Raw genomic sequence first — 57,671 nt, forward strand, 5'->3', positions numbered from 1 at the left:
CGGATTCGGGCTCGGTGTCGAGCGGTTCACTCGGTTCCTCGGCGGGCTGGATGCGGTCTGGCAGGTCACGGCCTATCCCAAGCTGCCAGGGCAGGCGCGGCCGTGATCGGCTCCGACGATGCGGTATCGGCCCTGTCCGCGACCGGATTCCCGGAGCACGAGGTGCGCCGCCGAGCGCGGACGGGGCTCGGCGCGGCCTTTCCCGCCATGACCCACTACGGTTCGGCGCTGTTCGGTGAGCTCGCCCCCGTGGCAGCGACCGACGCGCTCGATCGCGCACGGCTGGTACCGCCGATCTTCGTCCCGAAACGGATGGCCGCGCTGATCGAACTCGGTCGCGAACCGCTTCCGGGCGACGTGGACCTCACCACCGTGATCGGTGGGTTGAACGCGACCGCGCCGATCTACATCTCGGCATTCGGCTCGACCGCGGCCGCCTCCGGCGATCTGGGCATCGCGGTCGCGGCACAGGCCGCCGCGGCTGGGATTCCCATGGTGATCGGCGAGAACATCGTCCCGGTATCCGGATACGGCAGGGTGATCGACGAGGAAGCGAGCTCCCTGCTGTCGCGGATCGCCGAGTACGCCGCCTCGGTGCCCGACGGGTTCGGCGGTGTCGTCGTGCAGCAGAGCACCGAAGACGCCGACGCCGAGGTGTGGAACCTGGTCTACAGCGATCCCACCGCCGCGGCGCTGTCGGCGACCGGCCGCCTGGCGTTCGAGCTCAAGGTCGGCCAGGGTGCCAAGCCCGGGCTGGGCGGCATGACCATGGTGTCGCGAGAACAGGCGGCGCACCTGGCGGCGCAGTACGACCTGGTCGACATCTACGGTGGCGCGCAGACGCCCGTCTTACGCTGTGGCACACCGGGCACCTTCGACGAAGAGATCCTGCGACGGCAGATCATGTTGATGCGCAACAACTATCCGCGGTGCCGGGTATGGGTGAAGCTACCGCCTGCCCGCGATGTGCATCGGGCGGCGGCCCTCGCCTGGGCTGCCGGTGCCGACGCGGTCACCGTCGACGGTGCCGAGGGCGGGACGGGCTGGGCACCACTGGGTTTTCTCGGTCAGGTCGGCTTGCCGTTGGCGGAATGCCTGCGCCGCATCGATGTCGGGGACAACAGCTTGCTGGCGTCGGGCCGGATCTGGGAGGGCGGTCGAGCGGTGAAATGCCTTGCCCTCGGTGCGTCGGCCGTCGGCCTCGGACGGGCGGCGCTGATCGCGGCCGACGAGGACCCCGACCAGGGTTTGACCGGGCTGCTCGATTGCTTGGCTTTCGAGCTGCGTCTCATGATCAGCGCGCTCGGCTGCTACCGAGTCGGTGATCTCGGAACCGGCGATGTCTGGTTTCCCGGCGCCGACGAGCAGCGATGAACAGGCCGGATATCGAAAGGATGTAATGGTGGACAACGCTACCCAGCGAACGGTGGCCGTTCTCGGGGCAGGGGGCATCGGCGGACTGATCGGGGCGCTGCTGGCCAAGGCCGGCCATCGCGTGATCATCGTGGGACAACCGGACACCGTTGACGCGGTGCGCGCCGACGGCATTCGGGTGCGCAGTGCGCAGTTCGGGCAGTTCAGGGTCGATGTCGAGGCCGACACCGAACTGCGACAGCCGGTCGACGCGTGCCTGATCGCCGTGAAGCAGCCGGACCTGATGACGGCGGTGGACCGGATCGATCCCGACGTCGCGGGTGCGGCGTTGCTCGTTCCGCTGCTCAACGGGATCGAGCACCCCGGCCTTCTTCGGCGCCGGTACCGGCCGGAACTGGTTGTGCCGGGAGTGATCCGGGTCGAATCGACGCGAAGCGAACCCGGCGTGATCGTGCACGGCAGTTCGTTCGCCGAGATCGATCTCGCGGGTCACGACGGCGTGCGCGAGCGGATCGCCGCACTGGCAGCGGTGCTGGCCGACGCGGGCATACCCACCTCCGTCGAGGAGGACGAGACCGCGATGCTGTGGCGAAAGCTCTTCGTATTGGCGCCGTTCGCGCTGATGACGACCCACTATCGCGTCTCGATCGGGGTCGTCAGGACCGCACACCGAGAGGAGTTGATCGCGGTGCTCGGTGAGATCGCCGAGATCATGGGCGCCTGCGGTATCCCCGCAGATATCGGTGCGGCACTGCGCTTCTACGATTCCTTTCCCGCCGGGGCCATGTCGTCGATGCAGCGTGACGCGCAGGCGCGGCGTCCACTGGAATCCGATGCCATCGGTGGTGCCTTGCTGCGAATCAGCGCAGCGCACGCGGTCCCGGCGCCATTGACGGACCGTCTGGTGCGTGCGGTGGACGCGGGCTGAGCGCCTACCCGGGTGCGCGCGAGGCGGAAAGATTCCCGGCCACCGGTGCGGGGTCCCCGATGTCGAGGATCCGGGCCAGATTGACAGTCCACCATCGGATCTGAGGCTGCCAGTCCTCGGAATCCGGTCCGGTGAGCCCGGCGCTACGACGGAAGACCGACCCGTAGGCGGATTCCGTCGCCACGGCGTGGTGGAGTGCCGCGACGGCGAGTCGGGTGTCGTCGACGGGGATGCCCGCACCGTTGCCGGGGCGCAGTGCGTGCAGCGCCTCGACAACCGGATTCAGCATCCCGGATCCGGGATCCCGCCATCCGGCGGCATGCAGCGCGATCGCCAACTCGCCGTATCCCTGCCGATAGAACGTCGCGAGGGTTTCCACGAATCCACCGAGGTCCGCCGGCTGAACCAGACAGGATTCCACCACCTGTTGCAGTCCTGTTCCGACCTTGGTGCCGCCGTGGTGCAGTAAGGCTTCCAGGAGGCGATCGCGAGTCCCGAAGTGGTATCCGAGACCCGCGTCGGTCATGCCGACACCAGCGGCGACGGCGCGGACATGAACGGCGGCGACACCGCCTTCCGCCAGGAGGCGCTCGGCGGCATCAAGGATCAGCCGCCGCGCCTCCTCCGGCGTGCGGCGCACACGGGGAGTAGTCATGTCGCCATCTTACCTTGACGGGTCAAAGTAATCGGCTTAGGCTACGAACGGGCGGGGTTTCGATGCGGAAACTGCGCGCATGATCACCGTAACCTGTTGCCGGACAGTGCATTATGCATTCACTGCTTTGTCGGGTCGAACTTTCGACGACAACGTGGGCAACGCGGAAGGACTCATATGAACGAGCCCATGACCCCCTGTCTGCGGCAGCTCGAACGTCCCGACGGCGCCATCCTGCGTGGGCGGGCGGTCGGTACGGGCCCGACTGTCCTGCTCCTGCATGCAGGCGGTGAGCGATCCGAAGTCTGGGATCCGGTGGTCGGCAGTCTTGTCGCGGCGGGCTATCGGTGCGTCACCTTCGATCTGCGCGGGCACGGCGACAGTGGCGGTTCCGCGCGGTCGACGGCGATGTGCGCGGCCGACATCGCCGCGATGGTGCGCACCGAACTGTCAGGATGCATTGTCGTCGGAGCGTCGCTGGGGGGAGTGGCCGCACTGATCGCCCTCGAGGACGCCGAAGTGCGCGCCCGGGTCGGTGGGTTGGTGCTCGTCGATGTCGTGCCCACCATGGATCCCGACCGCGTACTCGAATTCCTCACCGCGACAACCGCGTACGGCCGGTATGCCGAGATCGTCGACGACGTCCTCGCGCATGTTCCACAGCTCCGGCGGGCCGCCGAGGTCCTCGACGTGCCCGTCCTGCTGGTGCGGGCCGACGGCAGAACACCGGTCGCCGACGACGACGTCGCGGGATTTCTGCAGTTGGCGCCGCACGCAAGGGTCATTCAGATCCTGGGCGCTGGGCACCTGGTGGCCAGGGATTGTCCCGAGGATCTCGCCGAGACCATCGCCCGGTGGCCGCCACTGGCGCTGCAGCGCTACCTCCGGCTCGGTTGACTCGCCGACCGGCTCACTCCTGAACCGAATTCTCCTCAGTACACATCGTCATCTCAGGTCAAGGGTCTATGAAATGGCTGCGAGTCCGGAACCGAAGATCCCGAAATCCCACCCAACGAGAATCGCCGCCGTCGATGGCGGCGTCGGACGACTGCCGTGCTGTCGCATGCTGATCGTCGAGTCCTCCTGCCACGCAATGAATATCGACTTCCTGGCGGCGATCAGGCCGAATCGGCAGATCGCGTTGGCCCCGATCTCGGGGATGGTGGACAAGGCCATGAGCTGGCGGCCGGACATCGTGCTGCTCGACGCGGCGACGGGCCCGGAAGCCGGGCTCGCCACCATTGTGCGGGGGCTGCGCTCACTCGACCGGCAACCGCACATCGCACTGCTCGTCCCCCAGGACGCGGCGCGAACGACGCTCGAGGTCGACGTCTTGCTGGCCGCGGATTTCCACGCGAACGCAATACTCGACGCGCTGGACGTGGCGGCCTCGGGAATAATCGTGACCACCACGATCATCGAGCAGGTGGATCACATCGAACCGGACCACATTGCTTACCAACGTCTTTCGCTGCTGACAAGTCGCGAAAGAGAGATTCTTCGTCTCGTCGTCGACGGGCTGTCCAATCGTGAAGTCGGCGCCCGGCTGTTCATCAGTGCGGATACCGTGAAAGAACATGTGAGCAGGATTCTCGCCAAGCTCCAGGTTAATAGCCGCATCGCGGCGGCAGTCGTCGCGGTACGCGCGGAATCATGGCGGTTGTCGGCCTGACAGCGGACGAAGTGTGGGGCGGCTGCCCGCCCCACACTTCAACGCCTGTTCAGTCGGTCATGAATTCGGCAATTGCATTACCTGGATCGTCGAGATCGCTGTGGCCGCGAGTTTGTTGTTCCCGTTGTGCGCCTCGGCGGCGAGGTAGATCACCGATCGGCCCGGCTTGCGAACCGTCGCCTTCAAGGTCAGGCTTTCACCGACGAATACCGGGCGCATGAAATGCGTCGTCAGTTCCATGGTTGTCGTCGGGTTCTTCGAGGTCAGATAGCTGAGTGGGGCCATCAGGTCGTCGAACATGGCTGCCAGGAAACCTCCCTGGAGCAGGCCCATGACATTGCCGTACTCGGCCGGGATCTTCACTGTCGCCGAGAGTGATTGTCCGACCACGAATTCCTCGTACTGCAAACCGAGGGTGGTGGTCGACGGTGGGGGCAGCGCGAGCTCTACTCCCGGCGGAATCGGAAGATTATCGAATGCGGCGATCGCGTGCTCGACAATCGCGTCGTGTCCGGTGATGACGGTTTCCTCGGCCATGAACAGCTCCTCTATCGCATCGGACGATTTCTCAGGGCGCGTTGTCTCGGTTCCCGGTAGCCCGCGGTCGGGTTTGTCAACGGAAGCGGGGAATTTCCGGCCACGGTGCGGGCCGACGCGCCGGCATTACTTTGCTGTGGAAGTTGCAGTGCCACTACGCATTTCCACTGGCGAGCCTACCCGAATAGCGACCGGTAATGAGCAGGTCGGTGACATCGCGTTCGGGTAGGCGCGCGCGAGTTTCACGCGCCGGGCGACGCCTTCGCCGCGGTAGTAGCCGCCAGTGCGGAGAAGTACATCTGCTGGGCGACTTCGGCGATCAGGTCCCAGCGTTCCCACGTCATCGGGGTCGGCTCGGTATCGGGGACGAACCGGTACCGCGACAGGTCGGTCATCCCCTTGTACTGCGCCAGGACTTCGTCGTCCATCAGAGCGTTTCCGGTGAACGTCGCCGGGTCCTGTTCCAGGACAGCCAGGATGGCATCGACGACGATGTCCTCGGTTCGCCAATCCGCCGGGCTACCGATGCCGAGATTCTGGGTCGCGAGGGTGCCGATCAGCGTGCGCGTCCAGATCGTGTTGCAGGCGATGCCGTCCGCCGCGACCTCTTTTCCCAGACCGAGGGTCAGCAGGGTGGCGTTGAGTTTCGACGACATGTAGGCCACCTTGCCGCCCATGCGCTGGAGGCCCGCTGGATCCAGCGGGGGGCTGAGGTTGACGATGTGGCCCCACCCGCCCTGGCGCATATGCGGAATGCAGTGGTGCGCCAGCAGGAACGGAGCCCTGGCGTTGATGGCCATCACCAGGTCGTATCGCTTGTGTGGGGTGTGCTCGACCGACTGCAACCACATGGCACCCGCGTTGTTGACCAGGATGTCGAGTCGGCCGAACCGCTCGATCGTCCGGTCCACCAGGTTCTTCAAGTCCGCCTCGTCGCGGACATCGCAGCGCACGCCGAGGGCCTGTGCGCCTCGTTCCTCGATCTCGCGCACCGTATCCGGCACGCTGCCGGGCAGTCGGCCACCGGCCTCCATCGTCTTCGCACCGATGACGATGGACGCGCCGCGTTCGGCGAGCGCCAGCGCCAGCGCCTTGCCGATTCCACGACTGCCGCCGGTGATGACGGCTACCCGGCCTTCGAACTGTGTCACTTTTCCGCTCCTCTCGGTCTGTTCGGTTACCGGCTGCCGGCGACTGCCGGTGACCTTGTCGGCAGGTCGAACCGCGCGCCGACCTCCTGCTCGAAGGAGTCCGCCCACGCTTCCAGCCGGTCGACATTGCGCCGCATATCGCGGAACGTCTGATCGGCGGTCTTCTCGGTGAGCAGGTCGAGGTGCAGCTGCGCGCAGATCGGCACCTTGCTGTATTCCACGAACAAGTACTTGTCCGGCTGCGGGGCCTGCGCGCCGAAAGCGCGCAGATTCGCCTGCATGCGAGCCTGAATTCCCTTGAATCGGGTAGCGATCGGATGGAATTCGGCCGCCGCGTCTTCGTTACCGATCAACCCTCGGAACAGCAGTTGCGAAGGCAATGCCCAGTAGAACGAGGTATCCCACATCACCTTCGTGAACATGGCGGGGGCGCTGCCGAAAATCGAGTAGTTCTGGTGGTACATCCCTAGATAGTTCGGCCACATGTCCTCGAGCATCAGCTGATTGAAGGTCTGGGCGACCTCGGCGGTCAGCCGACCCCGGCGATCGAGTTCGATCATGCGGGTGGTGATCGTGTTGGTGTAGGCGATGTAGTCCGACCCCGGGCTGTAGAAGGCATCGAGGAAGATGCCTGCCTCGCCGACGCAGGCCCATCGCTGATGGGAGAAGATCTGCTTCGAGGCGTAACTCGCGTTGCGCACCTGCAAGAAGTCGAGCTGCTCGGCACCGTCGATGAACGAGGCCAGCGTCGGCTCGTGCTCGCCGATCCACTGCCGGGCCTTCTTCTCGGTTCCGTAGGTGCTGAACGGGTGGATCGTGTCGTCGGTGACGATGCCGACGCTGGTGTTCCCGGAGGACAGCGGGATCATCCACACCCAGTACCCGGTGCCCATCAGATGATTGGTGGAGAACCATCGGCGTTCCTGCGTGGGCGGCCGCCACGCCGGGTTCGTGGTGTCGGTCATTCGCTCCACGTCGTATTCGCCGCGAAAGCGCCACCACGCCGAATTGATCTTGTGCGGGCTCGGCGCGCTCAGGCCGAGTTTGCGCTGCAACAGCCGCTGCCTGCCCGATGCGTCGACGACGAAGCGCGCCCGCACCTGCTGTTCGCCGCTCTCGCCGTCCACCTCGAAGTGCACGATGTGGTCCGCGTCGGAGTCGGAGAGCTCGATGTCGAGAACCTTCGCCCGCTCGATGAGATCGGTCCCGAGCTCGTGGATTCCCTCACGCAGGTCTCGTTCGAATCGGCCGCGGTCGATCTGATAGGACGTCACCCGCGGGAACCGCCGGGCCCCCAGCTCCGGCCGAATCTCGAGCGGGCCCTGCGAATCTCCGAAGAACATTCGTAGTCCGAGTTTGTGCAGGTGCCGCCGATTCAAGTACCCGGTGAGGCCGAGCTGTTCGCCGAAGTAGTGGGCACCGCCCTCGACCGTCGCCTCACCCACCTTGAACGCGCCGTCCTGGATTTCGCGTCCACTGCGCTCCAAGACCAGTACCGAGAGGTCGGGCATGGTCCGCGCGAGCTGTCGTGACAGTGTCAGCCCGGCCAGGCCGCCACCACAGATCACGACGTCGTACCGCTTTGTCTGTTCCATCGTTGTTCCCCGTTCGAGATGTTGAACTGTGTTCGGCTCAGCGCCCGTACGCCAGGCTGGTGAAATTCGGGAAGGCGTCCTCGACGGACAGCTCCTCGGCGAGCGTGCGCAGCACACTCGGGTCCGCGTTCTGGATGAACAGGTGACCGCCGGGCACCGACGACAGCGAGAACCCGCCGCTGGTCAACTTGCCCCAGCCCTGCATCTGGTCGTCGTCGAACACCGGGTCATCGGCGCCGCGCAGCACCGAGATCGGGGCTCGCAGCGTGTATCCGTGCTCGAATCGGTAGTCGCCGAGCATCTTCAGATCCGCCCGGATCGACGGGAGCCAATGCAGGATCGATGCTTCCTCGGCTACCGGGATGTCGAGCAGCTTGTTGTCGCGCAGGACCTCGAGTACCCGGCTGTCGGACGCGCTGTCGAGATCGAAGCCGTCGCGGATGTGGGCCAGATTCCGCACGTACTTCTCGACCAGTGTCGGAGCAGGCCAGCCACCGATCACGAGCTTCATCGGCACCTCGTTGTAATGCTGTTCGAGGTATTTGGTGAGCTCGTAGGCGAGCAGTCCGCCCATGCTGTGCCCATAGATCACGAAGGTTCGGTCGAGGTAGGGCAGCATCGCCTCGGCCAGCTGGGCGACGAACTCCGGCATCGAGTCCACCGCGGCGTCGTCGAGTCGCTCCTCACGGCCGGGGAACTGGACTCCCACCGTCTCGACGGAGTCGGGCAGGTGGCCGGGCCACGGGGTGAACACCGAGGCGCCACCACCGACGAAGGGCAGCGCGAACAGTCGGATCGAGGCGGTGTTGGACCGGCCGACCACGGTGCGCATCCAGCGTTCCGGGCCGGTGGCCTCCACCGGCGCCGGCGCGACGCCGCTGGATTCGCCGTTGACCTGCGCGAGGACTTCCCCGGCCAGTTCGGTGATCGTCGGACCGCGCATCAGGCCCATGGTCGGGAAGTCGATCTCCAGGTGCTTGGCCAGCATGTTGCGGATCTGGCCCGCCATCAGCGAGTCCATCCCGAGGTCGGTCAGGCCGACATCGCGGGCCAGGCGCTCGACGGGCATGTCGAAGATCCGCGAGATCTGCTGTGCCAGTGCTGTTGTCAGTCGGGGCAGGCGGTCTTCGTCGGTGAGCTCGAATAGCTCCGCGCGCAGTCCCTCGGTACCGAATGCGGCAGCCGAACCCGCGGTGTCGTGCACCGCGAGATGCGCGAGCCGCGGCGAACTCCGCACGATCGGCATGACCTGGTTCATCTTCGCCCAGTTCACCCCGAAGACGCTGGCGCGTTCGACGCCATGAACCAAGCAGCGGCCGATGAAGTCGAGCGCGTGGTCGGGCGAGATCGATGTCCATCCCAGCCACGACAGCGTGTCCAGCTTGTTGCGCGCGACGAACCCGACTTCGCCGATCGCACCCCAGTTGACGGTGAGCGCGGGCAACCCGAGCTGGTGGCGATGGACGGCCAGCGCGTCGAGGAATCCGTTGGCCGCGGCGTAGTTGGCCTGGCCGGGCGTGCCGACATTCCAGCTCATCGACGAGAACATCACGAACGCGTCCAGGTCGAGCGCCCTGGTGTGGGTGTGCAGATGCCAGGCGCCGTCGACCTTCGGTCGCACGGCCCGCAGGAACTCCTCCTCGGTCATCGTGGCGAGCGGGCCGTCGGCGATGACCATGGCGGCGTGGTAGACACCGCGCAGCGGCGGGAGCGTCGATATCCGCTCCAGCATGCTCACGACCTCGGCTTCGACCGAGACATCGGCTCGTTCGAGCACCACGTCGACGCCCGCGGCGCGCAAGCCGGCGATCTGCTGCTCGTTCTCGGCATCCACTTGCGCTCGACGGCCGACGAGCACGATGGTGCGCGCGCCCTTGCCCGCGAGCCACTGCGCGGTGCGCAGGCCGAAGCCGGTGTAGCCACCGGTGATCAGGTAGGTGCCGTCGGGATCGAAGGATTGCGCGTCGGTGGCGCCCGGATGGACGAGCACCTCGGTGTCGGCATCGAATTCGACGACGACCTTGCCGATCTGGTGGGCTCCCGCCATGTATCGGAAGGCCGAGGACACCTGCGCGGCAGCGAAATCAGTGTGCGGCAAGCTGGGCAGTGTGCCCGCGGTGACGTGCTCGAGGACCGCGGTCATCGCCTCACGACAGCGGGCGGGGGACTCGAGCAACATGCGGTCGATGTCGACGGCCGAGTAGCTCAGGTTGTTGCCGAACGGCTTCAATCCCAGCTTGTAGTCCTCGTAGATGTCCTTCTTGCCGATCTCGATGAACCGGCCGTGCGAGTGCAGCAGCTCCAGGCTCTTCGGAATGGTCTCGCCCTGTAGCGAATTCAATACGATGTCGACGCCGTCGTAGCGCCGGCGGATCTCGTCGGCGAAGGACAGCGAACGAGAATCGAAGACCCCTTCCACACCGAGCGAGCTCAGGTATTCCCGCTTCTCCGGGCTGCCCGCGGTCGCGAGAACCGTCGCGCCGAGCCGCTGCGCGATGTGCAGCGCGGCCAGGCCGACACCACCGGCGGCGGCGTGTACGAGTACTCGATCGCCCGCACGCAGGCGGCCCACCTCGACCAACGCGTACCACGCGGTCAGATAGGCCATCGGCAGCGTCGCCGCGTCCGCGGCCGACAGGTTGGCCGGTGCCGGGTACACGTGTTGCGCCGGGGTGACCACCGCCGAACCGAAACAACCACGGGCGAAGGCGATCACCTCGTCACCGGGAGCGAAGGAAGTGACCCGCGAGCCGACCTGGATCACCCGGCCTGCGCACTCCACGCCGATGTTCCTGTCGTAGAAGCCACCGGAGACCGCGCCGTCGGACAGCACGCCGAGGGTCAGCATGATGTCGCGGAAGTTCAGGCCGGTCGCCGCCGGACGGATGACGACATCGTCCGGGCCGACGGCAGGCAGTGTCGCGCTCTCGTAGCGGAGTTCGTCGATGCCGGATGCGGCGGGAACGGGCAAGACGAACGGACGTTCGCCGGCTGGGGTGGTCGAGATCGCGGTCGAGGCCTCGAATTCGGCGAGTGAGAGATGCTCGAAGCGGTCGATGAAGCGGGCCGCACCGCGGAAGGCGACCTCTTCCTCCAGTGTCCGCACGTGCAACAGTTCGTCGAACAGTTGCGCCGAGCGAGCGTCGGCTCCTGAGCCGGGATCGAAGTCGATGATCTTGGCCCGCAGGCTGCTGTGCTCGCTGAGCAGCACCCGCAGGATGCCCCAGCTCGGCAGCTGCGACGGGGCGGTGCGGTCACCCGGCACGACGACCGGACCGCCGGCCGTTGCCACCCAGAACCGCGGCGCGGCAACCCAATCCAGCTGATCTACCGCTTGCGCCGCCGCGATCACGCTGTACGCGCCGTGCCGCTCCACCTCGGTGAGCAGCTCGGCCGTGAGTTCGGCCGCGGCGAAGTCCAGATTCCACAGGTGCACGACGCCGGCCACCGCGCCCGCCGAGCCCCGAACCTGCTCGAGGACGCGCCGAAGGTCGGTAGCGCTGGTCGGGTCGACCTGGAATTTGTGGTCGTCGAGCTGTTCGAAGGACGCTGCGCGAGTGACCATCACACTGCCCGCCGCGGACGCGCCGAGCCGGGCGAGGAAGTCCTCGGCGACGCCGTCGGCGTCGGCCAGCACCACCCACGGGCCCGGCTCGATGCGCGGCTGATGGGGGGTGAGGTCGCGGTGCGGTGCCCGCGCCGCGATCACCGAGCAGCCGGTCTGCTCGGTACCGGTCATGTCGGAGAAGATCTGGACGTGTTCGAAGCCGACGCCCGGCAGGAACTCCTGCCAGGTTGCCTCCGACAGCAACGGATAGTGGGGCCGCAGGTCGTGGTCGGTGAACCGCCACCACCCGTCGGTCATGCCGAAGGTCAAGTCGACCCAGTGCGGTGGGTTGGTCTCCTCGACGACGAGCATCAGTCCGCCGGAGGTGAGGAGCTGGTCGACATTGCCGAGCGTGACCCGCAGATCCTCGGTGGCGTGCAGCACGTTCGCCGCGACGACGATGTCGAAATAGTGCTGGTCGAAGCCTTGCTCGACGATGTCCTTCTCGATGTCGAGGATTCGGTAGTCCACGAAGCCGAACTCGGTGAAACGCCCTCGCGCCTTGTTCAGGAACAGTTGGCCGATATCGGTGAAGACGTATTCCGCGCGGTCGGCCGGCAATTCGTCCAGGATCCAGCCGGTGGTACCCGCCGTGCCCGCGCCGATTTCGAGCACCCGGATCGGCCGGTCCGCCGGCAGGGTCCGCACCGCCTCGGCGATCAGCTTCGCGACCGTGCGGTTGCACCGCTCGAACGAGAACGAGGTCTCGTAGAGGTCGACCACCGATTGGTACTCGGCCTGCGGGAAGATGAGCTCGATCGGGTTGACCTCGTCGCGAAGGACCGCGGCCTGCTCGGTGCCGCAGCGCTCCAGCACCGCGTACTCGGCCTCGCATTCGGGATGCTGCGCGCGCAATCTCGCGAGTACGGCAGCGGTGTCCACCCGTTCGGGGACCGTGCGCAACTGCCAGCCGTCGCCCTCGGTGCCGGTGATCGCGTGCCGGGACAGCAGTTCCAGCAGACGGGCGAGGTAGTCGCGGTGCTTGTCGTGCACACCAAGCTCGTGGGCGATCTCGTCGAGGGTGAATCGTCGGCCGACGGCGAAGTCCATGCCGAGCTGATGGAACGCCTCGGTCACGTAGTCGATGCAGAGCTGGTTCATCGCCGCTTCGGTGCTCGCGTGGTACTCACGGTTGAGCGACCACGTGCGAACCTCGTCGAGGATCGGGTCGACCGCGGCCGCCAGCACCTCGGTGGGCGGCACGAAATCGGCGGGCAGCAGCGTCTTCAGGCGTACCGGTGCCGCGTGCCATCGGTACTCGTAGAGCCACTGCAGGAGCGAGTCGCGATCCTCGGTCGGCTGGGTGATCGACTTGCCTTTGAACCCCTCGAAGTGGGCGACCAGTGTGCCGTCTTCGTTGAGCAGCCACAGATCGCCCTCGCAGTAGGCGGGGTCGTCGAGGATGTTGGCTTGCCCGTAGCAATACACGCGCTTGCCCGCCGCGGCGTGGAAACTGAATCGCTTGATGTCGAACGGGATGTAGAGCGTCTTGTCATCGTTGTTCGGGTCGTTGCCCATCGCGATCGACAGCGACTGGAAGCAGGCATCGAGCAGCGCCGGATGGATCAGGTGGCGCGAGGCCTCGTCGCGGATGGCCTCCGGTGTGTCGATGCGCCCGAGCGAGCAGAGCTCGCCGTAGCGCAGCTGGGTGATCGCCCGGAAGGTCGGGCCGAGCATGAGTCCGTTGTTCCGGAACTTCGCGAAGACCTTGTCGGGGTCGAATTCGAGCGGGCATTGCGCGTCGAGGTCGGCGAACGGCACGGGCAGTTCGGTGTCCGGTGCACCGCGGCGCACGGAACCGGACGAGTGCAGGATCCAGTCCTTGTCACCGTGCTGCAGGCTGTACACCCCGAAATGCATCGAGGCGGTCACCACCACCTGGACCCGCGGTGCGGGCCGGTCGTCGAAGGTGAAGAGCGGACGGCGGAATTCGACATTCTCGATCGAGTACTTGCCCGGCCCGAACGCTTCGGTCGAGCAGCCGACGACGAGGTCGAGATGGCCCGCGCCGGGGAACACGATGGGGCCCTGGACCCGGTGGTCGTCGAGCCACGGGAACGTCGCGACGTCCATCGTCAGTTCCCACACGTGCTTGTCGGGTTCGTCGGCGAGCAGTGTGCGAGGACCGACGAGCGGGTGCCCGAGCGAGGGGAAACGTTCGCTGCGCGAGACCGGGGTTTCCAGCCAATAGGTCTCACGTTGCCACGGATAGAACGGCACCGGTACGCGCCCGGCGTCGTCAGCGAAGACGGCCGCCCAGGTCGGGTCGTATCCGGCGGTGTACAGCGCGGCCAACGACGACAGCAGGGTCGCGCGGTCGCTCTGCTTCCGATGCAGCGACGGTACCGCGATACCGGAGGCCTGCTGCTTGTCCAGCAGTTCGGCGATGGCAGTCGAGTGGATGGGGTGCGGGCCCAGTTCGATGAAGGTGCGGTGCTGATCGCCGATGAGGCGGTCGAGGGCAGGGGCGAACCGGACGGGTTCGCGGATATTGCGCCACCAGTACTCGGCGTCGAGCGCGCCGGTCGATACCACGTCGGCCGTCACCGTCGAATACATCGGCACCGTCGCCGGACCCGAGGTGATGCCCGCCAGCGAGGTGAGCAGTTCCTCGCGCAAGGGATCCATGTGGTGGCTGTGGAAGGCGACGCGCACCTGGAGCATGCGGCAGAAGATCCGGTCCTGCTCCAGTGCGTCCTTGATCTCTTCGAGGGCATCGGGATCGCCTGCCAGCGCGGTCGATTCCAGGCCGTTGAGCGCCGCGATCTCGACCCGCCCGCGATACCCGGTGATGCGCTGCTCCGCCGCGTGGTACGGCAGGCCGACGGCCAGCATCGTGCCCTTGCCGGAGGCTCGCTGCTGGACGCGGCTGCGGTGGAAGATCACCCGCACCGCGTCCTCGAACGACAGCGCGCCCGAGACGGCGGCGGCCGCCACCTCACCGATACTGTGACCGACGACGGCGTCGGGAACGATGCCCCAGCTCTGCCAGAGCTCGGCCAGGCCGAGCTGGACCGCGAACACCGCGGGTTGCGCGATGTATGTCTCACCGATTCGGCTGTCGGCTTCGTCGCGGCCGAGTTCTTCGAGCACACTCCACGTGGCGTGCTTGCGCAGCTCGGTGTCGACGCGCTCGACGGTCCGGCGGAAAACCGGATCCTGCGCGAGCAGTTCGCGCGCCATCGCCCACCATTGCGGGCCCTGCCCGGAGAACACGAAGACCGTCTTCGCGCCCGCTGTCTTCCCGCTACTGGGCAGTGGGCCGAACTCGGTGTCCTTCGCCTTGTCCCGCAGGGTATCTCGCAACTGCGCGACCGACGAGCACACCAGGGCCAGACGCTGGTCGTAGTGCGAGCGGGTTCGTGCCTGCGCCGACGCGATCGCCGTCAGCCCGAGCGCGGCAGTGTCGGGTGCGGCCAGGAAATCGGCGTAGTTCTCGGCGTAGGAACGCAGCGCGTCCCCGGTCTTGGCGCTGAGGGCGAACAACACCGGCACGTCGTCGGCGTGTTCGGCCACCGGTGCGGGCGGCAGGGCGATGGCCGGTGCGGACGCCAGGACCACGTGCGCGTTGGATCCACCGAAGCCGAACGAATTCACTCCAGCGACCCTGGGCCCGCTCGTCGGCCACGGCTGGCGCGTCCGCGCGAGCCGCAGCCCGAGTTCGTCGAAGGGAATTGTCGGATTCGGTTCTTCCGCATGCAGATTCGCGGGAATCTCGCCGTTGTCGACGATCAGGCACGCCTTGATGATGCCGACCATGCCCGCCGCCGACTCGAGGTGACCGACGTTCGACTTCACCGCACCGACGACGCAGGCGTTCGCGCCGCTGCGCCCGGCTCCCAGTGCCTTGCCCAGCGCCCGCGCCTCGATGGGATCACCGACAGGGGTACCCGTCCCATGGGCTTCGATGTATCCGACCTCGGCCGGGTCGACGCCCGCGTCACGGCACGCGTCCAAGATCATCTCCGCTTGCGCGTGCTCGCTCGGGACCGAAATGCCGGTCGTGCGACCATCCTGATTCGTCGCACTACCGCGAAGTACCGCGTAGATCCGGTCGCCGTCGGCGACGGCCGCGGACACCGGCTTGAGCACGATCGTGCCCGAGCCCTCACTGCGGATGTAGCCGTCGCCGGTCTTGCTGAACGACTGGCACCGGCCCTCGGGGGACAGGAAGGTGCCCTGGCTGAACCCGATCGAGGCCTCGGGCAGCAACAGGGTGCTGACGCCGCCCACGATCGCCATCGTCGCCTCGCCGGAGCGGATGCTGCGGATCGCCAGATGAATCGCGACCAGCGAAGACGAACAGGCCGTGTCCACGGTCATACTCGGCCCTCGAAGGTCGAGAAGATACGACACACGGTTGGCCACAATGCAATTCGTGACGCCGGTCATCGTGTGACCGCCGATCAGATTCCGGTTCTCCGGATTGAGTTGGATGATGCCGTAGTCGTGACCCGAAACGCCGGCGTACACCGCCACCTTCTCGCCCGCGATGTCCTCGGGGAGGATTCCCGCGTCCTGGAGAGCCTCCCAGGTCGTTTCCAGGAACAGTCGCTGCTGAGGGTCGATCCGGGCGGCCTCGGTCGGGGTGATGCCGAAGAAGTGCGCGTCGAACGACGAGACATCATCGAGGTAGCCGCCCGTGTGGGTGCGCATGTGCCCCGGCCTGCCCGCATCGTGGTCGTAGAAGGCGCTGGCCGTCCACCGGTCCGCCGGAACCTCGCGGACCGCGTCACGTTCATCGATCAACAGTTGCCAGAACTCGCGCACATTGTGAACGTTTCCGGGAAAACGGCAACCGATTCCCACGACGGCGATTCCCTCGTGCGTGTCCGCGACAGCATCGATCTGGGAGTTTTGGATGGAATTCATTTGCTGACCTCATTCGTGGCGAAATATCGATCGACGTCACACACGCTGTTTTCGCAGCAGGGAAGGCATCAATTGCTTCTGGTGGGTGTGTCGTCTTTCAGGTACCGGAATTCAATTCTCGATCGAGGCGGAAGACGTCGCGCCAACGCTGCGACCCAGCTCGACCGGAACATGCTCGTAGCCACGGAAGGTCAGCTGCGAGCGAAGCCGGGGCGGGGCGGCCGGGCGCATATCGGGGAAGCGGGCGAACAGGGCGCGCAGTGCGTGACCGGCTTCCATCCGGGCCAGGTTGGCGCCGAAACACGCGTGGACACCACTGCTGAAGGCCAAGTGCTCGTTGGCATTCGGGCGGGAGATATCGAACCGGTGGGGGTCGCTGAACACCGCCGGATCGCGGTTCGCGCCTGCGAGCGACAGCATGATCATGGCGCCCTGTGGCAACTTGACGCCCGCCAGCTCGAGATCGGTCAGCGCGGAGCGGGCCGTGATGAACACCGGCGGCTCGTAGCGCAGTACTTCGTCGACGGCGTTGGGCCACAGTTCCGGCTCAGCGCTGAGCCGGTCGAGTTGTTCTCGGTGCGTCAGTAAGAGGGTCACGGCATGGCTGATCAAATTGGCGGTCGTCTCGAAACCGGCGCCGATGATGATGCTGGTATTGGCCTTGAGAGCGTAGTGATCGAGGTCGCCGCCCTTGATCATGTTGCTCAGGACATCTTCGCCCGGTTCCCGGCGCAGCCGCTCGATGTGCTGGTCGAGGTAGTCGTTGAGTTCCTGGGCGGCACGCATGGCGCGGTCGTAGGTGCGCCAGGAGATGCCGACGTCGAGCATGGGTGTCATGGCCTCGCCCCAGTGCAGGAACTTCTCCTGGTCTTCGCTGGGCATGCCGAGCATTTCGAAGATGATGGCGATGGGCACACGCGAGGCGAACGCCTCGACGAGATCGACCGACGCACCGGAGGGCAGGGCGTCGAGGAGCTCCTCGGTGACGGTCTCGACTCGGTCCCGCAGCTTGTTGACCGCGCGCGGGGTGAACGCCGAGACGACCGGGCGGCGCATCGTGGTGTGTTCCGGCGGGTTCATCCGTAGCATCGCGGGCGGATCGGCCGGATTCGCCGGCGGCGGCACCCGGTTCGCCAGCTTCTGCAACAGCTCGGGTATCTCGATCCTGGCAGAGCTGCGCACGCCGAACCTGTTGTCCCGCAGGATCGCCCGGGACAGCGCGTGGTCGCAGGTGACCCAGGGCAACGGGGTTTTCACCAGCGTGCCCTTCGCTCTGATCTGTTCGAGGTAGGGGTGCGGGTCGGCGATGCCTTCCGGCCCCATCATCCGGGCGAAGTTGTCACCGCGCCGGGATTGAACGCGCAGCACTGCCCGTGGTACGCCGTGTAGCGAAAGCCATCGAAGTCGATACTGCAGCGTCATATTATCGGCAACCTTTTTCCGGAATGGAAATTCGCTGACACGGCACGGAATGGCCGGGATCCGGGAGTTGTGAATTCATGGCGTATACCTCATTTGCCGATGCAGCCGATTATTCCGCGCGAGCAATAACCATGTCGCCAGCGTCGAGAATTCCTCCTGAGTCGAATTCTAAACGGATCGAATTCGATGGACATCCCCCCGAACGGGTGGCGTCGGAATCGGCGGAATTCGGCCTCATGGTATGTGCCGTATGCGTGGTCGGTGAGCTGGTCGAGTCGTCGCCCGCGCCGGCGTCGATCGCGGCGCCGCAGGGTTGAGTTCGCTGTTAACGGACAGCGTGGCGTGTCGCGAACAGGGGACGAGGATGCCTGGTTGCGGCCGCCTCGGCTGCCGCATGGGATGAGTTCTCGTTCTTCCAAATATGTTGTGGCACTACATCTTTGGATGCGAAATCGAGACCGTTACGGTGGCTAACGGGAGGCCGCTCCGGCGCGACGAAGAGGGTATGACTCTCACGAACAGCACTTCCCGAAAGTTCTCGGCCGTGGTGGTTGCCGCCGCCGCCGCGCTGGTCGGCTTCGCCGGCCCGGCTACCGCGATCCCCTCGGATCCGGTAGTCCAGTTCACCCCCACGATCAGCCGGATTCCCGGCGCCAACTGCGCGGCGATCATCAATGCCAAGACCGTGCCGCAGCCGCAGTCCGGTGTGTTCGGTGTGAAGGTGACGATCACCCAGACCGGCGACTTCTGCCAGCGGTACCGGGTAGCGGTGCGCTTCCGCAATCTGGATTCCGGGTACAGCGACGGGCAGTCGCATGCCGTCGAGAACGGTCAGCTGGTGAATTTGCCGGACAGCGTGATCGTCGGCATGGGCACCGGGCCCGGCAAGGGCCGGGTCGAGGCCTGGATCGTGACCACCGACGAAACCATGCCGCAGCATCAGGAGCTCGAGCACATCTCGGGGCGCGCGAGCTTCACGCTCGGCTGAGCAGGGCGGCGGGTCAGGGCCTCGAGGTCATGACCCGCCGCTGTCAGGCCTTCGGGCGGGCGCGGAAGTGGGCGCGTTCGCCCTGTTTGCCGAAGAGACTGAGGAATTCGACCGATTGTTCGTCGGCCGCACCGAACCAGTGCGGGACATGGGTGTCGAATTCGGCGGCCTCGCCAGGCGCGAGGATGACTTCGTTGTCGCCGAGGATCAGGCGCAGACGGCCGTTGAGCACGTACAGCCATTCGTAGCCCTCGTGGACCTGCGGAGTGTCCGGGCGATTACGCGCACCGGGGGCGATGATCATCTTGAAGGCCTGGATGCCGCCCGCGCGTTTGGTGAGCGGGAGCATGGTCATGCCGTGGCGGGTGATCGGGCGCAGGTGGATGCGCGGGTCGCCGGTGGGTGGGGCGTCGACGAGTTCGTCGAGGGTGACGCCGTGCGCCTTGGCCAGGGGGAGCAGTAGCTCCAGGGTGGGCTTGCGGGCGCCGGATTCCAGGCGGGACAGGGTGCTCACCGAGATGCCGGTTTCCTGGGAGAGGTCGGCGAGGGTGGTCTGGCGCTGTTTGCGCAGGGCGCGCAGCCGGGGGCCGACCGAGTCGAGGGTTTGATCGAGGTCGTCCATGCTGTCCAGTTTGCCATGTCGGCAAAGAAGGTTGCCAGTATTTGCCGTCGGCATGCACTGTGGATTCTCGAAGGAGGTCGAGATGACACAGCTGGAAGATTCGTACGACGTAGTGGTGCTCGGTGGCGGAGCCGCGGGGCTGAACGCGGCGCTGATGCTGGCGCGTTCGCGGCGCTCGGTGGCCGTGATCGACGCGGGGGCGCCGCGTAACGCGCCTGCTCAGGGGGTGCACGGACTGCTGGGCCGGGAGGGGATGCCGCCGTTGGAGCTGCTCGAGCTCGGGCGTGCCGAGGTGCGTGGGTACGGCGGGCATGTGGTGTCGGGTCAGGTTGTCGCGGTCGAGCGTGGCGCTGATGCGCCGGGGTCGACCGACATCGAGGAATTCGTGGTGACCCTCGCCGACGGTCGCATCGTGCGGGCCAGGCGCGTTCTCGTCGCCACCGGACTGGCCGACGAGCTCCCCGAGGTCGCCGGCCTGCGCGAACACTGGGGTCACGACGTACTGCACTGCCCGTACTGCCACGGCTGGGAGGTGCGCGACCAGCGCATCGGCGTGCTGGCCAGCGGACCCATGTCGGTGCACCAGGCGCTGCTGTTCAGCCAGCTCAGCGACGACATCGTCTTCCTGTCCCACACGGCCGATCCGCTGAGTGCGGAAGACGCGGAAAAGCTTGCGGCACGCGGCATTCGGATCGTCGACGGCAAGGTCGTCGAGGTACTCGGCACCGGCCGCCTGACAGGCGTCCAGCTCGCCGACGGCACCGTTATCGAACGCGACGCCCTCGTTGTGGCCCCCCGCATGAACACCCGCGCCACCTTCCTCACCGATCTCGGCCTGGTCCCCGAACCGCACCCCTCCGGCGCCGGTGACCACATCCCCGCCGACCCCGTAGGCCGCACCTCGGTCCCCGGCGTCTGGATCGCGGGCAACGCCACCGACCCGTCGGCCCAGGTCGGCGCGGCCGCCGCAGCCGGCGCCATGGCCGGTGCGCAGATCAACGCCGAACTGGTGATGGCCGAAACCGCTGCCGCGGTAGCCGCCCGGAACGAATCCGCCTGACACGACAATGGCCCCGGCGCGTGTCGCGTCGGGGCCATCCGGCGGAACTCAGTTGCCGGTCGCCGGGCACACCGTGCTGCTGAACGGGCACGGCTTGAACATTTCCCGGATGAGCGCCGTCAACAACGCGCTCCCGCTGGTCGCGTCGGCACTGCCGCTGTCCGCGACCTCGACAGCTACCGTCGGCGCGGCCGCCGCGGTAGCGGGTGCCACCGCGCCGAGCGCCAGAATCGCCGCGCCGGCCATCACGAATTTCCCGATCGACACACTGTCTCCCAATTTTCGAAAAGTGTTGCCACAGAGTGGACGAGAAGGATGATGCCGCCTGAACCGACCGACCGGTAGCCCTGAAAACCGGGGCTGTCGATCAGTTCGGCGCGCTGCGCGGGTGGCCCTGTGCGTCATCGATCGCCGCTGTCAGCAAGTTTCGGGCCCTTTCCGGTGAGAGTTGGCCGATGGTGACGTGGAGGGCGAGGCCGTCGAGTAGGGCGAGGAGGGTGTCGGCGGCGGTTGTGGGGTCGGGGTGGTGGGTGATCATGGCGGCGACGTGGTCGCGGAAGCCGAGGCCGTTGGTTGCCAGGGTTTCGGCGATCTGCGGGCGGACCGAGGCGAAGGCGAGGTAGCCGATCAGGATGCGGGCGTCTGCGGCCGATTCGGCGTCGGTGGGGAGCAGTGCGGTGAGCATCTGCGGTAGGTCGGGGTCGGGGCCCGCTGCGGAGATTCGGGCGGCGATCCGGTCGGCGATGGTGGAGGTGGCGAACTCCATCATCGCTTCCTTGCTGGGGAAATAGTGCTGCACCTGGCCCGTGGAGACCCCTGCCTCGGTGGCGACATGGCGCAGACTGATCGACTCCAGACCGTCGCGGGCGAGGAGACGCATCACCGCATCGCTGATCGTCGCGCGTCGAGAACTGTGATCCACCCGCTTCGGCATCAGCCCATCTTTTCACAATGCACTTGTATTGCTGTGCTTCACCTCTTTACAATGCGAGTGTATTGAAAAGGAGGGTCCCATGCGCCCGATCACCCAGCTCGCACGATCTTTCGTTCGTCTCGAAGTCGACATATGGGTGAGCCTGGCGCGGGTAGTCGCTCGCCGTCCCGACACCGGCGGCGGCACACCGATTCGGTACGCGGGTGCGGTGTCGGCGATCATCTGGGCGTTCATCGTGGTCAGCGCCGTGGAGATCCCGGCGGTTCACCTGCTGATCCCGTGGCCCGCGGCCCGGATCGTCGCACTGGGGCTCGGAGTCTGGGGATTGTTGTGGATGGCTGGAATGCTGGCCGCGCACCACATGTACCCACACGTGCTCATCGGCGACCTGCTGCGCGTGCGCTACCTGCGCCGCGTCGGCCTCGACATCGCGCTCGCCGACATCCGGGCCGTCCGCCACGATCTGCGGGCCTACGACGGCGCGAAATCGTTGCAGCTCATCGGAACAGGCGACGAAACCCTCGCCGTGATCATCGGCAGCTCGACCAACATCCGCGTCATCCTGACCCAACCCCAGACCTTCCACACTCCACAGGGCGACTTCACAGTGAGCACCGTCGCGTTCTGGGCCGACGACCCACAGCCCACGGTCGCGAAGATCCGTGCGGCGATGCTGGACCGAGCAGTCTGAGGGTTCACGCCGGGTCGGGCAGAGGTGCGTCGTCCGGGAAGCGGCGGACGACCTCGATCGCGCCGACGATGTTGCGATTGAATTCGTCGAGATCCTTTGCGGGGATCCAGTATTCGAGGATGTCGCGGCCACCGGCCTGCTGCACGTCGTAGCGGTCGAGGTAGGCGGTGTCGACCTCGAAACGGGTGACGTAGCCCGCGCCGGAGGCCGGTACGTTCCAGTCCCTGGCGATGAGGATCGCGTAGGCCTCGTTGAGGACCGGGTAGAAGATCGGTTGGTCTGGCAGGCGCGGTGGCCAAGCGCGCCAACCGGATTCGGCTACCAGTGCCAGCTCATTGGGGCCGGTCGGGCGCCACAGTGTCGTGGTTTGCATGCAGGCACCGTAGTCGGGCCGGGTGTGGGGTGGCCAGCCGGTTTCGGTGTGGGTTCAGTGGAAGGATTCGAGGCCGGTTACGCGGAGTAGGTCGAGGGCGGTGGCGGTGGGGGTGTGGGGGGTCGCGGAGTAGATGATGACGGTTTGGTCGGTGTCGGGGACGTGCATGGCGTCGCAGTCGAGGGTGAGGGCGCCGAGGTCGGGGTGGGCGATGGTTTTGGTGAGGCTGTGCATGACGCTGGAGCGGCCTGCCTGCCAGTGCGCCTCGAATTCGGTGCTGCCGGTGCGTAGTTCGGTGAGCAGGCGGGTGAGACCGGGGTCGTCGGGGTAGGTCGCTTTGACCGCGCGCATGCAGCCGACGCAGGCGGCGGCATTGCTGTCGGCCTCCTCGGGCGTCATGACGACGCGGCCCATGCCGGTGCCGAGAAAGCGCTGCCACATGATGTTGCGCTGGGCGACGGGGATCGCGGAGAAATCGCCGAACAGGGCCGCCGCCAAGGGAGTCCAGGCGAGGACATCGGATTTGGCCGAGAGGACGAGCACGGGCAGATCGGCCAGCCGATCCAGCAGTCGCAGCACACTGGGCCGGATCATCATCGGAATCCGTCCTGCCTGCGGCGGTTCGGACCCGGCGAGCCGATAGACGAGATCGCGGTCGATATCGGTCAGGCGCAGCGCCCTCGTCAACGCACCGAGGACCTGCTCGGACGGTTTGGGTCCGCGGCCCTGTTCCAGTCGCACGATGTAGTCCACGCTGACACCGGCCAGGCTCGCCACCTCCTCGCGCCGCAATCCGGGCACCTGCCTGCGTGATCCGCTCGGCAGTCCCGCGTCGGCGGGGCTCAGCCGAGAACGCGCGGTGCGCAGTACCGTCGCCAATTCCGCTCTGTCCACCTCTCCCATGGTGCCCCAGGCAGGCAGCGCGGGGGTGGTACCGCGAGTCCTATGCCGAGCCGGCACTGGAGGCCGCGCCGCATCGGCGGGAATCTGGACCGATGACAACAACGATTGCCCTGGTCACCGGGGCCAACAAGGGGCTCGGACGCGAAACCGTTCGCAGGCTGGCGAGCAAGGGCTGGCAGGTGTATCTCGGAGCGCGCGACACGGCCCGTGGGGAGGCGGCGGTGGCCGAACTGGTCGCGGACGGGTTCGACGTGCGGTTCGTGGCGCTGGACGTGACTTCCGACGATTCCGTCGCCGCGGCCGCGGGCACGGTGAAGGCGGCGGCAGGCCGTCTCGACGTGCTGATCAACAACGCAGGCATCGGCGGCCCGCGCACCGCACCGGCCGACACCCGCCCCGACGACCTGCGAGAAGTGTTCGAGACCAACGTCTTCGGGCCGATCCGCGTGACCAACGCCTTTCTGCCGCTGCTGCGCCTGTCCGGCCATCCACGCATCGTGATGGTCTCGAGCGGGGTCGGTTCGATCGCGGTGATCACCGACCCGAAATGGCAGGGTCTGCTGCCACCTGCCCTCGGCTATCCCACCACCAAAGCCGCGCTGAACATGCTCACCACCATGTACGCCAGCGGCCTGCCCGACATCCGGGTCAACGCGGTGGATCCCGGCTACACGGCCACCGATCTCAACGGCAACAGCGGCTTTCAGACCGTGGCCGAAGGGACCGACGCTGTCGTCGCCATGGCCTCGATCGAGCAGGATGGCCCGACCGGCGGATTCTTCGACAGAACGGGCACCGCCCCGTGGTGAGAGTAGGCGCGGTGAAAGCGGGCGCACTGCTCGCTATCCTGCTCGCGGGCGTATCCGTCGCCGTTTATCTGATCAGATCGGAAAATCCAGTGCCAGCGCACAATTCATCCCAGACCGTGCTCTCGATCGGTCTGCATCCCAGCGCCGTCGACTACTCCAACTACCCGAACCTCGACGAAGCCACGCTGACCGCCCGCATCGAGGCAGGCGAATCCGCTTTGCGCGCCGCTGGATTCGACCTCGTCTCCTGCCAGTTACCCGCTGATCCCGATGCGGCGGAGACGAAGTTGCGCGAGTGTATGGCGGGCGGCGCCTTTCGGGCCGCGATGATCGGCGCGGGGGTGCGGATGGCTCCCGAACACACCCTGCTCTTCGAGCGGCTGATCAATGTCGCGGGCGAGCTGTCCCCGGGAATTCGGTTCTGCTTCAACACTTCTCCGGAGACCACGATCGATGCCCTGCGTCGCTGGGTAGAGCCGAGCTGAGCATCGAAAGGGGCTAGCGGTGACCGCCGCTGTGGTCGCCGTGCCCGCAGGTATCGGTGCGGCGGCCATCAGCGGACGCCTGTCCCGCGCCATGGCCTTCGAGCGCCGCGAACGGACCGCACTGATGCGGGGCGATCCAGACGTGGACCATCGGGTTGCCCGAGCCGGGGTTGATGGAGTTGGGCGGGCAGTTGCCCTGGGCGTCGAGGACTCCGGCGACCACGGGACCGTTGTCGCCCGCCTTCCAGCAGAGGTTGTCGTGGACGTGCCACTGCATCAGGGAACCGCCGAAGTCCACCAGGGACGGGTCGTCGATTTTCTTGCCGTTGGCGATGTACATGGCCGAGACGAGCGTGCGGTCGGTGCCGTCGACCCGATAGACCAGCGACTCCGGGTGGGCGGGATCGAGGAAGTTGCTGTCGCGGATGTAGCCCATATTGATGTAGTGCTCGTAACCGGTCGCCGAGTCGCCGATCGAGCGGAAGCCGAGGGCGCCAACGGAATTCACGTCCGCGAAGGCGGGTAGGCCGTCGAGGGTGCGGCGAACCAGGTCGGTCGCGCGCGCCTGCTGATCGGCGTTCACGCCGGAGACGCCCGACAGGTCGATGGGTTCGGTCGGATCCCAGGGACGCGGCCATGCCGGATCGGTGCCGTGGTCCTCGCCGTGTGCGTGCTCCTCGCCCGCGGCATGCGCGTGATCGCCGGTGTCGCCGTGACTGTGGACATGTCCGACACCGTTGAGCATCGCCGCCAGCGCGAGCACACCCACCGCGGCCGCCGCGATCCCCGACCGCATCGGCGGCACGGTGGCGGTGGGCCGCAGCAGGCCGATTCCCCCGGCGACAGCGGCCAGCGCGCCCAAAGCCGCGCAGACGGTGTCGGCCACCTGCGGTGACTCCGCGGTCAATCCGGCGATCCACGGCACATCGGCGAACCGCGTGAACACCCACATCGCGGCCGCGAAAGCGTTCACCGCGAGCATCGAGGTCACCACGAGCTTGCGCTCGCTCAGCAGTACCGCCAGCCCGGTCGCGCACTGAACCGCGGCGAGCACCACCATCAGCCGCGCCAGCGTGGCGTGCTCGGTGTGCATCCCGGCCGCCATGAAATGCACGGCGCCCGCCCCCACCGACGCGATCCCACCCATCAGCAGGTATCCATTACGCCCGTTAGCCATGCCACGCTCCTGTCCAGTCGCTCGGGGCGGACACTACCCGGGCAGCGTAAGGCGCAGGTGCCGCCCGGATAAGAGAACTCTGTGACCCACATCTCGCCCGGAAACGGCGAACGCCGGGTGGATCGCGATGATCCACCCGGCGTCGGTCGTGCTGCGAGAAGAACTTACGTGGTCGGCTCGAAAGCCTCGCCGATGATCTCGGCCTGTTCCACGGCGTGCACCTTCGACGAACCCGAGGACGGGGCCGACATGGCGCGGCGCGAGATGCGACGCAGGCGGCCGAGACGCTCGGGCAGCACCTCGGGGAGGTTGAGGCCGAAGAAGGGCCAGGCGCCCTGGTTGGCCGGTTCTTCCTGGACCCAGGCGATGTCGGTCGCGTTGGGGTACTTGGCCAGTGCCTCGTTGAGGCGGTACGTCGGGATCGGGTAGAGCTGTTCGACCCGGACGATGGCCACGTCGTCACGCTTGTGCTTGGCCTTCTCCGCGGCCAGCTCGTAGTAGAGCTTGCCCGAGGTCAGCAGGATGCGCTTGACCTTGGTGGTGTCGCCGATGCCCTGTTCGTAGGTGGGCTCGTCGAACACCGAACGGAACTTCGACTCGGTGAAGTCCTTGACGTCGGACACCACAGCCTTGTTGCGCAGCATCGACTTCGGGGTGAAGACGATCAGCGGACGACGGATCCCGTCGAGCGCGTGGCGACGCAGCAGGTGGAAGTAGTTCGCCGGCGTGGACGGCACCGCCACGGTCATCGAGCCTTCGGCACACAGCTGCAGGAACCGCTCGATGCGACCGGAGGTGTGGTCGGGACCCTGACCCTCGTGGCCGTGCGGCAGCAGCAGCACCACGTCGGAGAGCTGGCCCCACTTGGCCTCACCGGAGGAGATGAACTCGTCGATGATCGACTGCGCGCCGTTGACGAAGTCACCGAACTGCGCTTCCCACAACACGAGTGCGTTGGGATTGCCCAGGGAGTAGCCGTATTCGAAACCGACGGCGGCGTACTCGCTCAGCGCCGAGTCGTGCACCGCGAACCAACCCGGCTTCTCCGAGCCGATGTTGTGCAGCGGGGTGTACTCGTTGGCGTTGATCCGGTCGATGATGACCGAGTGGCGCTGGGTGAACGTGCCACGACGCGAGTCCTGACCGGTCAGGCGCACATCGTGGCCCTGGTCGATCAGCGACCCGAAGGCGAGCAGCTCGGCGAAGGCCCAGTCGACCTTGCCCTCGTAGGCCATCTCGCGACGCTTCTCCAGCACCGGCTTCACGCGCGGGTGCACGTTGAAACCGTCGGGAGTGTTCAGGAACGCGTCGCCGATACGTTGCAGCACCGACTTGTCGACCGCGGTGACCACGGTGGCGGGCACCTTCTGGTCGTCCTCGACCGACTCCGACGGCTCCGGAATGTACTTCTCCAGCTCGCGGACCTCGTTGAACACGCGCTCCAGCTGACCTTGGTAGTCGCGCAGCGCGTCCTCGGCCTCTTTCATGGAGATGTCACCACGGCCGATCAGCGATTCGGTGTAGGCCTTACGCACCGAACGCTTGGTGTCGATGATGTCGTACATCTCCGGCTGGGTCATCGAGGGATCGTCGCCCTCGTTGTGCCCGCGGCGGCGGTAGCAGACGAGGTCGATGACAACGTCCTTGCGGAACTTCTGGCGGAAGTCGACCGCGAGGCGAGCCACCCAGTCGCAGGCTTCCGGGTCGTCACCGTTGACGTGGAAGATCGGCGCGCCGATGAACTTCGCGATGTCGGTGGAGTACTCGGTGGAGCGGCTGTTCTCCGGCGCCGTGGTGAAGCCGATCTGGTTGTTCACCACGATGTGGATGGTGCCGCCGACGCGGTAACCACGCAGACCCGACAGGTTCAGCGTCTCGGCGACCACACCCTGACCGGCGAACGCGGCGTCACCGTGCAGCATCAGCGGCATCACCGAGAAGCCGTCGGGGCCGTCGCCCTTGTCGAGCAGGTCCTGCTTGGCGCGCACCAGACCCTCGAGCACCGGGTCGACCGCCTCGAGGTGCGAGGGGTTGGCGGTGAGCGAGACCTCGATCTCGTTGTCGCCGAACATCTGCAGGTACTGGCCGTGCGCACCGAGGTGGTACTTCACGTCGCCGGAGCCGTGGGTGGCCGCCGGGTTCATGTTGCCCTCGAACTCGGTGAAGATCTTCGAGTACGGCTTGCCGACGATGTTGGCCAGCACGTTGAGGCGACCGCGGTGCGGCATGCCGATGATGACTTCGTCCATCCCGTACTCGGCGCACTGGTCGATGGTGGCGTCCATCATCGGGATCACGGCTTCGGCGCCCTCGAGCGAGAAGCGCTTCTGGCCGACGTACTTGGTCTGCAGGAAGGTCTCGAACGCCTCGGCCGCGTTGAGCCGGTTCAGGATGTACTTCTGCTGCGCGACGGTCGGCTTGACGTGCTTCTGCTCGACCCGCTCCTGCATCCACTTGAGCTGATCGGTCTCGAGGATGTGGGTGTACTCCACACCGACGTGGCGGCAGTACGCGTCACGCAGGATCGACAGCACATCGCGCAGCTTCATCCGGTCCTGGCCGTGGAAACCGCCCACGTCGAAGGTGCGGTCCAGGTCCCACAGGGTGAGGCCGTGCTCGGTGACGTCGAGGTCGGGATGGCTGCGGAACTTGTCCTTGACCAGGCGCAGCGGATCGGTGTCGGCCATCAGGTGGCCGCGGTTGCGGTAGGCCGCGATCATCTCGAGCACGCGGGCGCTCTTGTCGACACCGCGCGCGCTGATGTCCTTGCGCCAGCGGATCGGCTCGTACGGCACACCGAGGCCGTGGAAGATCTCGTCGTAGAACTCGTCGGAGATCAGCAGGTTGTGGATCGTGCGCAGGAAATCGCCCGACTCGGCACCCTGGATGATGCGGTGATCGTAGGTCGAGGTCAGCGTCATCAGCTTGCCGACGCCGATATCGGCGATCCGCTCGTCGCTCATGCCCTGGAACTCGGCGGGGTACTCCATCGCACCGGCACCGATGATCGCGCCCTGGCCCGGCATGAGGCGCGGCACCGAGTGGACGGTGCCGATGGTGCCGGGGTTGGTCAGCGAGATGGTGACGCCGGCGAAGTCGTCGGCACCGAGCTTGCCCTCGCGTGCGCGGCGCACGATGTCCTCATAGGCCGCGTGGAACTGACCGAAGCTGAATTCCTCGGTTTCCTTGATGGCGGCGACGACCAGCGATCGGTTGCCGTCCTTGCCCGCGAGGTCGATCGCCAGGCCCAGGTTGGTGTGGGCCGGGGTGACCGAGTTCGGCTTGCCGTCGATCTCGGCGAAGTGCCGGTTCATGTTCGGGAACGCCTTGATCGCCTGCACGATCGCGTACCCCAGCAGGTGGGTGAACGAGATCTTGCCGCCGCGGGTGCGCGCGAGGTGGTTGTTGATCACCAGGCGGTTGTCGATCATCAGCTTGGCCGGGATGGCACGCACCGAGGTCGCGGTGGGGATCGTCAGCGAGGCCGACATGTTCTTGGCGATGGCGGCGGCGGGGCCGCGCAGCACCTTGTTCTCCGGGCCTGCGGCAGCAGCCTTCGGCGCGGCGGTGGCCGGTGCGTTGGACACCGGTGCAGGTGTGGTCTGCGGTGCGCGCACGGTCTTGGCGGCCGGAGCCGGAGCCGGAGCGGGGGCCGGAGCCGGAGCCGCGGCGGGCTTCGGCGGTGCCGTCGCTACCACGGCTTTGGGAGCCGGGGCCTGAGCAGCTGCCGCCTTGGGTGCCGCGGCTGCTGAAGGAGCGGAGGAGGCGACCGGTGCCTGACTGTTACCGGATTCGGTTGCTTCCGGCGTGTAATCCGCGAGGAACTCGTGCCAACTCGCGTCGACCGAGGACGGGTCCTGTTTGAACTTCTGATACATCTCGTCGACTAGCCACTGGTTCTGTCCGAACTGGGAAGTTGAGCTGCTCACAGCTGGTGTTCGCCTCATTTCGTTCTTCGCGCTGCGACGTTTGTGACGTGCCCGGCAGGGGAATCAGCGGATGGCTGCCGATGCGCCCTCACCGAGCATATGCCCAGCGGTTGACAGGCGTCGCTACCGGTCTTGGGTCGACACTATGCCCTCTGCCTCTGTGCCCGCCGCCCAGAGTCGGGAGTAATGACCCTTACTGGCGAGTAGGTCCTCCGGCGCGCCGAATTCCACGATACGGCCGTGCTCGACCACCGCGACCAGATCGGCGCGCGCCGCTGTCGCGAGCCGGTGCGCGACCACGACGGTGGTCCGGCCTCGAGCCAGCGATCGGCTCGCTACCAGCACCGATGCCTCGGTTTCCGGGTCGAGTGTGGAGGTGGCCTCGTCGAGCAGGAGCAGGTCGGGATCGACCAGTTCGGCCCTGGCCAGGGCGATCAGCTGGCGTTGCCCGGCCGATAGTCCACGTCCGCGTTCACCCACCGGGTGGTGCATTTTCCTGGGTAAACCGTCGATCATTTCCGTCGCGCCGACTTTGTCGGCCGCGATCGCGATGTCCACTGATGTGGCAAATGTTTGCCCGAATGCAATGTTGCTCGCCACGTCGCCGGTGAACAAGTGAACTTCTTGTGGCACGATTCCCAGCCGCTTCCGGAAGTCGGTGAGCACAAATTTACGAAGATCGACGCCGTCGACCCGGATCGCGCCCGCCGCCGGCTCGGGTGGGAGGTCGTAGAGGCGGGCCAGCAGCTTCACGATCGTCGATTTGCCCGCGCCGGTCGGGCCGACGAGTGCCAGGGTCGCGCCAGGCGGGACGGTGAAGCTCACGCCGTCGAGGGCGGGCGCGCTCGCGCCGGGGTAGCGGAATCCGACATCGTCGAAGACGATCTCGCCGTGCAGCCGGTCGACGGGAATCGCGTCGGGCGGGTCGGCGGCGATCGACGACGTGGTGCGCAGCAGTTCGCCGATGCGCCGCAGACCGACTCTGGCCTGCTGATAACCGTCGAAGACCTGGGACAGATCCTGGATGGGACTGAACAACAGACCCAGATAGAGCACGAAGGCGACGAGCGTTCCGGTGGTCGTGCGCCCGTCGGCGACGGCATTGGCGCCCAGATAGACCACGACGGCCAGGGCCAGATCGGCCCAGGCCAGGCCGAAGGAGAAGTAGGCCGCGATCGCGCGCTGGGCCCGGATCCTGGCATCGCGGTAGCGGTGGGAGTATTCGGCGAAGCGGCGCGCGGCGGCCGGCTCGTTGCGGGCGGCCTGCACGGCGCGCAGGCCGGCGATGTTCTCCTGGAATCCGGCATTGACCGCCGAGACCCGTTCGCGCGAGACGGTGTAGGCCACCGAGGACACCCGCCGGAAGGCCAGGGTGGCCAGCAGCATCGGCGCCACGGCGACCAGCACCACCACGGCCAGCCCGGCATCGATGAAGAACAGCCCGATGGTGACGCCGATCAGGGTGATCACCGCGACCAGCCCGGTGGCGACCCCGGTCTGCAGGAACGTCGACAGCGCGTCGACGTCGGTGGTCATCCTGGTCATGATGCGGCCGGACAGTTCACGTTCGTAGAAGTCGAGGCCGAGCCGTTGCAACTGGGCGTAACTGCGCACCCGCAGCCCGAACAGCACTCGCTCGCCCGTGCGCGCGGTGAGCACGGTGACCGCGGCGCCGACCACCAAGCCGGCCAGCACCAGACCGATCCCGATCACCGCCGAGACGACGAGCGCGGTGTCGTCGCCCGCGGTGACACCGGTATCGATGGCATAGCGGACCAGCGGCGGGAAGGCGATGCCGAGCAGCGCCTCGACGATGAGTAGCCCCACGACCACCCACACCAGTGCGCGAACGGGGCGCAGCAGTGCGCGGAGCCCGAAGTCGGGTTGGGGTGCGCGCAGGTCGCCGGGCAGTGCGGGGTCTTCGGTGGCCGGTGGCAGGGCGTCGACCGCGGCACGCAGTTCCGGTGTCGCGCTGAGGTCGTTCGACGCCGACGACATCGACCGCGGTGTGCCGGCGTCGCCGAGGCGCTCTGTCATCGCGGCCGTCGTCGGCACCACCGATCCGGTGGGTGCGGGCAGCCGGATGACGCGGTCGGCCTGGGCCAGGGTCGATTCGCGGTGCGCCAGGATCAGCGTGGTCCGCCCGCCCGGATCGGGCAGCCTGCGGAAGATCTCGGCCTCGGTGACGGCGTCGACCGCGGAGGTGGCGTCGTCGAGCACCAGCACGCGGGGCCGGGTGAGCAGCACCCTGGCCAGGGCGATGCGCTGGCGTTGCCCACCCGACAGCGTCAGCCCGCGTTCGCCGATGACGGTGTCGTAGCCCTCCGGTAGTGCGGCGATGAACTCGTCCGCGACGGCGGCCGTCGCGGCGGCGGTGATCTCGGCGTCGGTGGCATCGGGCCTGCCGAGCGCGATATTGGCGGCGATGGTGTCGGAGAACAGGAACGGATCGTCGAAGACGACACCGACCGCGCCGCGCAGCTCGTCGGCGCGCAGATCGGCCAGGTCGACCCTGGTGCCGTCGGTGCCGACGAGATTGATCCGGCCCGCGTCGGGTGCGTAGAAACGTGGCAGCAGCAGCGAGAGCGTGGACTTGCCCGAGCCCGCCGGGCCGATCACCGCGACCGTCTCGCCGGGGCGCACGGTGAGATCGAGTTCCTGCAAGACCGGTTGGCCTGCCTCGAAACCGAAACTGACGGCATCGAATTCGATCCCGAGTGGTCCCGGCGGCAGTTCGGTGGGGTCGTCGGGATCGACGAGGACCGGTGCCGCGTCGATCACCTCGAAGACCCGGTCAACGGCGGCTCTGGTGAGCTGGGCCATGATCAGCACCGAGGTGATCGTGCGGGCCGAGGACGTCATCGTGGCGAGATAGGCGGTGAACGCCAGGAAGGTGCCGATGCCGATCGCGCCGTGCGAGGCGAGCACCCCGCCGACGATGATCACCGCGACCAGCCCGGCCTGCGGCAGCGCCGACACCACCGGCGCGAACCTGGCATTGATCCGCGCGGCGCGCATCCGCTCCGCGAACAGCAGACGGCCGTGACCGGAGAGGATGTCGACCATCCGCGACTCCTGCCCGAAGCCCTTCACCACCCGGACACCGGTCACCGTCTGCTCGACGTGTTCGGCCAGGTCGGCCGCGCGCTGCTGGGCCGACCAGGTGGCCGCGTAGAGCCGGGGCCGCATCCGCAACACGATCACCGCCATCGCGGGCGCCACCAGCAGGGCGGCCAGTGCCAGCGGTGGACTCAACCACACCATCACCACCGCCGACAGCACGAACTGCAATACCGCCAGCCCCGACCACGGCACCATCGCCAGCAGCCCCTGCACGAGCTGGAGGTCGGTGATCGACCGCGACACCACTTGCCCGGTGCGAATCGCGTCCTGGCCCGCGCCGTCGAGGCGCTGCAGGGCGGCGAGCAGCGAAATCCGAAGGCTGTGCTGCACTTCCAGCGACAGCTTGCCCGCCCAGAGCCTGCGCGCGAAAGTGACCACGAACCTGGTCACGGCCAGCACGGCGAGCAGGGCGGCCGCACCGCCGATCACCGAGGTGTCGCCCACCTGGGCGGCGTCGACCGCGCGTTTGGTGGCCAGCGGTGCGGCGATCGCGACGGCGGCACCGGCCAGCACCGAGACCACGATGCCCGCCAGCAGCCGGGGATGGTCCAGGCACAGGCGCCACAGCCTGCGGATCCACCCGGACGAACCCGCGGTGGCGGGCACTACAGGTCTCGGTTGCGCAGGTCCCACCACCCCACGACGCCGACCGCTGCGGTCCACAGCACCAGCACCACCAGTGCCGCCGGTGTCGGCGCGAAGACCTCGGCCTCGTCGAAGGAGCCCGCGCTCACCCCGGCGACGGTGGCCGAGACGGGCAGCAGCGCGGCGAATCCGCCCGCGCCGAAACCCTTGGCCACCAGCCAGATCAGCGGTTCGAGCGCGAAGGCCCAGCCGAGCACCAGCCACACGGCTCCGCTGAACGTGCGCAGCAGCAGCCCGACGCCCGCGCCGAGCACCGCCCAGCACATGGCCACGAGCAGCCCGGCGGCGAGCACTTCGATCAGCTGCCAGCCGAGTTCGAACTTCCCGCGCGCCGCGACCAGCAGCACCAGCAAGCTCACCAGTTCGGCGACCAGCGCGAGCGCGAACGCGAAGGCCGCGGTTGCGACGTATTTCGCGGTGACCAGCCGGTCGCGATCGGGCGCGAACAGCACGGTCAGCGCCATGGTCTTGTGCCGGTACTCACCGCCGGTCGAGGCGATGCCGACCAGCGCGGCGACCACGAAGACCGCGATCATCCCGAGGTAGAGACCGATCGTGGCGGCACCGGTCTCGGGCTGACCCTTCGGATCGACGGGCCCCGACATGATCGCGGTGATCAGCGTCCCGACCAGCGCCAGCGCCACCGGCGCGGCCAGCAGCAGCCGGGTCTGGCGCAGCGCGACGACCTTGCGGGCCTCGGTGTCGATACCGGGAACGAGATCGGCGGGGATCACGGAGGTGGTCATCGGGGCATCCCATACGTGGTCGGCGCCGGGGCGTACGCGGCGGGATTCGGCGCGGGCACGGTGTGCCGGTGGCGGCGCGGTTTGGTCAGCGAGGCGAGCACCCGATCGGGGTGGATGGGGTCGGCGACGATGCTGCCGATCCGGACCTGCGCGAGCTCGGCGATCGAGCGGATGGTCGCCTCGCTCGCCTCGGCCACGGCCAGGCGTCCGTCGGGTCGCATCACCGCGTCGGTGAATCCGCGCCCCGCCAGCGCGGTCGCCAGCGCGATGGACGGGGACGCGGCGACAACGAGCCGGTCGGGATGGCCGCGGCGGAGCTTGGCCGGTGTGCCCTGCCAGACGACAGTGCCCTCGCTGAGCACCACGAGTTGATCGGCGCTCGGCACCACATCGGCCAGCGCGTCCGAACTCACCAGCACGGTGCCGCCGCGGGACACATGGCGGCGCAGCAGATCGTGCAGCCAGCCGCGTTCGATGCCGTTCGCACCCGCGTACAGATCGTCGAGCACGAGCAGCGGGGGATCGGCGAGTAGGGCCATCGCCAGGGCCACACGCGTCTGCTGGACGGGATGTAGCTGGGCCACAACAGTTTCGGCGACGGCAGTGAGTCCGGTTTCCTCGAGCACCGAGGCGACCCGGCGCCGCGACGCGCCCGCGACCGGCACGTAGCTCCACAGCTGATCGCGCACGGTGCGGGCCGGATGCAGTCCGCGCGGACTCAGCACCGCCCCGACCGCGGCGGGCCCACGGCCGCCGCCCTCGATACTGCCCGTGGTCGGCTGCTGTAGCCCCAGCACCATCCGTAGCACTGTCGACTTACCCGCGCCCGCGGGCCCGACGAGCGCGGTCACCGAACCCGCGGGCACGGCGAAGTCGATCTCGTGGACCGCGCTCACCGGACCGAACTGTTTGCCGACGCCACGCACCAGCACGGCGTCACCGCTGCGGCCCTTGCTCACTTCTCGGTCACCTTGCCGGTGCCGATCGCGGGCAGCGGATCGGCGTCGATCACGTTGTGCAGCGGGGTGGGCCACATCGCGGGCGCGGGCCCGAAAGCCTTGTGCGCGTTCTCGATGGTGACCTTGCCCAGCGCCCGGTTGCCCGCGCCACCGATCGCGGCGCCGATGCCGGCGGGCAGTACCTTGCCCGCCATCAGCGCGACCCGCTTGGTGATGAACCGCTTCATGAACTGCTGCAGCAGTTTGCTGTTGATCCCGCCGAGGCCGGGGACCTTGGTAGCGAGCTGACCGGCCCAATTCTTGGACTGGCTGCCCAGCCCCTTCTGCACGATCGCCATTCCGGCGTCGCCGAGCACGACGGCGAGCACCAGCGCGCGCCGGGCTTCCTTGTTCTCGGGCTCGATGCCGTGCACCGCCGCCTGGGCCAGGGTGAACAGGGCCGACGCCTCCATGAAGAACACGGTCTCCGCGCTGACGGCCCCGAGCGCGGCGATCGTGCCGATTCCGGGCACCGCCGCGGTGGCGCCGACCGCGGCACCGCTGCCGGTGACGGCGAGCAGGTACTGCTTCTCCAGCCGTGCCACGATCTGCGCCGGACTCTCCCCGGGATGACGCTCACGCAGGAACTCGACATAGCGGCGTACGGCCGGCGCCTGCAGCTTGGACCCGGTGTCGAGCACATCGACCACGGCTTTTTCGATCGCGTTCTTGAACACGGCGTCGTCCTCCTCTTCGCCCCAACGAGTCGAACTGTAGGGCACTTCCGTACCCCAGAGCTCATCATGTCAACGACCACCGACAGCCCGCGGTTCCGTGACGTGCGTGACCGGTTCCTACCGGCCGGTCCGACTAGCTCTGTCGGTCTCGGGCCCGGGTTCTACGCTGAGCCGATGAGTGGAAACCAGCCAACCCGACTGTCGCGCGAGTTCACCGAAGCCGGTGCCGAGTTCGCGACGATCACCATCGACCACCCGCCGCTGAACCTGTTCGATCGCAAACTCCTCGCCTCGTTGATCGCCGATATCGCCGCGGTGACCGCGCTGCCGCCGCGTGCGTTGCTGATCAAGGCGCAGGGCAAGGTCGTCTCGGGCGGTGTCGACGTGAACATCTTCGACGGCCGCACCGTCGAGGAGGGCGCGCAGCTGTGGCGTGAGCTGTTCGAGCGGATCATCCACCCGCTCGAGGCGCTGCCGTGCCCGGTGGTGTTCGCCGCGCACGGACTCACGCTGACCGCGGCCTTCGAGATCTCCCTCGCGTGCGACTTCATCCTGGCCGCGCCGAAGGCGAAGTTCGGTCTGGTGGAGACGGTCGTGGGGCTGACGCCGTCGATGGGTGGGCCACAGCGGCTGGCCGAGCGGGCGGGTTCGGGCCGCGCCCGCGAATTCGTGATGACCGGCGACCTCTACGACGCGGCGACGATGGCCGAGTGGGGCGTGGTCAACGCGGTCCACGAGGACCTGGAAACCGCCACCGCTGCGCTGATCACCCGCCTCGCCGAGGGACCGACCCGCGCGCACGCCGCGACCAAGCAGATCATCGGCGCGTGGCGTTCCGGCGGTGTGGCACACGCGGATTCGGTGACGCCCGAGGTCTCGGGCGAGCTGTTCGGCACCGCGGACCTGCGCGGCGCGGTCCGCAGTTTCCTCGATGTCGGACCGGGCAAGGCGACCTATCGCGGCGAATGAGCACGCCGAGTGCCTGACAGCGGTGTGATCCACGTCATATAGTCGCAGGTGCGGCTGTATCGACGTACGGAGGTCCGGATGGGTCATGGCGAGAACGAACCGGGCGCGGCCGTCTTCGAGTTCCCCGCCACCAGTGCGGCAACGCAGCTGCGGCGGGGCTCCGACGGCGTGCTGCGCTACGGCGACCTCAGCCCCGCCCTCACCGAACTGCTCGACCTGCGCGTGCACTCGTTCACGAATCGGGAGGCGGTCGTCGAGGTCGGCGGCCCGCGCCTGACCTACCGCGAACTCTGGCACAGCGCCTCGCGGATCGCGGGCGGCCTGCAGGACCACGGAATCGGCTACGGCGATCGGGTCGCGGTGCACATGCCGACCAGTGCGCGCTGGGTGCAGGCGTTTCTCGGCGCGCTGCTCTCGGGCGCGGTGCCGGTGCTGGTACCCGACGCCCTGCCCGCCGCGATCGCCGACCGGGTAATCGCCGACAGCAGGGCCGATTTCGTGCTCGGCCCCGACGGACCGCTGCCCGACAGCACCGCCTACATCGATGACGGTGCGGCTCTGGATGATCCGGCCCTGCTCTGTTACACCGGCGCCGCGGCTCGCCGACCTGTGCCCACCGGCGTCGAGCTGACCAATGAGAACCTGCTCTCGGCGGTGTCGTCGGTGGTCGGCGCGCTCGGGCTGCCCGCCGACGGGTTGCGCAATCTGGTGTTGCTGCCACTGGCCCATGCCAGCGGGTGCGTCGACCAGCTGCTACCCACCTTCGCGGTCGGCGGCACGGTCGTCCTCGCGCCGGGTGCCCGCCGGCTCTCCGACGTACTGGTGGCCGAGCGGATCGATACCGTCTCGGCCACGCCGCGGATCTTCGCGGGACTGGTGCCCGAACTCGTCGCCCGTCGTACCGGTGCCGGTGTGCGCCGGATCAGCAAGGCCTGTCACCGGTCCGAACGCGCTGCCGCGGCGGCCCCCGCCACCCTCGCCACCGCGTTGCGTGGGCTGTTTCCCGCTGCCAAGCAGTGGTCGGTCTGGGGGGCCACCGAGACCAGCGGCATCGGGCTGATGGTCGACGACACCGAGCTCGCCGACTCCGAGGCGACGCTCGGGTTCGCCTTCGGTGGAACGGAATTGGCGCTGTTCGGGCCGCAGGCGAGTGCCGGTCGCGGCGAATTGCTGTGTCGTGGACCGAATGTCAGTCGTCGCTACTGGAACAACCCCGGTGCCTCGGCCGCGCGGTTCAGCGGGAGTTGGTTCCACACCGGTGATTTCGTCAGTATCGATGCCGACGGGTTGGTTCGGGTGGACCCAGCTCGCCGGGTCAGTGGGCTGTGATCGGCCTGGTCACACCAGGCGGGATCGCAGTGCCTCCCGCAGGCCGCCGGTGAGGCCGACCGTCACGAGGTAGGTCTCGATGTCGCCGTGGATCTCGCGCACACTGGCGTCGGCGGTGCGCAGGTATTCCTCGCGCACGCCGAGCAGGTCCGCCGACAGTGCGTCGCCGTTGCCGATCTTCGGTTCCAGCAGCCTGCGTAGCGGCTCGACGGCCGCGTTGCTGGCCAGGAAGTCGGTGTACACGTCCTCCTCGGTGACGCCGACGGCGCGCAGCAGCGTGGCGACCGCCCAGCCGGTGCGGTCCTTGCCTGCCGCGCAGTGCACCAGGACCGCGCCGTCGCCGCGCACGATCGAGCCGGCCAGTTCGGCGATCGCGGTGTGCGCCTCGGGCAGTGTCGGGAAGGCGCGGTAGACCTCGACCATGTGTGCGAACGCGGAGACGGTCTTCGCCTCGTGTGGCGGTGCCTCCTCCATGCGCGAATCGAACGGCGTCACGTGCAGGCGCACGTCGTCGGGCAGGGTGTCGTGGCCGATGTGGTCGATCTCGACGATGCCGCGCAGATCGTGCACATCGGTGACGCGCAATTCGCGCAGGGTGTCGTGGCCCTTGTCGTCCAGACCGCTCAGTTGGGCCGATCGCAGCAGTACGCCGGGGCGCACCGTGGTGCCGTCGGCGGTGCGAAGGCCGCCCACATCGCGGAAATTGAAGGTGCCGCTGAGAGCGAACTGATCGGCAGGAGGCGAGAGAGTCACTTGACCAGGTTATCGGCGACTCCGGCGCCGCCGCGCCCGAGTTCGCGGATCGGTCATCGGATGTGTTGCGTCCGTTCCGCTGGGTTCCACTGTGCCGTCGCCCACACCTCGGGAGCTGACCTGGGCTTACTTGTACAATCGACCAGATGCGCGGATTCCGGCGCGGGGGTGTCGGATATCCAGGAATGCGACAAATTGAGGCCGTATGGTCGGTTTTACAAAAGGTCGCATTCGGATAACAAAACAATCTTTCAGTCTGAAAAGGATGGCTGAACCAGTTCGTGAATCCTGAAAATCTTCTAAGATCGAGCTCGGTGACCACCAAGCTCGCATCGCCGCGGGCAGCGAATTTTGTTGCCGAGGAGTCGTCGTTGAGCGCCAGCCGTGAACTAACTGAAATTTCGCTACGGCCCGCCGTATGTGATGCCGTCGAACAAGCCGCCGCCAGTTCGGATGCCACCGGCGTCCGGGCGCTGCGGGTGTTCCTGCATGCCGGGCTCAGTACCTACTGGCCGTTGGTGAAGGCCGCCCCCGCCCGGCGAGTAGCCGCCTATGAGGCTGCGTTGCAGAGCTTGCGTCAGCGGTGGGCGCCCTCGGGCGACACCATCGGCGATCCGGCCGCCGTCGCGATGTTCCGCGAGATGGACGACGAGGCCGCCGACTTCCTCGGGATGTGCGCGCGCCTGTCCGGCACACAGTGGCTCGAGCCGGTCGATTCGGTGGCGGGCTACCTCGTCTCGGTGTTCCACGGCGCGGTGCTGCGCTGGCTCGCCGATGGCAACGACGAGACCATCCTCGTGGTGATCGACGACCTGGTCGGCTGCCTGACCCTGAAGGCCGTCGAAAGCTGACCCGCAATGCTGGACGACTGACCAAATAGGTGGTTCAGTAGTCGGGTGACCCAGACGACATCGCTGCACCATCTGCACGCGGCGACCGCGGAGCTCGACCCGCCGCTGGCCGCCGTCGACTTGACCGCGCTCGACCGCAACGCCGCCGACCTGGTTCGGCGGGCGAACGGCATCGCGGTCCGGGTGGCCAGCAAGTCGGTGCGCTGCCGGGCCGTGCTCGAGCGGGTGCTCGGTGACGGACTCACCGCCCGCGACGGCTTCGCCGGGATCATGGCGTACTCGCTGCGCGAGGCCATCTGGCTGGTCCGCCTCGGCGCCCGCGACGTCCTGCTCGGGTACCCGGTTCTCGACCGGGCCGCCCTGGCCGAGCTCGCCACCGCCCCGAACCTGCTCGCCGCGATCACGCTGATGATCGACGATGTCGCCCAGCTCGAACTCACCCGTGCCGCGTTGGGTACCGACCTGGTCCACCCGCGCGTCTGCCTCGATGTCGACGCCGCCCTGCGCATCGGCCCCCTGCATCTGGGTGCCCGGCGCTCGCCGGTGCGCAGTCCCGAGCAGGCCGACGAGCTGGCCGCCGAAGCGATGCGCCGCGGGTTCGATGTGGTCGGCGTGATGACCTACGAGTCGCAGATCGCCGGTCTGCCCGACAGCAATCCGGCGGTGCGCGTGGTGAAACGCTTGTCCGCCATCGAGATCGGGCGCAGGCGCACCCGGGTGCTCGACGCGGTACGCGCGGTGACCGGCCCGCTGGAGATCGTCAACAGCGGCGGCACCGGTTCGATCGAAGTCTCGATCACCGATCCCGATGTCACCGAGGTGACCGCCGGTTCCGGCCTCTACGTGCCGACCCTGTTCGACCACTACCGCTCGTTCACCCCCCGCCCCGCCCTGTTCTTCGCCACCCCGGTCCTGCGGAAACCCACCCCGACCATCGCGACCGTCTTCGCGGGCGGCTACATCGCCTCGGGTCCCGCGGGACCGAGTCGCGTCCCGGTTCCCGTGTGGCCCGCGGGTCTGAAACTGCTCGGCTCCGAAGGCGCGGGGGAGGTCCAGACCCCTCTGGCCGGTGGCGCGGAACTCGAGATCGGCGACCGCGTCTGGTTCCGGCACGCCAAGGCGGGCGAGCTCTGCGAACGCTTCGCCGAGATCCACCTCATCGATGAATCGGGAACGCGCACAACCGTTCCCACCTATCGAGGCGAAGGGCAGTGCTTCGGCTGAGTTCGCCTCACCGCAGCAGCTCGATGACCTCCTCGTCCTCGAGCTGATGGAAATCGCGGTAGGCCATGCCGACTCCGCCCAGGTCGGCGGGCGTCCACAGGCAGATGAGCTCATCGCATTCGCGCTCGACCCGGCGTGCCGCCTCGGGCGAGGACACCGGCATGGCCACCACCAGCTGATCGGGTCGCTGCGCCCGCGCCACCCGGCACGCGGCCACCACCGTCGCCCCGGTCGCCATCCCGTCGTCGACGATCACCACCGTGCGTCGCGCCAGGGGAATCGGATCGCCGACCCGCAGGGTCTCCTGCCGACGGCGCAGTTCGGCCCGCTCGGCCAGCTCCACCTCGTCGAATGCCTCGGTGCTCACTCCGCTGCGATCGATCACATCACGATTGAGTACCAGAAGTCCGCTCTCACCGAGCGCCCCCATCGCCAGCTCCGGCTGCCAGGGCAGTCCCAGCTTGCGCACCAGCAGCACATCGAGTTCCCCGCCGATCGCCGCGCTCACCGCGGCCGCGACCGGCACACCCCCGCGTGGCAACCCGAGCACCAGCGGACGGGTGGCCCGCAGGTGTTCGAGGGCCGTGCCGAGGGCGCGGCCCGCCGCCGTGCGATCCGGGTACACCATCGCCTCGAACGCTACTCCGCTGCCGACGCCTCGGAAATGGTGAAGCGTCGCAGCGACAGGCTGGGGTTGGCGGTGCGCACCCTGGCCAGATGCGCTGGATCCACCGTCGCGGTGAGCACACCGGGATCGTCGCCGAGTTCGGCCAGCACCGTCCCCGCCGGATCCACGATCATCGACGCGCCCGCACCGCGCGGCGCGCACTGATCGGCCGCCGCCACATAGACCGTGTTCTCGATGGCGCGTGCCCGCAGCAGCGTCGTCCACTGGTCGATCTTGGCCGGTCCGGGAATCCACTGCGCGGGCAGCAGCAACACGTGCGCGCCCGCCGCCGCGACACGCCGACACCCCTCCGGAAATCGCAGATCGAAACAGGTCTGCATGCCGAATATCACACCGTCGACGGCGAAGGTCGCCGGCGCGACGAGCGGACCCGCCGCCACCACGTCCGATTCCAGATGTCCGAACGCGTCGTACAGATGCACCTTGCGATACACCGCGACGCGCGCGCCGTCGGGCCCGTGCGCGACGAGCGTATTACTGATTCGCGTCGCCCCCGGTGATGGCAACTCCACCACTCCGGCGACCAGGAACACTCCGAATTCGGCTGCGAGCGCGGAGAGCCCGGTGGTGAAAGGGCCGTCGAGCGGCTGTGCGATCGCCAGCACCCGCTCATCCAGGCGGGTCACAGCGAACATCGAGTATTCGGGCGCGAGCACTACACGCGCACCCGCCGCGGCCGCCGTGCGCACGTGTTCACGCAGGGTCGACAGATTGGTTTCGGGGTCGGTTTCGGGGGCGAATTGGACCACCGCGATCCCCACTGTCACCGGCGTAAGTTCCTGATGTGCTGACCCGTCGCGCAGTTGCATAGGTCTCACCGTATTCACCTGGTGGTTGGGACAGCTACCGCCAGGCAGTAAACTCGTGGTCAATGAGTACAAATGAGGTCGACAGCGTTCCTGCCGACGACGACAGGAACGACACCGGCCCGACTTTCGCCGATCTCGGGATCGATGACCGCGTGCTGCGGGCCATCGCCGATGTGGGCTACGAGTCGCCGTCTCCGATTCAGGCGGCGACGATTCCCCCGCTGCTCTCCGGCGCCGACGTGGTTGGCCTGGCCCAGACGGGCACCGGCAAAACCGCGGCATTCGCGATCCCGATCCTGATGAACCTGGATACCGCGCAGAAGAAGCCGAGCGCCCTGGTGCTCGCGCCGACTCGTGAACTCGCGATCCAGGTCGCCGAGGCGTTCGGCAAGTACTCCTCGCACATCCCTGGTCTGCATGTGCTGCCGATCTACGGCGGGCAGAGCTACGGCGTGCAGCTGTCGGGTCTGCGCCGCGGCGCCCACGTTGTCGTCGGTACGCCCGGCCGCGTGATCGACCACCTGGAGAAGGGCACGCTGGATCTGACCCAGCTGCGCTACCTGGTGCTCGACGAGGCCGACGAGATGCTCAAGATGGGCTTCCAGGAAGACGTCGAGCGCATCCTGCGCGACACCCCCAAGGACAAGCAGGTCGCGCTGTTCTCGGCCACCATGCCGGGCGTGATCCGCAAGATCTCCAAGCAGTACCTCAACGATCCGGTCGAGATCACGGTCAAGTCCAAGTCGCAGACCAACACCAACATCACCCAGCGCTATGTGCAGGTGTCGCATCAGCGCAAGCTCGACGCCCTGACTCGCGTGCTCGAGGTCGAAGCCTTCGAGGCGATGATCATCTTCGTGCGCACCAAGCAGGCCACCGAAGAACTGGCCGAGAAGCTGCGTTCGCGTGGGTTCTCCGCCGCGGCGATCAACGGTGACATCGCGCAGAACCAGCGTGAGCGCACCATCGGCCAGCTCAAGTCGGGCTCGATCGACATCCTGGTCGCCACCGATGTGGCCGCGCGTGGTCTGGACGTCGACCGCATCTCGCACGTGGTGAACTACGACATCCCGCACGACACCGAGTCCTACGTGCACCGCATCGGCCGCACCGGTCGCGCGGGCCGTTCGGGCGAGGCCCTGCTGTTCGTGGCCCCGCGCGAGCGTCACCTGCTCAAGTCGATCGAGCGGGCCACCAAGAGCGCGCTCACCGAGATGCAGCTGCCCTCGGTCGATGACGTCAACGCGACCCGCGCCGCGAAGTTCGGTGACTCGATCACCGAGAACCTGTCCTCGGACAACATCGCGCTGTTCCGCAAGCTGATCGAGGACTACGAGGCCGAGCACAACACCCCGCTCGCCGATATCGCCGCGGCACTGGCCGTCGGTGGCTACGACGGCGACAACTTCTTCATGTCGCCCGAGCCGGAGCCCGCCCCGCGCCGCGAGCGTGACTTCGATCGCGACCGTGAGCGAGCGCCGCGCCGCTACGACGACGAGGACCGCGCCCCGCGTCCGCCGTCGTTCAACCGGGAGAACGGCGAAGAACTCGCCACCTACCGGATCAGCGTCGGCAAGCGTCATCGCGTGGTCCCGGGTGCGATCGTCGGCGCCATCGCCAACGAGGGTGGCCTGCGTCGCAGCGACTTCGGCCACATCAGCATCCGGCCCGACTACAGCCTCGTCGAGCTGCCCGCCAACCTGCCCAACGAAACCCTGGAAGCCTTGCGGCGCACCAGGATCAGCGGTGTGCTGATCCAGCTGACGCCCGACCAGGGCGCACCGGCGCAGCGGCTGAACGCTCGTGGGCCGCGCCGCGACCGCGAGGCGCGTCCGCGTACCGAACGGCGCAAGCCGCGCACCTGAGCCCTGCTCGTGGGCGCCGGGGCCGAGGTCAGGCGCATTTCGCCCTGTCCGCGGGTAGTGCCCTGGTCTCTCGCAACGCTGGTTAAGGTGTTGGGCGTCGGGTGTGCGTGAACACAGGAGGGCCGCGCTTGTTCGTGTCCGGTGATCGGGTGGTCGGTGCCGTCGGCGATCTCGCGCGCGCGGCGAACTGTGAGTTCGCGGTGCTGCGCGGAATCGACGCCGCCCTCGGCAACCTGCCCGGGGTCCCCGACACGACCGTGCCGCTGTTGCGCACGGCCGATCCGTCCGCCGAACTGGTCGCGCACTTCGGTGACAGGCTCGTCCGGATTCCGTCATCCGAGGTGGCCGGCGGCGATCCGGCCGCCCGGATCGCGGCGCTGACATCCGCCGCGGAGCACACCGCGCGAGCGCTGAGTTCCGGCGCCGAGGCCATCGTCGGCGCGGTGTTCTTCGACGGTCGATTCGCCTGTGGCGCGGATCTTCTGGTCCGTGGTCCCGCTGGCTACACCGTGCACAATGCGCTCGGCCAGGATTCGGTCGGCGTGCCAGGGTCGCTGCGTCGTCGTGATGCCGGAACGCCACCGGCAGGGTCGCGCGATGATTCGGTGTCGGCGGACGAGGAGTTCAGTGGTTTTGTCGGATCCGCTGCCGACAGCCGGGTGCTGCGTCGCGAATTGGCCGCGGGCCGGACGCCTTTCGAGCGGGTCGCGGCGTTGGTGCAGGCCGTCAAGGTCGATCCGGCGCGCGAATTGCTGGGTGCTCGCCTCGAATTCGCGGCGTGTGCGCAGGCGCTCGCCGCGGCAGGGGTCGGCGTCGATCGTTGGGCCTATCTCTGGACGGCCGATGGTGTGCGGCGTGAGGTGAGCGACGAACTGGCGCCGGTGTATTCGGCGCGCCGGGCTCGGGTGGAGCAGATCATCGAGGACAAGCTGGCGGAATTGCTGCCGGTCCAGTGGGGTGATCCGCGCTATCTGGCGTGCGGCCGGTGTCCCAGTTGCCGTGCGGCGGCGGCGAACGCGCGAGACCTGTTGCTGGTCGCGGGAATCCGCCCCACCCAGCGGGCCAGGCTGCGCGAGGCGGGCGTGCTCACGATCGACCGCCTCGCCACCACCAGCACCCCTGTCCCCGGCCTCGCTCCCCGCACGCTGGCGGGCCTGCGCAAACAAGCCGACATCCAGCTCGTTCGCGAACGCACCGGCCGGCCCGCCTTCACCCTCCGTGACGCCACCGCGCTCGGCGCCCTGCCCGCCCCACGCCCCGGCGACCTCGCCCTGGTCATCGACCTGGACCGGCACGGCACGATCACCGGCCTCGAACTCGCCGATGCCACGGCCATCGTCTTCCGGCCGGTCGTCGCCGGTGTGGAGCAGCCCAACAACATCAGCTACCGCCCCACCGCGCCGGTCGGTCCGACGGATACGAACGCGGTGGTCTTCGGCCCGGCGGGCGTCGAACCGGCGAACGCGGCGGGCTATCCCAGTGCCGACCCGTCGGACGCGGACACCATCTCCTTCCGGCGCATAGTCGTCGACGACTCGGTCGACGCGCCTGCCGCCGATCCACGCCCGGCCGGTGTCGATCCGGCACCGCGCAGCCCGCTCGGCTTCGGTTACGCGGGTGGTCCGTCGACGCAGGACGGCGGAGTGCTCGAGGAATTGCTGGAGATCATCGCGGAGCATCGGGCGGCGGACCCGAATGTGCGTGTGTACCACTACGGTTCGGACATCCGGACGGCGCTGCTCGATTGGGCGGGTCAGCTCGGAACCGGTGCCGATCTCCTCGATGAGCTGTTGGCCGATCGAGCGCTGGTCGACCTGGCGCCGATCGTGCGCACCGCGCTGCTGATCGGTGAACAGTCCTATGACGCGGCGGGACTCGCCGCCTTGCTGCCGGATACGCCCGGTCGCGCGGCGACGGTTCTCGGTATCCGCGACTGGCTGCTCGATCGCGCGACCGAGGCGGGAATCACGGTGCCGGGCACTCGGTTCGCCGTCGCGGAATCCGATGTGCCGCCCTCGCTGCACCCCGGCTCGCTGGAAGCGGCGCTCAGTGAGTTCGCCGCTGACGCGCACGGAGATTCGGCGCGCGCCGCCGCACTGACGGCCGCGATCCTCGGCTATCACCGGCGTGAACGGCAGCCCCGCTGGTGGGCCCACATCGATCGGCTCGGCCATCCGGTCGGCGACTGGGCCGACGCGCCGGGCGTGCTCGTCGTCGAATGGGGCACCGTCGACACCAAATGGCATCGCACGCCGCAACTTCCGACGATGCGCCGCTACCTCACCCTCACCGGCAGGCTGGGCACTGGCGCCACGCTCACCCCTGGCACGCAGATGGTCACCATCTACGACGGTGCCGCCGCGGCGGGCATGACCCAGACGCTCGGCCGCCGCGCCACCGCCACCGCCACCGTGCTCGGATGCGCCGTCGACCCGAACTTCGACGACACCGTCCGGCTGGAAGAACTGCTCCCGGCAGGCTGCCCGCCCTACGACGACCTGCCCGCGGCCATCGCCCCCGGCCCGCCCGACGGGGAGGCCGAGATCGAGGCCGCGCTGGAGTTCACCGCCCAGGACCTGCTGATGAGCCTGCCGTGGGTGCCGGAGAACGCGGTCTACGACTTGCTGTTGCGCCGCGCGCCACGGCTGCGCGACGGGATGGCGCTCCCGCACCCCCACGATGACCTCGGCGCCGTTCTCGCTCACGCGGTCGGTGCGCTGGACGCCTCGTACCTGGCCGTGCACGGCCCGCCCGGCACCGGCAAGACCGGGATCACCGGGCGTGCGCTCGAGCGGCTGGTCACCCGGCACAAGTGGCGGATCGGGGTGGTGGCGCAGTCGCACGCGGTGATCGAGCGGATCTTCGACGCGGTCGTCGAGGCGGGGCTGCTGCCCGAGCTCGTGGCGAAGAAGGACGTCGCCTCGGTCGGCCCCGATTGGGTAGCGATCGATGCCACGCGGTATCCGCGATTCCTCGACAATGCTGTCAACGGTTGCGTGATCGGCGGCACCACCGCGGATTTCGTCGACGACCGGCTGATCGCGCCCGGCGCCCTCGACCTGCTGGTGATCGCCGACGCCGGTGAATGCTCGCTGGCCGACACCGTCGCGGTCGCGGTGAGCGCGCGCAATCTGCTGCTGATCGGCGACCCCGTCCCGGCCAGGTCGCTGGCGAAACATCCACAACCCGTGCAGGTCTCGGCCTTGGAGTGGCTGTGTGAAGGGGCGGCGACGCTGCCCGTCGACCGTGGCTACTTCCTCGACCGCACCTGGCGCATGCACCCCGCGATCTGCGAACCGGTGTCGGCGAGCTGCTACGACGGCCGACTACGCGCGGACGAGGCGATCACCCTGACAAGGGATCTGGCAGGGATCGCGCCCGGCGTGAGCACGGTGCTCGTCGAGCACCGTGGCAGCGCCACCGAATCCGACGCCGAGGCGCGTGAAGTGGTGCGCCGGGTGCGCGTGCTGCTCGGCGAGACCTGGACCTCCGACGGCGGAACCCGCAAACTCCACCCGCACGACATCTTCGTTGTCGCCCCCTACGCCGCCCAGGTGGCGCGCATCCGAACTCTGCTGGCCCGCGCCAAGATCGAAGACGTGCTCGTGGGCACTCCCGACCGCTTCCGGGGTCGCGAAGCCGCGGTGGTCCTGCTGTCGATGACCACCTCGACCCCCGCCGACGCACCCTTCGGAATGCGACCCCTGTTGTCGCGCACCGTCATCCACGCGACCCTTTGCCGAGCCATGTGGAAGGCCATCGTCATCCGCTCGCCCTTGCTCACCGAGTACCTTCCGGATACTCCGGAAGAGCTGGCCGACCTGGCAGGGTTCCTCCAGCTCGGTTAGCCGGGGGTAGTCAGACGCTGCGGAGCAGGCGGCGCAACCATTCCACGGCGGAATCCGGTGTGGCGGGGGTGATGTCGATGTGCCGACTGGCGTGGACGAGGTAGCGGCCGTCGCCGGTGAGGTCGATCCAGGACAGCACGCCCGTGGGTTTCGGGTCGGTGCCCGCCGCGACGAGGATCTGGCCGATGCCGCTGCGGGGGCGCTGTAGGAGCCGGCGAATGCGGGCGGCGTCGGACGGGCCCGCGACGGGGGCGGTCACCAGGTCACGGCTGTCCTCGTCGACGCGAGTCGCCGGGGCGGTGATGCGCGGTATGCGGCCGGGGGGTTGCGCCGGAAGCCGGGAGAACACCTGGGCGGCAAGACGTTTCGTGCTGCCGACTTGAACATGGACCGAGCCGCCACGGTCGGGCGCGCTGCCGGGATCCTGCACCGCGAGGACCGCGACATCCGCGGTGACCGCGCCGAGCATCCGCACCGGCGCGGGCGCGTGGCCACACACCTCGACCCGGATCTCCGGTTTCGCCAGCACGCGCAGAGCGGCCGCGAGGTCGGCGTCGAGGGTGCGGGCGCACCAGGCATCGAGCGCGGGTTGCTGGGCGGCGCGCTCGACGGTGTCGCGTGCCGACGCGCGGACGGCGAGCGGATAGGGGATCCGGTCGCCGTCCGTGCGTGCCCAGGTCAGCGCGAACTGGTCCGGGGTGAAGTGCCAGTTCACTCCCGCTCGGTCCACTCACCGAGCACGGCGGGACTGGTCGGATCCATCTTTCCGATCAGCGCGTTCACCTCGTCGGCGGGCTCGAGATAGGTCGGCTCCTCCTCGAGGAACCGCAGGAACTCGTCGTCCTCGTCCTCGGGTTCCTCCACCGGGGCAGGCCGCTGTCCACCGGACGGCCGCGTCTGATCCGTGGCGGCCATCGCCCCACCCATCATGCCGCCGATAGCGCCCGCGCCCATCCCGGCCGCGGCCTCACCACCGGACACCGCGGGATCACGCTCCTGCCGCGCTTCGCTGCCTGCCGCGGCCTCGGCCACTTGACCGGAGGCCGCGGTGGTGCCGGTGTCGGTCGATGCGGGGCGGGGGCGGCTGCCTGCCGGCCTCGAACCCGATGACGTGGTCGATGCCGGGGTGGTGCTCGCAGGTCCAGCCGAGGTGGTGCTCGCTGTTCCCGTGGAGTTGGTCAGCGGCCGAACCGGATTCGCGACAGCGGCCGGGGTTGTGGCGGCGGGGGCCCCACTTGTCGACAGTGTCGGGGCCGCGGCATTGCTGTTTGCCGGGAGCGTGCCGCTGCTTGTCGATGTCGTGCTCGTGCTGCCGACAACCGGTGAGGATCCGGCGGGCATCGTGGCGGCGGTGACGGTTGCCGGTGTGGTCGTCGATGCGATGACCCCGGGCGCGGTGACCTGCGGGATTCCGGACGATGGCACGGCACCCGACGGCGCGACACCGGCAGCGGCAGTTCCTGTCTCCGTAGCGATTCCGGTGAACGCGGGCACCCCCGACCCGGTCGGCAGGAAGGCTCCGGCGTAGATCGTCTCCATCGCCTGCACCGCGTCGAGCCGGGCGTTCTCGGCTTCGCGGGTGATCGTGGCGTTGTTCGCCGCCTGCTCGGAGTCGAGGAGTGCCGCAGCCGGATCGGGCTGTGTGCCGGCGGGTTCCGCGATGGCGGTGCGAATGGACTCGGCGGCGTCGCCTGCCTGGCTGAGCCGGACCCCGACCGCCGTCAGGACATCGGCGATCCGTCGACCCGTGTGCTCGAAGTCGCGCACGGCGTCGGAGGCCTGCTGTGCCGCGGCGCCGCGCCAGCCGTCGGCGATGGCGGCACGGATCTCACCGTGGGCGATCTCGATGCCGTCGCCGAGGCCGGTGGCGGTGGCGAGGAAGGTCTGGGCCGCGCCTGTCAGTGCCGCCGGGTCGAGTTGCCTGACCGCACTGTGGATTTCGTCATGGGAGAGGTTGTCGAAGACTTCGACGACGGATACGTAGTCGGCGTCGGTGCGGCCGGAAATGCTACGCATCGCCACCACCGGGAACCTCGATCGCGGCGACCGCGCCCGCCAGCGCCTGATCGGCATCGCGGTAGTTCGCCCCGGCGGCGCGGAACACCGCGGCCAGCTCGCGCGCGGTGCTCGCGTAGGCACGCAGTTCGTCGAGTGCCTCGGTCGCCTTGGTCTCGAAGCCGGTACGCAGGGCGCCACCCGAGGCGAGTCCGCCGAAACCGGGGATGACCGCGGCCTGGCTGAGAACCCGCACCTGGGCTTCGACTTCATCGGCGAGTCGTTCGTAGCGCAGAGCGCACCGTTCGGGCGCGCCGTCGGCGACGAGCACCCCGTCGATCCACAGCCCACCCTCGTCGACGGCTTGGCCGAGAGCCGCCGTATTCGGCAGCCCCGTTCGGTTCGGTTGCACCGGTTCCCCCTTCGTCGTTCATCGCACCGCGGTGAGTACCCACTCCGCGATATCGGCCGCCACGCGGTGCTGCACCGGTTCGTGCAACAGGTCGTGTCCGGCGTCGGCGTACTCGCGCAAATCTACCGATCGGTGCCGTGCTGTCCATAGCCGGATTACATCGATGGGTGCCCGCCGGTCGTCCACGCCGTGCACCGCGAGCAGTGGGAGACCAGGATCCGGCACGGTGTCGGCGACGCGACGCGGGGTGCCGCACAGGACGAGTCCGGCCAGCTCAGGCGGATTTTCGCGCACGAGGTTCACGGCGGTGACCGCGCCGAGGGAATGGCCCATCAACACCGGCGCCCCCGGATGATCGGCGCGGACGAGTTCGAGAAATCCCCGCGCGTCGGCGGTCAGCTCGTCGATGGTGCCCGGCGCGTCGGGATCGCCTTCGCTCAGTCCCTGCCCCGAGGTGTCCAGCGTCCACAGCTCGATCCGGGCGGGACGCAACGCCGCGGCGAAGCGGTGATAGTGCCCGCTGTGCTGCCCGGTACCGGGCAACAGCGCCAGCCTCGCCGCGGGCTGGTCGATGGACCAACACCGGCAGTGGAGTCGTCCGCGCTCGCCGTCGAAGTAGGGCACCCTTCGATTATCACCGCTGCGCCGACTCAATTGTCATGGGGGACAGCGCCGGTCCGTGGTTGTCGGTCACCGGAACCGCAGGTGACGTGGGCTGCACACGGTGGGCCCGCAGCCGTTAGACTTCGCGCGTCGAACTGGTTCAACAGAGTCGAGGGTTGCAGATGTTGTCGTTCCGCCGTTGCGTCGTCCGTGCTGTGGTCGGCGCGGCTGTCGTGAGCAGCGCCTCGCTCGGTACCGGTGCCATCGCGGGCGCCGCGCCGCTGTCGTCGTGCGGACAGGCGCGCCAGGACGTCGCGATCAGGTCGAGTGTGCCGCTGCTGGACTGGTCGGAGAACTTCGGCATCGACGCCCAGGGTGATCTGTGGGTTTCGCGGGTCATGCGCGGCGAGGTGCAGCGCTACGACCGCGACGGGCGACTCACCGCCACCGTCGCCGTGCCGTCGCCCGGTGCGGTCCGGCTCGGTCCCGACGGACTGCTGTACGTGGTCACCGGCAACTCGCCGCTGGCCGGTTCGGGTGGCATCGTCCGCTTCGACCCGGCGGCAGCGCAGCCGAACCCCGTCGCGTTCGCGACCGGGTTCCCGCAGCCCAACGGTGCCGCGTTCGACGCCGACGGCAACCTGTACGTGACCACCGGCAACGGCCTGCACCGCTTGCGCCGCGACGGCAACGAGGACATGGACTGGTGGTCGGCCGTCAGCATCGACGGCCCCAACGGTGTTGTGGTGTCGGGTGATTCGGTCTACGTCACCGCGAACTTCGTCGGTGCGGGTGGACCCGTCGGTCGCGTACTGCGACTCTCGCGTACCCACCCGGGAGCACCGACCACGGTCGCCGACCTGACCTCGTTCGGCACACTGCCCGATTTCGTCGACGACCTGGTCGTCCGTGACGGCGCCCTGTTCGTCACGACGCTGGCCGGGCACCTCGTCCGCGTCAACCCGAACACCGGCACCGCCTGCACCGTCGTCGCCACCCAGCCGCTCACCGCCGTCGTCGCCGACCCGGCCGACCCGTCGGCTCTGCTCGCGGGCTCGGAGGAAGGCACGGTCCTGCGCATCCGCCCGATCGGCTGACGCAACCGTCGAGATGACCGGCGGGCGCGGATACCGGGCTGCCGTCGCCCGGTCGGCGAATTCGTGCGCCGACCGTGGACCTGCTCCGAAGCCGGCTCAGCCGCCGACGTTGGCCGCCGCAGGCGGGGCCGGGGGAGCGGGCACCGGGGCCGGCTGGGGCGTTTCGACCGGAGCGGGCGCCGGGGCCTTCGATGTCGGTGCGCTAGAGGAGGATTCGCCCGAGCCAGGGTTGACGGCCCGAGGTTCGGGGGCGGGCGGAGCCGCGGGGGCTTCGGGGACCGCCACCGGCAGATCGGGCACGACGAACGTGCCGACCGTCGGGGTCATCACGCAGCGAGCGCCCGCGTAGTCGATGGTTCCCCACATCGAGGCGACCACGGTGCCCGCACCGCTGGACACCGTCTTCGACAGTGATGGCATGTTGTATTCGGTCTGGTCGTCGAGGCCGATGATGCCGCTCTGACCGTTGTTCACATTGACCCAGGCGACACTGAGGCCCGATGCCAGCGGAACGCCGGTGTGGCGCGGGCTCGCGCTGAAGCGGATGTCGCCCGGTGCCAGGCTCGTCTCGGTGCGCGGGCCCGGTCCTTCGAACGACGCCGCGGCGATGATCGTGGTGATCGGGCCGTTGCTGCCGCAGCCGAAGGTGGGGGCCGCGTAGGTGAAGGGGGTGAACTGTGTCGAGATGTCGCGCAGGGTGTCGACGCCGACGATGCCGGTGAAGCTGGCGATCGCACCGACACCGGCCTTCGCCGTGGCGTCCTCGCCCGCGAGGTGGGTGAGGTGGCCGATCGCGTCGTCGGTGGGCGTCGCGGCCGCGCTCGGGGCCAGCAGTGCCAGCGCGCTGATGCTCGCCGCGGTGACCGCCGCTGCTCTACCTGCGATGGATCTGCCGTTCACCCGTAACTCCTCGGTGGATGCTCATACCCCGGATAGTCCGGTTCGACTGGCAACGTACCAGGTCGTCGCACGGGTCGCCGAGCCGCCGACGGTGGAGTGAGCGCCGCTGGGACAGTCACCGGAGTGTGATGTAGTCGACACCGGGGATTACCGAAGGGTAGGTTTCTCTTCGACGGCTACGAGCGACTGGGAGACCCGTATGAAGTTAGCCCTGTCCCCTGAAGAGATCGCCTTCCGCGACGAGCTCCGGCATTTCTACGCGACCGAGATCCCGGCCGACATCCGTGACCGGGTGAAGCACGGCGAGGATCTGTCCCGCGAAGACATCGTCACCGCGAACAAGATCCTCAACGACAACGGCTTGTGCGTGCCGAACTGGCCCGTCGCCTGGGGCGGCAAGGACTGGACGCCGATGCAGCGCCACCTCTGGCTCGACGAGATGCAGCTGGCCTCGGTGCCGGAGCCGCTCACGTTCAACGCCTCGATGGTCGGCCCGGTGATCGCGCAGTTCGGGTCCGAGGAACTCAAGCAGCGCTTCCTGCCGCCCACCGCCGCGCTCGACATCTGGTGGTGCCAGGGCTTTTCCGAGCCCGACGCGGGCTCCGACCTCGCCTCACTGCGCACCACGGCGGTGCGCGACGGCGACTCCTACATCGTGAACGGCCAGAAGATCTGGACCACGCTCGGCCAGTACGCCGACTGGATCTTCTGCCTCGTGCGCACCGACCCGAACGCACCGAAGAAGCAGGCGGGCATCTCCTTCCTGCTCTTCGACGTGAAGTCTCCCGGTGTCACCATGCGGCCGATCAAGCTGATCGACGGCAGCTACGAAGTCAACGAGGTGTTCTTCGAGAACGTCCGGGTGCCCGCCGATCAGCTCGTCGGCGAGGAGAACCAGGGCTGGACCTACGCCAAGTACCTGCTCGGCAACGAGCGCACCTCCATCACCGGCGTCGGCAAGACCAAGGTCAAGCTCGGCCTCGCGAAGGACTACGCCCGCGCCACCAGGACCGGGCGCGGCACACTGCTCGACGACCCGGTGTTCGCGGCGCGGCTGGCCGAGCTGGAGAACGAACTGCTCGCCCTGGAACTGACCCAGCTGCGGGTGGTCTCCAACTCGGTCGAGGGCAAGCCGAATCCGGCGTCCTCGGTGCTGAAGCTCAAGGGCACCGACTTGCAGCAGGCCGCCACCGAACTGCTGCTCGAGATCGCAGGCGCCGACGCGCTGCCGGTCGGCGCCGACAGCATCGCCTCGCCCGCGTGGGCCCAGCACACCGGCCCCGGCTACCTGAACTACCGCAAGGTGACCATCTACGGAGGCTCGAGCGAGGTCCAGCGCTCGATCATTTCCTCCACGATCCTCGGATTGTGAGGCGCTGACATGGAACTCGCACTGACCGACGAACAGACGATGCTGCGTGACACCGTGCGCGAACTGCTGCACCGGTTCTACGACGGCGAGGCGCTGGCCAAGGCCGGCGACACCGACCCCGGCTGGAACCGCACGGTGTGGAAGCAGCTCGCCGACCTCGGGGTGCTCGGGCTGACCATTCCCGAGGAGGATGGCGGCGTCGGCGCGGGCCCGGTCGAGGCAATGCTGGTGCAGGAGGAGCTCGGCCGCGCGCTGGCTCCGGAGCCGGTGCTCGACTCGGTGGTGATCCCGGCCGAATTGCTGCGGCTGGCAGGCAGTGCCGAACAGCGCCGACGGCTGTTGCCCGCGCTGGCCGAGGGCATCACCCTGCTCGCCTTCGCCCACACCGAGCCCGGCATCCGGTGGCCCTCGACCGAGCTCACCACCACCGCGGTGGCCGATGGTGACGGGTACACGCTGACCGGTGTGAAGAATCCGGTGCTGCGTGGTGACGTGGCCGATGAGCTGATCGTCAGTGCGGTGCTCCCGAGCGGCGGGACCGGCCTGTTCCTGGTGGACCCGAATCAGGACGGCGTGCAACGACGTTCGTACCGCACGTTCGACGGTCGCCGCGCCGCCCAGTTCGACTTCGACAACGCGACCGGCGCACTGCTCGGCGACAACGTCGACGCGGCCGAGCAGATCGCCCAGACCCAGGGCTACGCGCAGGCGGCACTGTGCGCGGAATCGGTCGGGGCGATGGAGGTCGCGCTCACGCTGACCACCGAATACCTCAAGACCCGCAAGCAGTTCGGGGTCACGCTGTCGAAATTCCAGGTGCTCACCCAGCGGGCGGCGGACTGCTACGTCTCGCTGGAACTGGCCCGCAGCATGAGCCTGTACGCGACGGCGGCGCTGGCCGACGGCGGCAACGATCCGGTGGTCGCGTCACGGGCGCGGTTGCAGGTGGGCAAGTCCGCCGAGCACATCGGCCAGGAGGCGATCCAGATGCACGGTGGCATCGGCGTCACCGCGGAGTATCCGGTGAGCCACTACGTTGCCCGGTTGACCGCGATCGGGCAGACACTCGGTGGGGCACTGGAACATCGGCGCGAGCTGGCCGATCGGATCGGCGAGTACGACCTGGTCGAGCTGTAGCTGTTCGATGATGGTGCGCGCCCGGTTCGGGTGCGCACCATTGTCGTGTCAGCCCTCGGCGGTAGTGGGGGCCGGGGTTTCGGTGATCGTCGACGTCTCGGTGGTCGCTGCCGGGGTCGGCGTGGCGCCGGTGTCGGCCGGGACGACCCTGGTCGGGGTCGCGTGGTCGAAGACGTGGGTCGGCGGATAGTCCTCGGCCGCTTCGTCGTCGCTGCGGGGCGGGGTGACGGTGCGGGTCGGGTTCGGCCGGGTGGGGATCTGCGGCCGGGTGGTCGTCGTCGGTTCGGCTTCGGTGGTCTCCGGCGGGCGCAGCGCCGCCTCGGGCGATCGGGATTCCGTTGTCGCCTCGGCCGGGCGGGACTCGGGAGCCGGTTCGCCCTCGGGCGGTGTCTCCGACGGTGAGGTCTCGGTGGAGCTGAGGCTGAACGGTTTACGCGGCGACATGTACGGCGCGATCCGCCAGCTCGGCGACGGCGGGATCGAGATGTGCACCGTCGTCGAGGTGGGCTGGTCGGCGGCCCGCGCGGGTGCGGCGGCCAGGTCCGCGCTCAACGGTGGCGCCGGAACGTAGACATCCTGCTGTCCGACACCGCACGCACCGATGATGATCAGTCCGAGCGACACCGCGCCAACAGCGACTGCCGGACCCACGAACTTGGCCCTGCTGTTATCCATCGCCTGCTTACTCCTCGTCGGCTTCGAGATCGCCTCACAGTAGTTCAGGTCGGGCCGAAGAGCGCATTTTAAACGCATGTGGTCCAGATATCGGATTGATCAATTCGGCGTGTCGTGGGGACGTGTCGCGCACGTTCGGCGTCGCCGAGTCGTAGCGTGTGTGAGCAAAGTTACGCATGAGACGCCCGGACCGAAACCCCTGACGCGCGAGGTTTGCGCGACGCAAAGTATCTGATCGGCGTCATCGAGGAGAATCTCATGGGAGCACTCTCGACACCCCGGCTGGAAACCGCGGCGGCGAACACCGATTCGGCCACCGACGGGCATCTGTCATCGACACCGCCCGGCAACCGCGCCTTCGCGATTGCCGCACGGATCATGGGCTGGTTGTTCTTCGTCGGCGGACTCGTCGGCGCCGGCCTCGGGATCGCGGGCCTGCACGTGGAGATCGCCGTTGCCGGGCTGATCCTGGCCTGTACGGCTGGCCTCATCCTATTGAAGCTGCGCACCGATCGGGACGCACGCGAAACAACCTGAGACACCTCATAATTCGAATGCGGCCCCGGGTGTGAAGGCTTACCGTCGATACGGTGCGCATCGAGATCACCGCTGACGCGGCCCGGTTCCTGGACGACGTGCAGCCGTTCCTCCATGGCGATCCGCTGCGCCACACGGTCATCGCGACTGCCATGGTGAACCGGATCAACGGCAGGTCCGGCGGGATGGCGACGCAATTCCTGAGCGTCCGTGACGGCGCGGGATCCGTCGTCGGCCTCGCGCAGTGCACGAACGGCGCCGCCTACCTCGGTGAGCTGCCCGCACACGCCATTTCGGCCGTCGCCGATGCCTTCCCGGCGCATGGCATCGCGCTGAGCAGTGTCGAGGGCGTCGACGCCGACGCCGCTGCCTTCGCGGCGCACTGGTCGAAGACCAACGGCGGTACCTACAGCGAGAAGTTCTCGGTCCGCCTGTTCCGCCTCGGCGCCCTGGATGTGCCAGATGCTCCTGGCGCACCGCGGCAGGCCACCGTCGACGATGTGGCCGTCTGCATCGCGATGACCGAGGAGTTCGGTGTGGAAGCCGATGTGCCACATCGACTCGACGAGACGGCGGTGCGCAAGCGCATCGAGGCCGGAACCTCGTGGTTGTGGGAGCACGACGGCAAGCCCGT

General features: G+C 68.0%; 47 protein-coding genes (2 of these 47 cut by a window edge). 21 read left to right on the forward strand and 26 right to left on the reverse strand.

The features are described 5' to 3' along the window. The 3 genes in view from ACFWPX_RS06220 to ACFWPX_RS06230 are tightly spaced (at most 25 nt apart) and all read left to right on the forward strand, a layout consistent with a single transcriptional unit that may run on beyond the window. On the forward strand, positions 1-106 hold the 3' end of the coding sequence (locus ACFWPX_RS06220) for an asparagine synthetase A (RefSeq protein WP_378926453.1). 890 nt of this gene lie to the left of the window's left edge; 106 of the gene's 996 nt are visible here — the last part of the coding sequence; its start codon lies off the left edge, out of view; its stop codon occupies positions 104-106. Then, positions 103-1,374: a glutamate synthase-related protein gene (locus ACFWPX_RS06225; protein ID WP_378926454.1), complete on the forward strand. Its 1,272-nt coding sequence runs from the start codon at positions 103-105 to the stop codon at positions 1,372-1,374. Before ACFWPX_RS06220 ends, ACFWPX_RS06225 begins: the two co-directional genes overlap by 4 nt. Before the next feature lie 25 nt (positions 1,375-1,399). Then, positions 1,400-2,302 (forward strand): ketopantoate reductase family protein, encoded by a 903-nt coding sequence (locus ACFWPX_RS06230; protein ID WP_378926455.1) that lies wholly within the window; start codon positions 1,400-1,402, stop codon positions 2,300-2,302. 4 nt (positions 2,303-2,306) lie between these two features. On the opposite strand, the gene ACFWPX_RS06235 is transcribed toward ACFWPX_RS06230, so the two are convergent. Beyond that, positions 2,307-2,957: a TetR/AcrR family transcriptional regulator gene (locus ACFWPX_RS06235; RefSeq protein ID WP_378926456.1), complete on the reverse strand. Its 651-nt coding sequence runs from the start codon at positions 2,955-2,957 to the stop codon at positions 2,307-2,309. A 177-nt stretch (positions 2,958-3,134) separates the two neighbouring features. On the opposite strand from ACFWPX_RS06235, the gene ACFWPX_RS06240 reads away from it, so the two are divergent. Both ACFWPX_RS06240 and ACFWPX_RS06245 read left to right on the forward strand, forming a co-directional pair. Continuing rightward, positions 3,135-3,854, forward strand: a complete 720-nt coding sequence (locus tag ACFWPX_RS06240; protein WP_378926457.1) for an alpha/beta fold hydrolase — start codon at positions 3,135-3,137, stop codon at positions 3,852-3,854. Positions 3,855-4,020: 166 nt separating this feature from the next. Further along, a complete protein-coding gene (locus ACFWPX_RS06245) occupies positions 4,021-4,629 on the forward strand; it encodes a LuxR C-terminal-related transcriptional regulator (protein WP_378926458.1) in 609 nt (202 codons plus the stop codon). A 57-nt stretch (positions 4,630-4,686) separates the two neighbouring features. Here the strand turns inward: ACFWPX_RS06245 and ACFWPX_RS06250 are convergent, their stop codons facing one another. The 5 genes from ACFWPX_RS06250 to ACFWPX_RS06270 form a co-directional block, all read right to left on the reverse strand. Beyond that, a complete protein-coding gene (locus ACFWPX_RS06250; protein WP_378915582.1) occupies positions 4,687-5,166 on the reverse strand; it encodes a PaaI family thioesterase in 480 nt (159 codons plus the stop codon). Positions 5,167-5,408: 242 nt separating this feature from the next. Further along, entirely contained in the window at positions 5,409-6,317 is a 909-nt protein-coding gene (locus ACFWPX_RS06255) for an SDR family oxidoreductase (RefSeq protein ID WP_378926459.1), read from the reverse strand. A 26-nt stretch (positions 6,318-6,343) separates the two neighbouring features. Continuing rightward, the gene (locus ACFWPX_RS06260) at positions 6,344-7,912 is read right to left on the reverse strand and encodes an NAD(P)/FAD-dependent oxidoreductase (protein WP_378926460.1); all 1,569 of its coding nucleotides are present in this window, start codon (positions 7,910-7,912) and stop codon (positions 6,344-6,346) included. A 37-nt stretch (positions 7,913-7,949) separates the two neighbouring features. Further along, a complete protein-coding gene (locus ACFWPX_RS06265) occupies positions 7,950-16,391 on the reverse strand; it encodes an SDR family NAD(P)-dependent oxidoreductase (protein WP_378926462.1) in 8,442 nt (2,813 codons plus the stop codon). Positions 16,392-16,502: 111 nt separating this feature from the next. Next, positions 16,503-17,813, reverse strand: a complete 1,311-nt coding sequence (locus tag ACFWPX_RS06270; RefSeq protein ID WP_378926463.1) for a cytochrome P450 — start codon at positions 17,811-17,813, stop codon at positions 16,503-16,505. Positions 17,814-18,318: 505 nt separating this feature from the next. On the opposite strand from ACFWPX_RS06270, the gene ACFWPX_RS06275 reads away from it, so the two are divergent. Then, positions 18,319-18,801, forward strand: a complete 483-nt coding sequence (locus ACFWPX_RS06275) for a hypothetical protein (RefSeq protein ID WP_378915592.1) — start codon at positions 18,319-18,321, stop codon at positions 18,799-18,801. A gap of 43 nt (positions 18,802-18,844) precedes the next feature. Here the strand turns inward: ACFWPX_RS06275 and ACFWPX_RS06280 are convergent, their stop codons facing one another. Beyond that, positions 18,845-19,423 (reverse strand): helix-turn-helix domain-containing protein, encoded by a 579-nt coding sequence (locus tag ACFWPX_RS06280; protein WP_378915594.1) that lies wholly within the window; start codon positions 19,421-19,423, stop codon positions 18,845-18,847. Positions 19,424-19,505: 82 nt separating this feature from the next. On the opposite strand from ACFWPX_RS06280, the gene ACFWPX_RS06285 reads away from it, so the two are divergent. After that, positions 19,506-20,483, forward strand: a complete 978-nt coding sequence (locus ACFWPX_RS06285) for an NAD(P)/FAD-dependent oxidoreductase (protein WP_378926464.1) — start codon at positions 19,506-19,508, stop codon at positions 20,481-20,483. 48 nt (positions 20,484-20,531) lie between these two features. Here ACFWPX_RS06285 and ACFWPX_RS06290 read toward each other — a convergent pair whose 3' ends face one another. Both ACFWPX_RS06290 and ACFWPX_RS06295 read right to left on the reverse strand, forming a co-directional pair. Continuing rightward, the gene (locus ACFWPX_RS06290) at positions 20,532-20,750 is read right to left on the reverse strand and encodes a hypothetical protein (protein WP_378926465.1); all 219 of its coding nucleotides are present in this window, start codon (positions 20,748-20,750) and stop codon (positions 20,532-20,534) included. A gap of 100 nt (positions 20,751-20,850) precedes the next feature. Then, positions 20,851-21,417, reverse strand: coding sequence for a TetR/AcrR family transcriptional regulator (locus ACFWPX_RS06295; protein WP_378926466.1), 567 nt, complete (start codon positions 21,415-21,417; stop codon positions 20,851-20,853). 79 nt (positions 21,418-21,496) lie between these two features. On the opposite strand from ACFWPX_RS06295, the gene ACFWPX_RS06300 reads away from it, so the two are divergent. Beyond that, entirely contained in the window at positions 21,497-22,108 is a 612-nt protein-coding gene (locus tag ACFWPX_RS06300) for a hypothetical protein (protein ID WP_378926467.1), read from the forward strand. 4 nt (positions 22,109-22,112) lie between these two features. Here the strand turns inward: ACFWPX_RS06300 and ACFWPX_RS06305 are convergent, their stop codons facing one another. Continuing rightward, positions 22,113-22,481, reverse strand: coding sequence for an ADP-ribosylation/crystallin J1 (locus ACFWPX_RS06305; RefSeq protein WP_378926468.1), 369 nt, complete (start codon positions 22,479-22,481; stop codon positions 22,113-22,115). A 54-nt stretch (positions 22,482-22,535) separates the two neighbouring features. Beyond that, positions 22,536-23,375 carry a helix-turn-helix transcriptional regulator gene (locus ACFWPX_RS06310; protein ID WP_378926469.1) on the reverse strand — a complete coding sequence of 280 codons (840 nt, stop codon included), beginning with the start codon at positions 23,373-23,375 and terminating at the stop codon, positions 22,536-22,538. Positions 23,376-23,476: 101 nt separating this feature from the next. Between ACFWPX_RS06310 and ACFWPX_RS06315 the strand changes: the two genes are divergently transcribed. Both ACFWPX_RS06315 and ACFWPX_RS06320 read left to right on the forward strand, forming a co-directional pair. Then, positions 23,477-24,193, forward strand: a complete 717-nt coding sequence (locus ACFWPX_RS06315; RefSeq protein WP_378926471.1) for an SDR family oxidoreductase — start codon at positions 23,477-23,479, stop codon at positions 24,191-24,193. An 89-nt stretch (positions 24,194-24,282) separates the two neighbouring features. Beyond that, entirely contained in the window at positions 24,283-24,678 is a 396-nt protein-coding gene (locus tag ACFWPX_RS06320; RefSeq protein ID WP_378926472.1) for a hypothetical protein, read from the forward strand. Between the two features lie 13 nt (positions 24,679-24,691). Here the strand turns inward: ACFWPX_RS06320 and ACFWPX_RS06325 are convergent, their stop codons facing one another. From ACFWPX_RS06325 to ACFWPX_RS06350, 6 genes are all read right to left on the reverse strand, one after another. Next, entirely contained in the window at positions 24,692-25,855 is a 1,164-nt protein-coding gene (locus ACFWPX_RS06325) for a hypothetical protein (RefSeq protein WP_378926473.1), read from the reverse strand. A gap of 164 nt (positions 25,856-26,019) precedes the next feature. Next, positions 26,020-29,802, reverse strand: a complete 3,783-nt coding sequence (locus tag ACFWPX_RS06330; protein ID WP_378926474.1) for a multifunctional oxoglutarate decarboxylase/oxoglutarate dehydrogenase thiamine pyrophosphate-binding subunit/dihydrolipoyllysine-residue succinyltransferase subunit — start codon at positions 29,800-29,802, stop codon at positions 26,020-26,022. A 105-nt stretch (positions 29,803-29,907) separates the two neighbouring features. Continuing rightward, entirely contained in the window at positions 29,908-33,513 is a 3,606-nt protein-coding gene (locus tag ACFWPX_RS06335) for an ABC transporter ATP-binding protein (RefSeq protein ID WP_378926475.1), read from the reverse strand. Then, positions 33,513-34,298, reverse strand: a complete 786-nt coding sequence (locus ACFWPX_RS06340) for an ABC transporter permease subunit (RefSeq protein ID WP_378916973.1) — start codon at positions 34,296-34,298, stop codon at positions 33,513-33,515. The genes ACFWPX_RS06335 and ACFWPX_RS06340 overlap by 1 nt, the downstream gene beginning before the upstream one ends. Further along, complete coding sequence (locus tag ACFWPX_RS06345) at positions 34,295-35,257, reverse strand: ATP-binding cassette domain-containing protein (RefSeq protein ID WP_378926476.1); 963 nt, start codon at positions 35,255-35,257, stop codon at positions 34,295-34,297. The genes ACFWPX_RS06340 and ACFWPX_RS06345 overlap by 4 nt, the downstream gene beginning before the upstream one ends. After that, positions 35,254-35,973 (reverse strand): hypothetical protein, encoded by a 720-nt coding sequence (locus ACFWPX_RS06350; RefSeq protein ID WP_378917023.1) that lies wholly within the window; start codon positions 35,971-35,973, stop codon positions 35,254-35,256. Before ACFWPX_RS06350 ends, ACFWPX_RS06345 begins: the two co-directional genes overlap by 4 nt. Before the next feature lie 174 nt (positions 35,974-36,147). Between ACFWPX_RS06350 and ACFWPX_RS06355 the strand changes: the two genes are divergently transcribed. Continuing rightward, the gene (locus ACFWPX_RS06355) at positions 36,148-36,942 is read left to right on the forward strand and encodes an enoyl-CoA hydratase/isomerase family protein (RefSeq protein ID WP_378916968.1); all 795 of its coding nucleotides are present in this window, start codon (positions 36,148-36,150) and stop codon (positions 36,940-36,942) included. Positions 36,943-37,020: 78 nt separating this feature from the next. Beyond that, the gene (locus ACFWPX_RS06360; protein WP_378926477.1) at positions 37,021-38,271 is read left to right on the forward strand and encodes a class I adenylate-forming enzyme family protein; all 1,251 of its coding nucleotides are present in this window, start codon (positions 37,021-37,023) and stop codon (positions 38,269-38,271) included. A gap of 9 nt (positions 38,272-38,280) precedes the next feature. Here the strand turns inward: ACFWPX_RS06360 and ACFWPX_RS06365 are convergent, their stop codons facing one another. Continuing rightward, positions 38,281-39,024 (reverse strand): tyrosine-protein phosphatase, encoded by a 744-nt coding sequence (locus tag ACFWPX_RS06365; protein ID WP_378926478.1) that lies wholly within the window; start codon positions 39,022-39,024, stop codon positions 38,281-38,283. Positions 39,025-39,395: 371 nt separating this feature from the next. On the opposite strand from ACFWPX_RS06365, the gene ACFWPX_RS06370 reads away from it, so the two are divergent. Both ACFWPX_RS06370 and ACFWPX_RS06375 read left to right on the forward strand, forming a co-directional pair. Then, positions 39,396-39,875 carry a TetR family transcriptional regulator gene (locus tag ACFWPX_RS06370; protein WP_378926479.1) on the forward strand — a complete coding sequence of 160 codons (480 nt, stop codon included), beginning with the start codon at positions 39,396-39,398 and terminating at the stop codon, positions 39,873-39,875. Between the two features lie 45 nt (positions 39,876-39,920). Further along, complete coding sequence (locus tag ACFWPX_RS06375; protein WP_378916958.1) at positions 39,921-41,099, forward strand: amino acid deaminase/aldolase; 1,179 nt, start codon at positions 39,921-39,923, stop codon at positions 41,097-41,099. A 7-nt stretch (positions 41,100-41,106) separates the two neighbouring features. Here the strand turns inward: ACFWPX_RS06375 and ACFWPX_RS06380 are convergent, their stop codons facing one another. Next, positions 41,107-41,727, reverse strand: a complete 621-nt coding sequence (locus tag ACFWPX_RS06380) for a phosphoribosyltransferase (protein WP_378926480.1) — start codon at positions 41,725-41,727, stop codon at positions 41,107-41,109. A gap of 11 nt (positions 41,728-41,738) precedes the next feature. Further along, positions 41,739-42,596, reverse strand: coding sequence for a carbon-nitrogen hydrolase family protein (locus ACFWPX_RS06385; RefSeq protein WP_378926481.1), 858 nt, complete (start codon positions 42,594-42,596; stop codon positions 41,739-41,741). 62 nt (positions 42,597-42,658) lie between these two features. Here ACFWPX_RS06385 and ACFWPX_RS06390 point away from each other — a divergent pair, with 62 nt between their 5' ends. Both ACFWPX_RS06390 and ACFWPX_RS06395 read left to right on the forward strand, forming a co-directional pair. Next, a complete protein-coding gene (locus ACFWPX_RS06390; RefSeq protein ID WP_378916951.1) occupies positions 42,659-44,461 on the forward strand; it encodes a DEAD/DEAH box helicase in 1,803 nt (600 codons plus the stop codon). A 134-nt stretch (positions 44,462-44,595) separates the two neighbouring features. After that, positions 44,596-48,309, forward strand: a complete 3,714-nt coding sequence (locus ACFWPX_RS06395; RefSeq protein WP_378926572.1) for an AAA domain-containing protein — start codon at positions 44,596-44,598, stop codon at positions 48,307-48,309. Between the two features lie 10 nt (positions 48,310-48,319). On the opposite strand, the gene ACFWPX_RS06400 is transcribed toward ACFWPX_RS06395, so the two are convergent. The 4 genes from ACFWPX_RS06400 to ACFWPX_RS06415 are packed head-to-tail and all read right to left on the reverse strand — an operon-like array spanning position 48,320 to position 51,340. Then, positions 48,320-49,024: an ESX secretion-associated protein EspG gene (locus ACFWPX_RS06400; RefSeq protein ID WP_378916949.1), complete on the reverse strand. Its 705-nt coding sequence runs from the start codon at positions 49,022-49,024 to the stop codon at positions 48,320-48,322. Then, positions 49,021-50,325: a WXG100 family type VII secretion target gene (locus ACFWPX_RS06405; protein ID WP_378926482.1), complete on the reverse strand. Its 1,305-nt coding sequence runs from the start codon at positions 50,323-50,325 to the stop codon at positions 49,021-49,023. Before ACFWPX_RS06405 ends, ACFWPX_RS06400 begins: the two co-directional genes overlap by 4 nt. Then, a complete protein-coding gene (locus ACFWPX_RS06410) occupies positions 50,318-50,716 on the reverse strand; it encodes a hypothetical protein (protein ID WP_378916943.1) in 399 nt (132 codons plus the stop codon). The genes ACFWPX_RS06405 and ACFWPX_RS06410 overlap by 8 nt, the downstream gene beginning before the upstream one ends. A gap of 18 nt (positions 50,717-50,734) precedes the next feature. Next, complete coding sequence (locus ACFWPX_RS06415) at positions 50,735-51,340, reverse strand: alpha/beta hydrolase (protein WP_378916940.1); 606 nt, start codon at positions 51,338-51,340, stop codon at positions 50,735-50,737. 161 nt (positions 51,341-51,501) lie between these two features. On the opposite strand from ACFWPX_RS06415, the gene ACFWPX_RS06420 reads away from it, so the two are divergent. Continuing rightward, positions 51,502-52,416, forward strand: coding sequence for a hypothetical protein (locus ACFWPX_RS06420; protein ID WP_378926484.1), 915 nt, complete (start codon positions 51,502-51,504; stop codon positions 52,414-52,416). 96 nt (positions 52,417-52,512) lie between these two features. On the opposite strand, the gene ACFWPX_RS06425 is transcribed toward ACFWPX_RS06420, so the two are convergent. After that, positions 52,513-53,316, reverse strand: a complete 804-nt coding sequence (locus ACFWPX_RS06425) for a hypothetical protein (RefSeq protein WP_378926485.1) — start codon at positions 53,314-53,316, stop codon at positions 52,513-52,515. 199 nt (positions 53,317-53,515) lie between these two features. Between ACFWPX_RS06425 and ACFWPX_RS06430 the strand changes: the two genes are divergently transcribed. Continuing rightward, a complete protein-coding gene (locus tag ACFWPX_RS06430) occupies positions 53,516-54,688 on the forward strand; it encodes an acyl-CoA dehydrogenase family protein (protein WP_378916932.1) in 1,173 nt (390 codons plus the stop codon). Between the two features lie 9 nt (positions 54,689-54,697). After that, entirely contained in the window at positions 54,698-55,825 is a 1,128-nt protein-coding gene (locus tag ACFWPX_RS06435) for an acyl-CoA dehydrogenase family protein (protein ID WP_378926487.1), read from the forward strand. A gap of 48 nt (positions 55,826-55,873) precedes the next feature. On the opposite strand, the gene ACFWPX_RS06440 is transcribed toward ACFWPX_RS06435, so the two are convergent. After that, complete coding sequence (locus ACFWPX_RS06440) at positions 55,874-56,500, reverse strand: hypothetical protein (protein ID WP_378916927.1); 627 nt, start codon at positions 56,498-56,500, stop codon at positions 55,874-55,876. Between the two features lie 258 nt (positions 56,501-56,758). On the opposite strand from ACFWPX_RS06440, the gene ACFWPX_RS06445 reads away from it, so the two are divergent. Both ACFWPX_RS06445 and ACFWPX_RS06450 read left to right on the forward strand, forming a co-directional pair. Further along, the gene (locus ACFWPX_RS06445; RefSeq protein WP_378916924.1) at positions 56,759-57,037 is read left to right on the forward strand and encodes a hypothetical protein; all 279 of its coding nucleotides are present in this window, start codon (positions 56,759-56,761) and stop codon (positions 57,035-57,037) included. Between the two features lie 53 nt (positions 57,038-57,090). Next, positions 57,091-57,671 carry the 5' portion of a GNAT family N-acetyltransferase gene (locus tag ACFWPX_RS06450; RefSeq protein ID WP_378926488.1) on the forward strand. Its footprint extends 247 nt past the window's final position, so the window shows 581 of its 828 coding nt (coding positions 1-581); the start codon lies at positions 57,091-57,093; its stop codon lies beyond the right edge, outside the window.

The organism is Nocardia sp. NPDC058518 (assembly GCF_042719655.1).
GTDB lineage: Bacteria > Actinomycetota > Actinomycetes > Mycobacteriales > Mycobacteriaceae > Nocardia.

Bases quoted from the DNA above. Each gene is read 5' to 3' on its own strand.
- ACFWPX_RS06230 (WP_378926455.1), top strand. From the start codon at position 1,400: ATGGTGGACAACGCTACCCAGCGAACGGTGGCCGTTCTCGGGGCAGGG.
- ACFWPX_RS06235 (WP_378926456.1), bottom strand. From the start codon at position 2,957: ATGACTACTCCCCGTGTGCGCCGCACGCCGGAGGAGGCGCGGCGGCTG.
- ACFWPX_RS06240 (WP_378926457.1), top strand. From the start codon at position 3,135: ATGAACGAGCCCATGACCCCCTGTCTGCGGCAGCTCGAACGTCCCGAC.
- ACFWPX_RS06245 (WP_378926458.1), top strand. From the start codon at position 4,021: ATGCTGATCGTCGAGTCCTCCTGCCACGCAATGAATATCGACTTCCTG.
- ACFWPX_RS06250 (WP_378915582.1), bottom strand. From the start codon at position 5,166: ATGGCCGAGGAAACCGTCATCACCGGACACGACGCGATTGTCGAGCAC.
- ACFWPX_RS06260 (WP_378926460.1), bottom strand. From the start codon at position 7,912: ATGGAACAGACAAAGCGGTACGACGTCGTGATCTGTGGTGGCGGCCTG.
- ACFWPX_RS06265 (WP_378926462.1), bottom strand. From the start codon at position 16,391: ATGAATTCCATCCAAAACTCCCAGATCGATGCTGTCGCGGACACGCAC.
- ACFWPX_RS06270 (WP_378926463.1), bottom strand. From the start codon at position 17,813: ATGACGCTGCAGTATCGACTTCGATGGCTTTCGCTACACGGCGTACCA.
- ACFWPX_RS06275 (WP_378915592.1), top strand. From the start codon at position 18,319: ATGACTCTCACGAACAGCACTTCCCGAAAGTTCTCGGCCGTGGTGGTT.
- ACFWPX_RS06280 (WP_378915594.1), bottom strand. From the start codon at position 19,423: ATGGACGACCTCGATCAAACCCTCGACTCGGTCGGCCCCCGGCTGCGC.
- ACFWPX_RS06285 (WP_378926464.1), top strand. From the start codon at position 19,506: ATGACACAGCTGGAAGATTCGTACGACGTAGTGGTGCTCGGTGGCGGA.
- ACFWPX_RS06295 (WP_378926466.1), bottom strand. From the start codon at position 21,417: ATGCCGAAGCGGGTGGATCACAGTTCTCGACGCGCGACGATCAGCGAT.
- ACFWPX_RS06300 (WP_378926467.1), top strand. From the start codon at position 21,497: ATGCGCCCGATCACCCAGCTCGCACGATCTTTCGTTCGTCTCGAAGTC.
- ACFWPX_RS06305 (WP_378926468.1), bottom strand. From the start codon at position 22,481: ATGCAAACCACGACACTGTGGCGCCCGACCGGCCCCAATGAGCTGGCA.
- ACFWPX_RS06315 (WP_378926471.1), top strand. From the start codon at position 23,477: ATGACAACAACGATTGCCCTGGTCACCGGGGCCAACAAGGGGCTCGGA.
- ACFWPX_RS06325 (WP_378926473.1), bottom strand. From the start codon at position 25,855: ATGGCTAACGGGCGTAATGGATACCTGCTGATGGGTGGGATCGCGTCG.
- ACFWPX_RS06330 (WP_378926474.1), bottom strand. From the start codon at position 29,802: ATGAGGCGAACACCAGCTGTGAGCAGCTCAACTTCCCAGTTCGGACAG.
- ACFWPX_RS06340 (WP_378916973.1), bottom strand. From the start codon at position 34,298: ATGACCACCTCCGTGATCCCCGCCGATCTCGTTCCCGGTATCGACACC.
- ACFWPX_RS06355 (WP_378916968.1), top strand. From the start codon at position 36,148: ATGAGTGGAAACCAGCCAACCCGACTGTCGCGCGAGTTCACCGAAGCC.
- ACFWPX_RS06360 (WP_378926477.1), top strand. From the start codon at position 37,021: ATGGGTCATGGCGAGAACGAACCGGGCGCGGCCGTCTTCGAGTTCCCC.
- ACFWPX_RS06380 (WP_378926480.1), bottom strand. From the start codon at position 41,727: ATGGTGTACCCGGATCGCACGGCGGCGGGCCGCGCCCTCGGCACGGCC.
- ACFWPX_RS06385 (WP_378926481.1), bottom strand. From the start codon at position 42,596: ATGCAACTGCGCGACGGGTCAGCACATCAGGAACTTACGCCGGTGACA.
- ACFWPX_RS06390 (WP_378916951.1), top strand. From the start codon at position 42,659: ATGAGTACAAATGAGGTCGACAGCGTTCCTGCCGACGACGACAGGAAC.
- ACFWPX_RS06405 (WP_378926482.1), bottom strand. From the start codon at position 50,325: ATGCGTAGCATTTCCGGCCGCACCGACGCCGACTACGTATCCGTCGTC.
- ACFWPX_RS06420 (WP_378926484.1), top strand. From the start codon at position 51,502: ATGTTGTCGTTCCGCCGTTGCGTCGTCCGTGCTGTGGTCGGCGCGGCT.
- ACFWPX_RS06430 (WP_378916932.1), top strand. From the start codon at position 53,516: ATGAAGTTAGCCCTGTCCCCTGAAGAGATCGCCTTCCGCGACGAGCTC.
- ACFWPX_RS06435 (WP_378926487.1), top strand. From the start codon at position 54,698: ATGGAACTCGCACTGACCGACGAACAGACGATGCTGCGTGACACCGTG.
- ACFWPX_RS06440 (WP_378916927.1), bottom strand. From the start codon at position 56,500: ATGGATAACAGCAGGGCCAAGTTCGTGGGTCCGGCAGTCGCTGTTGGC.
- ACFWPX_RS06445 (WP_378916924.1), top strand. From the start codon at position 56,759: ATGGGAGCACTCTCGACACCCCGGCTGGAAACCGCGGCGGCGAACACC.